A 57,671-nucleotide genomic window follows, 5' to 3' on the forward strand; every position below is an offset into this window, starting at 1 on the left:
CAACCGAGGAGTTCGCGGACCTCTGTATGGAGGCCGTCAAGGCAAACGCCGACTATCAGGGCTACCCGCTCGGGACCGCCCTCGCGCGCCCGGTCATCGCCAAGGCCATCCTCTCGGTCGCCGAGGAGCAGGGCTGTTCGGCCGTCGCCCACGGCTGTACCGGCAAAGGGAACGACCAACTGCGCTTCGAGGCCGTCTGGCGTGACTCCGACCTCGATGTCATCGCACCGGTGCGTGAACTCGGGCTCACCCGCGAATGGGAGAACGAGTACGCCGCGGAGAAGGGCCTGCCCGTCGAGGGCGGCGACGGCGGCCGCTACTCCATCGACACGAACCTCTGGAGCCGTTCCATCGAGGGCTCCGAACTGGAAGACCCGAGCACCATCCCAGCCGACGACATCTACAAGTGGACCGAGAACCCCTCCGACAAGGACGCCGAACTCGTCGAGGTCGAATTTGAGGAAGGCGTTCCCGTTGCTGTCGACGGCGATGAACTCGGCGGCGTCGAACTTATCGAGCAACTCAACGCGCAAGCGGGTGCCCACGGCATCGGCCGCACGGACATGATGGAAGACCGTATGCTCGGGCTGAAAGTCCGCGAGAACTACGAACACCCCGCGGCCACCGTCCTGCTGACGGCCCACGAAGCGCTGGAAGGCCTCGTCCTCACGCAGGAAGAGCGCCAGTTCAAGGCCCAGGTCGACCAGGAGTGGTCCCAGAAGGCCTACCAGGGCCTCGTCGACGCGCCGCTGACGGGCGCGCTCGAGGCGTTTATCGACGACACCAACGAGCGCGTCACCGGGACCGTTACGGTCAAACTCGAAGGCGGTCACTGCCGCCCGGTCTCGCGCGAATCGGACTACGCCGTCTACAGCGAGTCGGCGGCCTCGTTCAACGAGGAGGACGTCTCCGGGGGCATCACCCAGCAGGACGCCACCGGCGTCGCGAAGTACCACGGCTTCCAGTCCCGTTTGGCGAACAAGATTCTGGCCGACGCAAAGAAGGGCGCCGCCGTGACCGACGGCAGCGGCGACAGCGAGGACACGGAGGAGTAAGCGAATGAGCGACGGCGAGGATCACGAGACGGCGGACGCCACCGGAGACCACGACGAGACGGTCGTCCGCCGCGACCGCTTCGCGGGCGGGCCCGCCCGGTCGTTCCTCTCCTCGCTGTCGGACGACGAGCGCATCTTCGCGGCCGACCTGGCTGTCGACCGCGCCCACGTCGTGATGCTGGCCGAACAGGAGATCATCGACCGCGAGACGGCCGGTGAGGTGCTGGCCGCACTGGCGGCTGTTGAGGAGGCGGGCCACGGAGAGCTGCCCGACGGCGAAGACGTTCACGAAGCCATCGAGAGCGCCGTGATTGAGCGTGTCGGCCCCGCCGGCGGCAAGATGCACACCGCGCGCTCGCGCAACGACGAGGTGGCAGCCTGCATCCGCTACCGCCTGCGCGAAGACATATTGGACCTCGTGGAGACCCTCATAGGAGCCCGCGAGCGACTCATCGAAGTGGCTCGCGCCGAGCGCGAGACGGTGATGCCCGGCTACACGCATCTCCAGCCCGCACAGCCGACGACGGTCGCCCACTGGGTGCTGTCCTACGAACAGGCGCTCCAGCGCGACACCGCACGGCTGCTGGATGCCTACGAGCGCGTCAATCAGAACCCGCTGGGGTCGGCCGCGTTCGCCGGGACTCCCTTCGACGTGGACAGGGAGCGCACGGCGGAACTGCTCGGGTTCGAGGGCGTCGCCGAGAACTCGATGGACGCCTCGGCCACGCGGGATTTCCTCGTCGAGACGACCAGCGCGGTGGCGACGCTGGCGACGAACTTGTCGGGGCTGGCCGAGGACGTGGTCGTGATGGCGAGCAAGGGCCACGTCGACCTCGACGACGACTACGCCTCGACGTCCTCTATCATGCCCCAGAAGAAGAACCCGGACACGCTGGAACTGGTCCGCGGTCGAACGGGCGACGCCGTCGGTGGGCTGAACGGCCTGCTGACCAACCTGAAAGGCCAGCCGCGCGCGTACAACCGCGACCTGCAGCGCGCCGGCCGGCACGCCTGGGACGCAATCGACAGTGTCACCGAGAGCGTGGCCGTGGCCGCTGGTGCGGTCGCGACCGCGGACTGGCCCGCCGACACGCTCGAAGCCGCGGCTACCGATGGATTCGCGACGGCGACCGGCGTGGCGGACCTGCTGGCGATGGCCGGCGTGCCGTTCCGGACAGCCCACGAGGTCGTCGCCGAGGCGGCGGCGGGCCTGGGTCCCGAGGAGGACGCGCCCGACTACGAGGCGCTGTCGGCCGTTGCCGAGGACGTGCTGGGCGAGCCCTTGTCGACTTACGTCGATCGCGAGGCGTTGGCGGCTGCGCTTGACCCGACCGAAAGTGTCGCAATGCGGGACTCTCGGGGTGGCCCGGCCCCCGACGCCGTCGCCGAGCAGGTATCGGTGGCTGAGGATGCCCTCGCCGCCGACAGCGAGGAACTGACTGACCGCCGGCAGGCGGTTTCACAGGCGACTGACCGGCGCCAGACGGAGGTGGACCGATATGTCTGAACGACCACCGTCCCCTCGCGGGACAATTATACCATACTTCTGATACACGAATCGGAAACGTGGAGGATTTGGAGTTTTGATACGATTAGAGTGCGGTGTGTGTTGTTAAACTATTCTGATATGTTCGAAGGCTTTAAGTGGATCCCTGTCACAGGATGAACTACAATGGCAGAATGCATCGAGTGTGGGGCGGACGTGTCCCTGCACGACAACCTCGAAGTTGGAGAGATCGTTGACTGTACCACCTGCGGTGCCGAGCTGGAAGTCGTCGGCGCCGACCCCGTCGAGCTCGACAGCGCACCCGAGCTCGAAGAGGACTGGGGTGAGTGAGGTGTTCGCGGTGGCGCGGCGTTCGACGCCGTACGTGACGCCCGTGGCGGTTGACGCCGCGAGCCGCGAACCCACGGAGGACTCAGTATGAAAGTCGGACTCCTCTACTCGCGCATCCGCCGGGACGAGAAGCTGCTCCTGTCGGAACTGCGCGAGCGCGATCACGAGATCGAGAAGATAGACGTTCGCAAACAGCAGTTCAATATCCACGAGGCCCCCGAGGCCTTCGAGGATCTGGACATCGTCGTCGACCGCTGTCTGGCGACCAGCCGCAGCGTGTACGCGACGAAGTTCGCGAAGGCCTACGGCGTCCCCGTGGTCAACGGCCCCGAGGTCGCCGACACCTGCGCGGACAAGGTCAACAACAGCCTCGCGCTGGAAGCGGCGGGCGTGCCGACGCCGAACACGGATGTCGCGTTCACGAAGGACGCGGCGCTGGAATCCATCGAGAAGTTCGGCTACCCCTGCGTCCTGAAGCCGGTCGTCGGCTCCTGGGGTCGCCTGATGGCGAAGATCGACTCCCGCTCGGCCGCCGAGGCCATCCTCGAACACAAGGAGACGCTCGGCCACTACGAGCACAAGATCTTCTACGTCCAGGAGTTCGTGGACAAGCCCGGCCGCGACATGCGCGTGCTGGCCGTCGACGGCGAACCGATTGCGGCGATGGTCCGCTCCTCGGACCACTGGCTCACCAACGCCGCGAAGGGCGCAGAAACCAACGAGTTCGAACTGGACGACCGCGCGCTGGAACTGGTCGAGAAGGCCTCCGACGCGGTCGGCGGCGGCCTGCTCGGTATCGACTTAATGGAAGTCGGTGTCGACGAGGAAAGCGGTGAGTTCGAGGACTACACGGTCCACGAGGTCAACCACACCGTCGAGTTCAAGGCGCTGAACGAGGTCACCGACGTGGACGTGCCTGCGAAGGTCGTCGACTGGCTCGAACAGAAGGCGGCGACGGAGGCCGACGCCGAGGTGACAGCATGACGTACTCCGCGAGCGTCGTCGGCGGTTCCGGCTTCACCGGCGGGGAACTGCTTCGCATCCTCGACGGCCACCCCGAGTTCGAACTGGCGCAGGCGACCAGCCGCTCGAAGGAGAACAAGACCATCGGCCACTCCCATCCGAACCTCCGGCACTCGGACCTGCGCTTTTCGTCGCCGGAGGACCTGGAGTCGGTCGACGTGCTGTTCGCCGCGACGCCCCACGGCGTCTCGATGGAGCAAATCGACGCGTTCCAAGAGGCCGCCGGCACGGTCGTCGACCTCTCGGCGGACTTCCGCCTCGACAGCGAGGCCCAGTACGACGAGTGGTACGACGGGCACACGCGCCCGGAACTGCTCGAACAGAGCGAGTACGCGCTGCCGGAACTCAACCGTGACAACCTCGCGGGTGCAGACCTCATCGCCTCGGGCGGCTGTAACGCCACGGCGACGATCCTTGGCCTGCTCCCGCTGTTCGAGGCCGACATCCTCTCCGGCAACGAGCAGGTCGTCGTCGACGTGAAGGTCGGCTCCAGCGAGGGCGGGGCCGGCGGCGGCGAGGCATCCAGCCACCCCGAGCGCTCGGGCGTCGTCCGCCCGTACGCGCCCACGGGCCACCGCCACGAGGCCGAGATCCAGCAGTTCCTCGGCATCGACGTGTCCTTCACCGTCCACGCGGTGGACATGATCCGCGGCGCGAGCGCGACCTGTCACGTCTTCCCCGAGGGGCCCGTCTCGAAGGGCGACCTCTGGGGCGCGTACCGCGGCGAGTACGAGGACGAACCGTTCGTCGAACTCGTCGCCGGCGGTGGCGGCGTCTACCGCTACCCCGAACCCAAATCGGTCGCGGGCACGAACCGCGCCGAGGTCGGCTTCGAACTCGACCCCGGCAACAAGCGACTGGTCGTGTTCTCGGCCATCGACAACATGATGAAAGGGTCGGCGGGCCAGGCGGTCCACGCGGCCAACGTCGCACTGGGCATCGAAGAGACGGCGGGCCTGGAGTTCCAGGGGCTCCACCCCGTCGGCGCACCGTAACCCCTGGAGAGGCTTTTTCATGACAGTAGTTATCAAAGTCGGTGGCGCTCGCGCGGTCGACCCTGCGGGGGCGCTTGCGGACGTGGCATCGTTAGTGGCCGACGGTGAGCAAGTCGTCGTGGTACACGGCGGCTCCACCAAAGTCGACGAGACGCTCGAACGGCTCGGCGTCGAGCCCGAATACGTCGAGACCCCGTCGGGCGTCGTCGGCCGGTTCACGGACGAGACCACGATGGAGGTGTTCGAGATGGCGTTTGGCCACCTGAACACCCAGCTCGTCGCCGGCCTCCAGAGCGAGGGCGTCGACGCGGTCGGTCTCAACGGCGTCGACGGCAAACTGCTCTACGGACCGCGCAAGTCCGCAGTGCGGGTCGTCGAGGACGGGAAGAAGAAGATCCGCCGTGGCGACCACTCAGGGACCATCAAGCAGGTCAACGGCGACCTGCTGGACTCGCTGCTCGACGATGGCTACACACCGGTTGCTGCGCCACCCATGGCCGGCGACGACGATGGGGAAATCATTCCCGTCAACACGGACGCCGACCGCTCGGCGGCGGCCATCGCCGGCGAACTCGACGCGCAGCTGGTACTCTTGACCGATGTCGAGGGCGTCTACGCTGACCCCGATGACCCGTCGACACTCATCGAATCGGTCGAGACGGCGGCCGACTGGGATGCGCTTGAGGACGCCGCGGAAGGCTTCATGAGCCGGAAGATCATGGCCGCCGAGGAGGCGCTCGACGGCGGCGCACCCGAGGTTGTGGTGGCCGACGCCAACGCCGAGTCACCGATCCTCTCGGCGCTTGACGGCGGCGGCACCCACGTCCACGCGAACGCACTCGAACAGGACACAGACAAGACAGCGACGGAGGAACAATGAGCGGATTCGTCTTCAACGAGAAACCCATCCAGATCGAACGTGGCGACGGTGCCTACGTCTACGACGACGGCACAGAGTACCTAGACATGGGCGCGTCCTATGCCTGTGTCCCGCTGGGACACGGCCATCCGGCGGTCCAAGAAGCCGTCAGCGACCAGCTAGAGAAGATCACGTACGTCCAGGCGTCGTACCCGAACGCCGAGCGGACGGCGCTGTACGACCTGCTGGCCGACACCGCGCCGGACCCGATCAACAAGACCTGGCTCTGTAACTCCGGGACTGAGGCCAACGAGGCCGCACTGAAGTTCGCCCGGTCGGCGACGGGCAACTCCAAGATTGTCGCGACGATGCAGGGCTTCCACGGCCGGACGATGGGCGCGCTGGCGACCACGTGGAAAAACAAGTACAAGAAGCCCTACGAGCCGCTCATCGGCGACGTGGAGTTCGTCCCCTACGACGACAGCGAGGCGCTGGACGAGGCTGTCGACGAGGACACCGCCGCGTTCATCGTCGAACCGGTCCAGGGTGAGGGCGGCATCAATCCGGCCTCGGACGGCTACCTCGAAGCCGCACGGGAGATCACCGAGGACGCCGGCGCGGCGCTCATCTTCGACGAGGTCCAGACTGGGATGGGCCGGACCGGTGCGCTGTGGAACTCCCAGCGGGCCGACGTCGCGCCCGACATGATAACCGCGGCGAAGGGGCTGGGCAACGGCCTCCCCGTCGGCACGACGCTGTGCCGGGACTGGATCGCCGAGGACTACGGCTCCCACGCCTCGACGTTCTCGGGCGGGCCGGTCATCTCGGCGGCCGCCGGCGCGACCGTCTCGACCGTCGTCGAGGACGACGTTCCCGAAAACGCCGCTGCGATGGGCGACTACCTCCAGACCGAACTGGAAGCGGCCGTCGGCGACGACGTGCGGGATATCCGCGGCGAGGGCCTGATGATCGGCGTCGAGGTCGGTCGCGGCGCGAACGCGGCGCTGAAGGAACTCGCCCTGAACCACCAAGTGCTCGCGCTGCCGGCCGGCCGCACCGTCGTGCGCCTGCTCCCGCCGCTGACCATCGACGAGTCCCACGCCGACGCCGTCGTCGATGCGCTGTCGGAGGTGGTTGGATGAGCGAAGCCGCGAGCCGCGAGGCCGACACCGAGGCCCGCGACCTGCTCGAAGCGGTCGTCCGCATCCCGTCGGTCTCGCGCGACGAGACGGAGGCGGCCGAACGGCTGGTCGAGTTCTTCGAGGCCCACGGCCGCGAGGCGTGGCTCGACGAGGTCGGCAACGTCCGCGCGCCAGCCGACGACGGCGTCCTGCTCACCTCCCACATCGACACCGTCCCGGGCGACATCCCGGTCCGCGTCGAGGAGGGTGACGAGGGCGACGTGCTCTGGGGCCGCGGCAGCGTCGACGCGAAGGGGCCGCTGTGTGCGATGGCCGTCGCCGCCGTCCGCACCGGGGCCTCCTTCGTCGGCGTCGTCGGCGAGGAGGTCGACTCGAAGGGCGCCCGCTATCTGATCGAGGACCGCGAGACGGCACCCGATGCCGTCATCAACGGCGAACCCTCCGGCTGGGAGGGCATCACGCTCGGCTACCGCGGCCTGCTGGCCGGAACGTACGTCGCGACCAGCGAGTCCGGTCACTCCTCGCGCCCGGAGAATAACGCAATCCAGGACGCCATCGACTGGTGGTCTGCGGTCGACGACGAGTTCGCCACCGACGAGTGGCACCCCGTCTTCGAACGTGTCACCTGCAAGCCCGTCGATTTCAAGGGCGGGACGTCGACTGACGGGCTCTCCGTCGAGGCGACGATGGACGTCCAACTGCGGGTCCCGCCGGAGTACAGCACCGACGAGATCCGCGAGATCGCCGACGGATTCCTGACGAACGGGACCGTCAACTGGGACGACAAGGTGGAACCGGTGATGCAGAGCCCCCGGACCAGCGCCGCCCGGGCGTTCCGGGCCGCGATCCGGCAGGCGGGCGGCGATCCTACGCTGCTTCGCAAGACAGGTACCAGCGACATGAACGTCTACGCGAAGGCGTGGGACTGTCCGATGGTGACATACGGTCCCGGCGACTCCGACCTCGATCACGCACCGAACGAGCACCTCCCGCTCGATGAATACGACCGCTCCGTCGCGGTGCTTGAGACCGCGACCGAACGCCTGCTGGAGGACTGATATGGACATACTCGACGTCGACGACCTCACGACCGACGAACTGACGACCGTCCTCGACCGCGCCGCGGCGATCAAGGCCGACCACGGCGAGGGGAGTCCGAGCGACCTGCTGGACCAGCAGACACTGGGCATGATATTCGAGAAGCCATCGACGCGAACCAGGGTCTCCTTCGAGACGGGGATGACGCAACTGGGCGGCCACGCCGTGTTCCTCGGCCCCGACGACATCCATCTGGGCCACGGGGAACCAGTCAAGGACACCGCCCGCGCACTCGGCCGGTACGTCGATTTCATCATGGCTCGTGTGTTCGACCACGCCGACGCGGAAGAACTGGCCGAATACGCTGAAGTCCCGGTCATCAACGGGCTGACCGACGACGCCCACCCTTGCCAGACGCTCGCCGACCTGCTGACCATCCGCGAGCAGTTCGGCGACTTCGATGACGTGTCCGTAGCGTGGGTCGGCGACGGGAACAACGTCTGCCAGTCCTTTGCCATCGGCGCGGCGATGGTCGGCATCGACCTCACCGTCGCCACGCCGGAGGGCTACGGCATCTCCGAGAACGTCGCCGACCGCGCCGCCGCCTTCGGCAACGCGCCCGAGACCACCCACGACCCCGAAGCAGCGGTCGCCGACGCCGACGTGGTGTACTCCGACGTGTGGGTCAGCATGGGCCAAGAGGACCAGCGCGGCCAGAAGCTCGAAGACTTCGAGGGCTTCCAGATCACGACAGACCTGCTCGGCGACCGGCCGTTCATGCACTGCCTGCCCGCCCACCGCGGCGAGGAGGTCACCGATGACGCCATCGAGTCGGAGAACGCCGTTGTCTGGGACCAAGCGGAGAACCGCCTGCACGCTCAGAAGGGACTGCTCGTGTGGCTGTCCGAGCAGGCGTAGTACCGTCCCGAGCGGAGCGAGGGACGGCTTTGCCCCAGGTTTTTGCGCGAGTGGTCATGAACGAAGTGAACGACCCGACGCGGAAAAAGTGGCTGCCGGCACAGGCAGAGAACCGCCTACACGCTCAGAAGGGACTGCTCGTGTGGCTGTCCGAACAGGCGTAGACCCGTCCCGAGCGAAGTGAGGGACGGCTTTTTCCCACCGAAAGACTCGCGTCGCTCGTCTTTCGAGCCTTGCTTCGCTCCGTTCAGCAAGACCACGTGTTTGCGCGAGTGGTAAGCGCGCAGCGCTTACCCGAGCGGGAAAAACGCGGGCTATAGAAACACCGACGAGGCTCGTTTGACGAAGTCGACGGGGTCCGACCGGAGTTGTTCGACGTATCGAAGCGGGTCGGATTTGACGGCCTCGATAGACATCTGGCCGTTTCTGGCGACGCGGTTCAGATACCCCTGCTGGAGCATCCGGTTTTGCTCCTTGCTGTAGACGGGTTTACTCGTCTGCATGGCAATCGTCCGCGCCTGAGAGTGTGAGCTCTCGATGAACAGTTTGGCATCCGAGGACTGGTACACCGTGGCCTTGTACTCGCCGTGGTTGCCTGCGGCAACCCGCGTGGCCTTGTCCGGGTACTGCATCATCACCAGCTCGGCGTACTCGATTCCGTGCTCGTCGAGCCAGGCGGCGGTCTCGCTGCGGTACTTCTCCAGCCGACAGGTGACTATCTTCCCGATTTCCACCGAGGGAACACAGATAGGGTCGACAGTCGCGATGAACTCCCGGTATTTCGGCCCGTCGTCGTTTTCTTCGGGCGTCGGGTCGCGACAGAGGATGCCATCCAGATCAACGCAGGACTTCGCGAGGAAATCGTGGTGCATCATGTTCCACTCGAACACTCTCGGGAACGGCAGGGTCTGGGCGTAGGTATCAACGAACCGCTCGGAGCCCTCGTCCACGTACACAGCGCCGTAGTACACGTCCGCAGACAGGTCCAGGTCGCCGATAGTCGACTGTGCGCCGGTCATTTCGCTGCCGGTGTAGACGGTGTCGTCCACGACCAGTATCTTCGAGAACTCCGAGAGGTCGAACTCACCGTCGTACCGTTCTCCCGTCTGTAGGAGTCTCCCCTCCCGCAGTCCGTCGATATCCGTCATCGGGAGATTGAGATGCAGCGAAAGTAAGTTTGACACTAGCATCCCGCTTCTGGGTATTCCGACGATCAGATCCAGGTCGTTTGGCAGATCGACGATCCACTCCTGCGTATCGGCACTGAGATGGGAGAAACTCCTGTAATTCATTGGTTTCTGGAAGTAGGAAGTATTAGCATCCTCATCGTAGCTCGAACATCACGAGGAGAAATGCGCTTACTTCTTTTCAAATGACATCAGTTGGTGAGTGTTAATGCTTTTGATTTGTAAATCATTAGGATATTATTTTAGAGAGGAAAGTACGGTTGTCGAGTCTTCTTCCGCTCCGGGGCTATTTCCACCCGAAACAGTGCCCTTTCCGATGATTTTGACAATATTACCCACAGTATCCGCCGTCGTCGGAGCGTGAGAGCTGACGGTTCCGGCTGAAATAGTGCGTTTTTTGATACATCTGGAAAACGGGTTTCATAATCAGTCTTCCGGGTCACCGTCGGCGGTTCGGAATCGGATGGACACGGACCGCGACGACGCCGTCGCGGTGAGGTTGAGGTAACGGCCCAGTTTATCCGGGTTGGAACAATACAGATCGGTATGTCTGTCAACCCGTCTCCGGACCAGTTCCACGAGCTGATGGTCGACGACGAACCGAACCTCTCGGACGTGATGGCCTGTGTCTTTGGCGTTCAAGAACACGAAGTACGGACGTATCAGACATTGCTTGAGACTCCTGCAAGCACTGTCGAGGAACTCGCTGACGAACTCGGTCGGGATCGCTCGAACATCAACCGGTCGCTGTCGACGCTCCGCGAGAAGGGGCTCGCGACGCGGAAACGGCGATTGCTCGACGGCGGCGGCCACGTCTACCAGTACACTGCGACACCGCTGTCAGAGGCCCGCGAGCTGATGCACGAGACCCTCGACGAGTGGACTGCGGTGGTCCATCACCGTATCGACGAGTTCGACGCCAGCCCCGGTGAGTGATAGCTGCCGTGCCGTGAGCGCCGACGGTATGGCCGGCAACCGTCCGACTTTTGCCCGGTGGGGGCGTGGTCCCGACAATGGCTGACCTGCAACTCACCGACGACGTGCCGCCGGTTGCCGACGACGGCGTCTGGCTGGCCTGTATCGAGTGTGGTGAGACGTTCGCGCCCTTCGACGCAATCCGCTACACCTGCGACGACTGTGACGGCCTGCTCGAGGTTCGCTATGACGACCTGCCGACCTTCGACGAGTTCGAGGGGTCGGGCGTCTGGAGATACAACGCCGCCCTGCCCTTCGAGGAGGGCGTCACGCTCCCAGAGGGCGACACGCCGCTGCACGAGATGCCCCGCCTGAAAGACGACATCGGTGTCGACGCGCTCCGCGTGAAACACGAGGGGATGAACCCCACTGGCTCGTTCAAGGACCGCGGTATGACTGTCGGTGTCCGAGTCGCTCAGGAGGTCGGCGTCGACCGACTGGCCTGTGCCTCGACGGGCAACACGTCCGCGGCGCTTGCGGCCTACGGCGCTCGCGGCGGGATGGAGACGCTCGTGCTCCTCCCCGCCGGGAAGGTCGCGGCTGGCAAGATCGCACAGGCGAGCCTCCACCGCGCGCGTATCCTCGAAGTCGACGGCAACTTCGACCAGTGTCTCGACATCGTACAGGACCTCGCACAGCGTGGTGAGGCCTACCTCCTCAATTCGCTGAACCCCTTCCGGCTGGAGGGCCAGAAGACCATCGGGCTGGAGATCATGGAGGAGTTCTACGCCGACCACGGCGAGTACCCGGACCGCATCGTCCTGCCGGTCGGCAACGCCGGCAACACCGCGGCGCTGTACAAGTGCTTCCGCGAACTCGTCAAGGCCGGCGCGATAACCGAGGAGCAGGTGCCCAAACTCACCGGTGTGCAGGCTGAGGGGGCCGCGCCGATGGTCGAGGCCATCGAGAACGGATACGAGGACACCCGCCGCTGGGAGGACGTCGAGACCCGCGCGACCGCCATCCGAATCGGCAATCCGGTCAACGCGCCGAAGGCGCTGCCGGGCATCCGGGAGACCGGCGGCACCGCCGTCGCCGTCTCCGACGAGGAAATCACCGAAGCACAGCGCGACATCGCCGGGGAGGGCGTCGGCGTCGAACCGGCCTCCGCCGCCTCCGTCGCCGGCCTCCGGAAGCTCCGGCGCGAGGGCGAGGTCGATAGCGACGAGTCGGTCGTCTGTCTGACCACGGGCCACCTGCTCAAAGACCCCGAAGCAGCCGCCGAAGCCGGGAACGAGCCGGAGCCAGTCGCAAACAGCACCGAGGCCGTGCTGGACCTCATCGAAGAACCGTCGTCGATCACCGGGACGGTTCGGCGACAGGTATCGAAGGCTGCCGACGCGCCGCTGGTCCCGGCGCTGGTCGCCAGCGGCCTCGGCGTCGCGTACCTCTACCGCAAACTTCGCTCGAAGAAGTAAGGTCGGCGAGGGCGGCCACGAACCGCTCCGCGGCCGTGCTGGAGTTTCCGGCCGAAAACTGACTGTGCCGGCTCTCCGTTCCGTGTTTTCCCGTCTTCTACCCAGTAGAAATATCCATCTCCCCTGGGAACAGCTAACCAATGGACGCACAGACGCGGGGCGTGTCGGGAGTGCCGTGTCGGAACACTGCTGTCGAGACGCCGCTTGCACTGAGGATGCCACCGACCGGGGTAGTGCTGTGACGGGCGTCTACGAGCGGGCGCTGGGCGAGGCCGCGGCCGACCTCCACCCGAAGGTCCGCGACCGGTACAGCCTCGCTCCGGACGACGGGACGGTCTGTGTCGGCCGCGGCGAGATGGATATCACCCGTGGAACGCTGGTCCTGCCGGCGCTGTATGCGATGACGACCCAGAACATGCTGTTTCCCGAAGCCGGTGAGGGCGTGCCGTTCTCAGTGACGACGGTGGCCTACACGACCGAGGGCGGTCACGAGGCCATGACGACCCGCCGCGCGTTCGACTTCGGCGAGACAACCCGTCTGTTCGACTCGCTGACCGTCTGGGACGCCGAGGCCGAGCGGCTGCTTGACTTCCTGGGGACCCACGGCCGGATCGCCAGCGAACTCCATCCGCGGGTCGAGGACGGCGCGCTCGTGGTGACCGGCGGCCGCCAGTGGGCCCGTCTGGGCAACCGATACGTTCCCCTGCCGGGGCCGCTGGCCGCCAACGTGGAAGTCCGCGACCGCTACGACGAGGCCGACGAGCGCTACCACGTCACCGCGACCGTCGAGAACGACCTCGTGGGCCACATGCTCGGCTACCGCGGAACGTTCACGCAGGAACAGACCGACGGCGACGGGACGCCCGACGACCTGCGAATCGTCCGCGGGCTCGACCGACTCCCGCCGCGATGAGTGACCGCGCCGGCGGGGCCCGGCAGCCAGCGCCCGGTCACATCACCCAGCCGACCATCGGTAGTGTCGCCGTGGCGGACCTGAGCGCGGCGCTCGGGGTAGCGGTCTGGCTGGCGCTGACGGCCGCCGGCGAACTGGACGCCATCGAACGGGCGCTCGCACTCGCGCCGCTCGTGTTAGTCCCGCTCGCGCTCCGGACAGCGGTGACCGGGACGTTTGAGGGGGCCGCGAGGCGGTACACGACCACAGCCATCTGGCTCCAGCCGGTCGGCGCGCTCCTGCTCGCGGCATCACTGGTCGTCCAGTCACCGGCTCCGCTGGCCGCCGGACTCGCCACGCCGTGGCTTGCGGTCACCGGCCTCCTCGGACTCGTTGCGCTCGCACGGACGCGTACGCGGCAGACGCTGACGCTCCCAGAGACTGCTATCGATGCCGGCTTGGCTTACGTCTCAGTTGGCGCGGTCGCGCTCCTGTTGGCCCATCTCGACCTGACGCTCTGGTTCGACCGTGTCATCATTCGACTGACGGCAGTCCACTTCCACTACGCCGGGTTCGTCCTCCCGGTGGCGGCGGGACTGACCGGCCGTCACCTCGCCGTTCATTCGCGTGGATTCCGCACCGTCGTCGGTGTCATCCTCGTCGGCCCGGCGCTCATCGCGGTCGGTATCGCCTTCTCGCCGCTGGTAGAGGTCGTCGCAGTGAGCTTCTTCACCGCCGCCGTTGCGGCCTTCGGCGCTGTGGTCCTGCGTCGCGTCGTCCCGACCTGCCCTCGACCGCAGGGGCTCTTGCTCGGCATCGCGGCCGTGGCGCTCCCGATTTCGATGGCGCTCGCACTCGGCTACGGGATATCGACGTTCACGGGCCGGTCGCTGGGGCTGACGATCTCGACGATGATTGCGCTCCACGGCTCGCTCAACGCCTTCGGGTTCGGACTGTGTGCGACGCTCGGGTGGCGGCTCTCGGTTTCCTGATGCCGGTCAGTGCTCCGCTCGCTCCGGCTCTAACCGGTAGCGCGTCGTCTCCTGTCCGTCGAACCGGGGACCGTTTCCGGTGGAGGTGAACCCGACCGCCTCGACAGCGGCCCGGACTTCTGATTCGTCTTCCGGTAGAAGTAGCTCGACTGACATATGCTCTCGGCGAGCGAATTCGATGGGGTCCGTCAGGAGTTCTTCGCAGGCGTCGCTCGACCCGGCCAGTTGCGTCACGTGGACGGTCCCACGCTCGGCGTCGAAGCTCACGAACCCCACAATCTCGTCGTCGGCCTCGGCTACGCGGACGGTGCGGTCGTGAACGAGGTTCTGCATCACGTCCGGCGGCCCGTCAGCGAGGGCAGCCAGTCGCTCGGCGTCGTCCTCAATAGCGTCGCGAATATCCATGTACATGTGTGGGAACCCCACGCAAATAAACGGTGTGTCGGACGTTTCGGGTCGCGTTCGCCTCCGTAGCAATAGGTCTTCACGCGACGGACTCCGTCGGGTCCTGCAGACAGTGCGATGTGGAAACAGATGGACACAGTTATCCCGAGCGACGGATAACGCGAGGGCAATGGTTCACGTACACACGGGCACGGTGGTAGCATGCGCGTAGTCGCCAAGTTCGGTGGGACGAGCCTCGGCAGCGGCGACCGCATCAACCGGGCCGCGGACTCGATTGCCGCTGCTGTCCAGCAGGGCCACGAGGTCGCTGTCGTCGCCTCGGCGATGGGTAACACGACCGACGAACTGCTCGACGAGATCAACTACGACGCCGACTCCGCGGACCGCGCTGAAATCGTCTCGATGGGCGAACGGACCTCCGTCCGGATGCTCAAAGGGGCGCTCGCTGCCCGCGGCATCGAGGCCGTCTTCCTCGAACCCGGCAGCGAGGACTGGCCGATCATTACCGACGAGTACGGCGAGGTCGACGTCGAGGAGACACAGAAGCGCGCCCACGCGCTGGCCGGCCAGCTCAAGGACGTCGTCCCGGTCATCACCGGATTCCTAGCCGAGGACCACCAGGGCAACGTGACGACGCTCGGCCGTGGCGGCTCCGACACGAGCGCCGTGATGATGGGCGACTACATGGATGCCGACGAAGTCGTCATCGTTACCGATGTCGAGGGCGTTATGACCGGCGACCCACGGGTTGTCGAGGGCGCTCGGAACGTCGGCAAGATTTCCGTCGACGAGCTCCGGTCGCTGTCGTTCCGGGGGGCCGAGGTGGTCGCGCCGTCGGCGCTGTCCTACAAGAGCGACGACCTCGGCGTTCGCGTCGTCCACTACCAGCACGGCGACTTGCTCGCCGGTGGTACGTCCATCCAGGGTGAGTTCCAGAACCTCATCGACCTACAGGAACAGCCTATCGCCTGTGTGACCGTCGCCGGCCGCGCCATCCGGAACAGTCCGGGTATCCTCGCGGACCTGTCGGGCGCTATCGCCGACGAGGAGATCAACATCGAGGCCAACTCCTCGGGGATGGACTCGCTGACGTTCTACGTTGACGAGGATGACGCCGAGGAGGCCGAAGCATTGCTGCACGCTCGTATCGTCGACGACGAGACGCTCTCGTCGGTCACTGTCGAGGACGATATCGCCGTTATCCGCGTCACCGGCGGCGACCCGAGCCAGTCGGCGCTCGCCCACCAAGTCGTTGAACCGCTTGCCGACGCCCATATCCATCTCTACGACGTGATTACGTCCGCGACGTCGGTCTCCGTGTTCGTCCCGTGGGAGGACCGCGAACAGGCCCTCTCGCTCGTGCAGGACGTGTTCTAAACGCTGAGTTCTTTTTAATCAGTTGAGGAGGCCTGCTCGAACCGGCTCGCGGGCAGCAACAGTTCGCTGACTTCGGGGAGGTGTTTCAGGTTATAGACGATTTTCGCGTCGTCAGAGACCGGTGCGGCGATACACGACAGGCGAATCCCCTTCTCTGTGAGTTCGGGCGGGAGGATGTGGCTCGCCGGCGACGGCATCTCGCCCTCGACGACCGCGACCGCGCAGTTCGTACACGCGCCGCCGCGGCAGGCAAACGGCCACGCAAAGCCGTTCTTTTCGGCCGCTTCGAGCAGCGTGTCGTTCGGGTCGACGTAGAACCGTCCGAAATCAGACGACCGCAGGTTCGCGTCGGCGGCCTTCTCGAACAGGTCCTCGTCTTCGAGCGCCCAGCCGTGGTCCTCCAGCACCTCGAAGTTGAGAAACGCCACCATCGGGTCGTCCGGTTCCGGCGGGGCTTCCTCGGTTTCAGACCCGGATTCGGCCGTCGGTGACTTGTCCGGCAGCGGGTCTCCGGGCTCGTAGCCGTTCTGCAGTCGCTCGTAGGCGTCCTTGACTGTCTGGAACTCGGCCGTCGAGCCACCCTGGTCGGGGTGTGCCTCTTTCACCCGCTCGCGGTACGCGTCGACGATCTCCCCGTCGTCGGCGTCCGGCGTGATTCCGAGGACCTCGAATGGGGACTCCACGCCACACAGTAGCGGTCACGGACATAAATCCCCTCCCCCCGCTGCAGTTTCTGCAGGCTGCTGGCGACGGTCGATGCGGCCCTCTCTAGCGGCCCTGCGTCAGCCGGAAACCGATCTCCCGCGGCAAGTCGGCGTCGTCTACCGCGTCGATGACCGCGCTCGTGTCGTAGGCCACGCGGTGCTCCTCGACAGTCAGGTCCGCGAGGTCGAGCACGGCGTAGGAAGCCCGGTGGTCCCTGTCGCGGGGCTGGCCCACGCTGCCGGGGTTCAGCACGACGCCGTCCCCGTACACCTCGTGGTGCTGATGATGCGTATGACCCATCACGAGTACGTCCTCGTCGCCCAGCAGATCCGGCCCGAACTCCTCGGGATAGGTGTAGTGGTCCGGGTCGTCAGGGTGGCCGTGGACGAGTTTCACTCGACCGTCACACACCCGCCGCTCGTCGGGCAGCGCTGCCAGCCACTCGATCTGCTCGTCGGACAACTGTTCCGTGGCGTGTTCGACACCGGCCTGGGCCATCCCGTTGAACGCGAACGGCGTCTCGGCGGCGACCGCCCTGTCGTGGTTACCCATCACTGTCGGGACTTCTTCGGTCGGCCAGGGACCGTCCGCAGGGAGCGCGTCGGTATGCCCGCGCATCGCGTCGACACAGTCGGCGTGCCAGGGGTTGTAGCCGACCACGTCGCCGGCACAGACTAGCCCGTCAACCGGCGGCATATCCGCCAGCACCGCCGCGAGCGCCACCCGATTGCCGTGGATATCAGAGAGTACGCCGAGTTTCATTGCTAGTGTCTACCTCCTGTGGGGTCTTGAGTGTCGGTCCTGGCTCAGTATCTGTGCCCGGTGCTTTGCTGCCATCCGCTCACTCTCCGTTGTACACTGCCACGTCGAACTCCCCGGCCGACCCCGCGACGCCGGCCGAACAGACGGCGTGCTCGTACTCGTGGTCGTACACCTCACGGGCCACCTCGCTGGCGTCGGTCGCGCCCAGGTCGAACGCCGTCGGGCTGTTCTCCTCGTATGTCGCCACAAGCGTCGGCTCGGTGACCTCCTCGACGAGCAGCGCGTCCCGACGGACAGTCCCGATGACCGCGCCCGGCCCGTCGGCGTTCGTCGTCGGGTCCGCCGCGTCGACGCCGACGACACCGGCGACCCGCGGCGTGTCGTAGTCGTCCTTTTCGAAGTCGAGCGAGAGGAGCGGCTCTGCGATGGCGTCCCGTGCCGGATAGCCGAGTTCGAGCTTTTCAGCGATTGGGTCGACATGGGAGCCGTTGCCGACGACTGCGCCGTGCTCGGTGACCCGGACGCCGTTGTAGGAGATGTAGGGATTGTCCGTCTCCGGGGCGTCCGGCGTCGGCTCGACGGTCACCGTCCCGTCGCGCTTGACTGCCTGGCGGTTGGGGAACGAGCGCGAGGAGACGCGGTACGCGCCGACCTCGGGACTGACGACGACGAATCGTCCAACGTACATACGCGAGTGTGCACAGCACCCAGAAAAAGCGCTGTCGATGTCTCGCCGCCCGGTGTCGGAATGACGCTATTGTCCTGATAGGTTATGAGGGCTGCTGACACGCTTCATGTCCGACCGAATCGCGCAACGCTTACAAAGGGGCACCCGATACTGTAGGGTGCACACAGTCCATTGGGGTAGAGGCCAATCCTGAAGCCTTCTGGGGGCTTCGACCCTGGTTCGAATCCAGGATGGACTATTTCTGTGGCGAGCAAACTCGCGAGCCATGAAATCGTAGTTACTGATTCGGACCCTGCCAGTCGCGCACAGCGAAGCGAGCACGTCTGGCTCCGGTTCGAATCCAGGATGGACTATTCTTCTCGTGAACAATTCGTGAGCGATGGCGTCGTAATTACTGGATTCGAGCCTTGGATGGCGAGCGAAGCGAGTCTTCCTCTGGTTCGAACCCATGCGGAACAGCCGGCGACGAAGGCGCTGGCAAGCATCGGCTCGCACCCTGGATACTTGTATCTCGCTCCGAGAGTACGCGTATGGCTCCCACGCACGTCCTCGTCCCGCTGGACGGGTCACCGCTGGCTGACGAGGCGCTGACGTACGCGCTGGAGACGTTCGACTGCCGGATTACAGTCCTGAACGTCGTCGCGCCCATCGATGCGGGGATGAGCGAGGGCGGCTTACTCGAACCGGACGCGGACCGCCAAGCGGCGGCCGACGACCGGGCCACGAAGCTCGTCGACCGGGCGTCACAGCAGGCCGACGAGGTCGGTCGGGAAATCGGGACCGCCGTCGAGACCGGCGACCCGGCCGAGACGATTCTTGCGTACGTCGCGGAGAGTGACGTGGACCAGGTGGTGATGGGCGGCCACGGCGGGACGCGAAACGAGATCGCCCGGCGGTTACTGGGGACCGTTGCGACAGCGGTCGTCAGCGAAGCGCCGGTGTCGGTGACGGTCGTCCGGTAGCGGGTCGTCCGGACCGCTGCCAGCATTTTCCGAGATCCACGGCCCGGAGCGGGGCACAGCGACACCGATCCGTCTCAGACCTGGCTTCCGAGAACCGCTTCCAGCGCCTGATACACGCCGAAGCCGAGCACGACGCTGGTGACGAGCGTGATGAGCCAGAACCCGACAGTCACGCCTATCTTGCGGCGGGAGACGCCGGCGGAGCCGCCGGCCAGGCCGCCGCCGATGACTCCGGAGATGATGATGTTGTTGAACGAGATTGGGATGCCTAGCGCGATGGCGGCCTGGGCGATGATGAAGCCGGGGACCAGCGCGGCGATGGAGCGGCGGACGCCGAGTTGCGCGTACTCGCGGGAGGTCGCCTGTAGCAGCCGAGGTGCACCCATCCACGCGCCGCCGAGGATACCCACAGCACCGAGCGCCAGCAACACCAGCCCGGGCAGACCCAGTTCGGCACGGTAGAGGTTTTCGAGTGGCCCGGTTGCGAGGCCGACCTGACTGCCGCCACTGGAGAAGGCGACGACGCTGCCGAGAACGACGAGGAAGGTCTTGATGCCCTTGTCGACGGAGGCCTGCGTCTGTAGGCGGATGTAGTAGAAGCTCCCGGCGGCGACCAGCAGTGTCGCGGCGACGGCGGCGATATCTGTCCCGGCGACCATCGCGGCAAAACCGGCCAGTGAGCCCTGTTCGGTGCCGGCAGGCGAGGGGATGATGCTCAACTGGACGTTGGCGACGATACCACCGACGACGCCGGCGAGCAGCGGGACACCGACTGTTTCGGGGATGTCGTCCCGGCGTAACACTGTCGCGGTGAGGTAGGCCAGACTACCTGACACAGGTGGAACGAGCAGCCAGAAGATGGCGATACGGCGGTAGGTGTCGAACACCGGCTGCCCGCCGAGCGACAGGCCGACGCCGACCATCGCGCCCGTCGTCGCGAACGCCGCCGGAACGGGGTAGCCCGAGTAGATTCCAAACGCCATGAATCCGGTTGCGGTCAACAGCCCAGCGACGGCTGCAAGCGATGTGATGGCGACCCCGTCGATGAGGCCGGCTCCGACTGTCTCGGAGATACTCCCACCCTGGGTCAGTGCGCCCAGCGCGGCGAGGATGCCGATCAGGAAAGCGGCGCGCATTGTCGAGATAGCGTTCGCGCCGATAGCCGGGGCGAACGGCGGTGAATTGCTGTTCGCACCGAGTGTCCAGGCCGTCACAAGCCCGGTGATCGTTGCGAGGGCGACCAGCGCCCAGAAAACGACGGTGGTCACCGCGTGCTGAGCCCCGCTGGGGCCTGCCAGTTGTTGCTGTGTGAACGCGACCAGACTGTCATTGCCAGCCGTTCACACCCGGTACATAAAATGCCCGCGGCGTCGGTATCGACAGCCAATCGGCCCGCCTTGCCCTGATTTGTCGCCGATGTGGCTAATGTGCGACACCGAAGTCTTTAACGCCTATCGACACCGCTGGTGGGACATGTCACAGCGAAGGCGCACGTTCATCAGCAGCGTCGGTACCGCAACTGCAATCGGGTTAGCCGGATGTCTCGGTGGCGATGGCGGCGACGGTGGAGACACCGACAGCGATGGTGGCGACGGCGGCGACGGCGATAGCGGCCCGGCCGCTCGTATCGGAATGGTGTACGCGACGGGTGGGCTCGGTGACGGGTCGTTCAACGACCAGGCTCAGACCGGCGCTATCCGATCAGCAGACGAGCTAAACATCGAATACGACGAATCTCAGCCGGAAGCGGTACAGGACTTCAGCAGCCTCCAGCAGCAGTACGCGCAGTCCTCGAACCCGGATTACGACCTCGTCTGCTGTATCGGCTTCCTGCAGGCGGACGCCCTCACGGAGACCGCCAGCCAGTACCCCGAGCAGGACTTCATGATCGTCGACTCCGTCGTCGAGGCGGACAACGTCGGCTCGTACGTGTTCGGTGAGCATCAGGGCTCGTTCCTCATTGGACTGATGGCCGCGAAGCTGACCAGTCAGGACTTCTCGGCTGGCAACGGCTCCACACAGGCTGACTCTGCGAGCGTCGGCTTCGTCGGCGGCGTCGAGGGCGACCTCATCGGCCGCTTCGAAGCCGGCTACAAAGCTGGCGTCAAGTACGCGGAGGAAGACGTCGACGTCCAGACAGCCTACGTTGGCGACTTCAACGACCCTTCCGGCGGGCAGGAGGCGGCCCTCTCGATGTACGAATCTGGGGCGGATATCGTCTACCACGCGGCCGGTAACACCGGGACTGGCGTGTTCCGGGCTGCTCAGGAGGCGGAGCGCTTCGCAGTCGGCGTCGACCGCGACCAGTCGGTCACGAAATCGGACTTCAGCGATGTCATCCTCGCAAGTATGGTCAAACGCGTCGACAACGCCGTCTACACCTCGGTTGAATCAGTCGTCAACGACAACTTCGAGGGCGGCGCTGTGAACACGCTCGGCCTCGAACAGAACGGTGTTGAAGCGGTGTACGGCCAGCAGCTCGGCTCGGAGATCCCACAGGACATCAAAGACCAGGTGTCCGAGGTCCGCCAGAGCATCATCGACGGCGACATCAGCGTGCCGACTGACCCCAACAACGCCTGAGACAGATTGTTAGAGCGATTTGTCGGTCTGTTCCGCCCCCGCGGTCGGAACTATCCGAAAATAATATACAACAGTCCGGCTGAGTCACCGCGGCCACACACGTAGTTGCCGCATATTTTTGCCAGACATGTGGAACCGTGAAGTTAAAACAACGGGACGGTAACGGCTCAGAGTATGGAACAGGCCGTCCACCTCGATGGTATTACAAAGCGGTTTCCGGGGGTAGTCGCGAACGACGATGTCGATCTGGCGGTCGAGAAGGGGACGGTTCACGCACTGCTCGGAGAGAACGGTGCGGGCAAAACCACCCTGATGAACGTCCTCTACGGGCTCTACCAGCCCACCGAGGGGACGGTCAACGTGCACGGCAAGACACAGCAGTTCGACTCGCCGCGCGACGCAATCGACGAAGGTGTCGGCATGATCCACCAGCACTTCATGCTGGTCGATCCGATGACCGTCACCGAGAACATCACGCTTGGGAACGAGCCCCGCAAGTGGCTTGGACTTACGGTCGACAGCGAGCAATCCCGAAAACAGGTCCGTGAACTGTCCGAGCGGTACGGGTTCGACGTGGACCCCGATGCTCGCATCGAAGACGTCGGCGTCGGCGTCCAGCAGCGCGTCGAGATCCTCAAAGCTCTCTACCGCGGTGCAGACGTCCTGATTCTGGACGAACCGACGGCAGTACTCACGCCACAGGAAGTCGAGGACCTCTTTCGCGTGCTTGATGAGCTGACCGACCAGGGCAAGACGATTATCTTCATCACGCACAAGCTCGGCGAGGCGATGGAGGCTGCCGACGAAATCACTGTCCTGCGCGAGGGGAAAAACGTCGGAACGGTGCCGGCCGACGATATCACTCGGGAGGAACTGGCCGAGATGATGGTCGGTCGGGAGGTGCTGCTGGATCTCGACCGAGACCCCGCCGAGCCCGGTCGGTCTATCCTCGACGTCGAGGACCTCGTTGTGGAGGACGACCGAGGTGTCCGCGCTGTCGACGGGATTTCGCTTGAGGTCCGAGCCGGCGAGGTACTCGGCATTGCTGGCGTCGATGGGAACGGCCAGTCGGAGCTGGTCGAGGCGATTACCGGGCTCCAGATGCCTGACGAGGGAACGATCACGTACGACGACGTCGACCGGACCACCGACAGCCGCCGGGAGCGCATCGAGGCCGGGCTGGCTTACATCCCCGAGGACCGCCAGGAGCGGGGGCTGGTGATGGACTTCGAACTCGTCGAAAACGGCCTGCTGGGGAGCCAGCACGCGGCCGACTACACCTCGAAGGGGCGTATCGACTGGAACTACACGCGCGACCACGCGGAGGAGATAATCGAAGAGTACGACGTTCGGCCGCCGGATGCCAATGCCCACGCCAAGTCCCTCTCCGGGGGGAACCAGCAGAAGTTCGTCGTCGGCCGGGAGTTCGCCCGTGACCCGCGTCTCGTCGTCGCCTCCCACCCCACTCGCGGTGTGGACGTCGGGTCGATGGAGTTCATCCACGATCAGATCAACGCGCTCCGCGAAGCGGGCCGGGCCGTGTTGCTCATCTCCTCGAACCTCGATGAGGTCCAGTCGCTCTCGGACCGTCTCGCCGTCGTCTACGAGGGCGAGATCGTCGATATCGTCGACCCCGAGCGCGTGACCGAGGAACAGCTCGGACTGCTGATGGCCGGCCAGCAACCTGATGCCGTCCCGACTATCGCGGCTGACGGGGAGGGCCACCGATGAGCGACGACGCCCCGTCGCGGAACGGCGGCGACCCGCCGGCACCGGACTCGGACGGCCGGTGGTCACAGTACCGACAGCGACTCATCAGGCTGGGCCAGACCTCCGTCGGCGAGCGGATTCTCATCGCCGTCTCGGCGCTGTTGCTCTCTATCGTCGTCGGGACAGTCATCGTCACCGCTGCGGGACTGATGGCGACGTGTCGGTCGCCGGTACTCACCTTCGGTTCCACGACGCTGTGTTACGACCCGTTCTACGTGTTCAACCGGCTGTTCCTCGGCGCGCTGGGCGATCCCTTCGCTGGCGGCTGGTCGCCGCTGAACGCGCAGTTCGCGGCGACGCTTCGGGAGACGACGATTCTGGTGTTCACCGGACTCTCGGTTGCCCTGGCGTTCCGTGCTGGCATCTTCAACATCGGGACGCAGGGCCAGCTTATCATCGGCGCACTGGCGGCCGCACTGACGGTGCTATGGGCCGGCTCGCTGGTCTCTGGGACGGTCGCACTCGTTCTGTTTATTCCGCTCGGGCTGCTCGCCGGCGCAGTTGGCGGCGGCCTCTACGGCGCGATCCCCGGCGCGCTGAAAGCCTACGCCGATGCGAACGAGGTCATCACCACTATCATGCTCAACTTCGTCGCTGTCCGGGTGACGCTGTATCTCGTCCGGAACCACTTCGCCGACCCGACGAGTCAGGCGACACAGACCCGGACACTGCCCGTCGAGGGGCAGTTCCCCTCGATACTGTTCGACCCGCGGACGGACTTCTCCTTGCTCGCACTCCTGATTGCACTCGTGTTCGTCGGCGGCGTCTACTACCTGCTCGAACACACGGCCTTCGGCTACGACTTGCGGACCGCGGGTATCCAGCCCGCGGCCGCGGAGTACGGCGGTGTCGACTCCGCTCGAACCATCCTGACCTCGCTGACGCTGTCGGGCGCGCTCGGCGGTATCGGCGGGGCCGTATTCGTGATGATGACTCTCGGGAAGTTCCAGACCGGCATCCCGAGCTACGGTTTCGACGGAATCACCGTCTCTATCCTCGCCGGCAACAACCCCATTGGGGCCGTCTTCGCCGCGCTACTCTTTGGTGTCCTCAAGTCCGGCTCGAACGTGGTGGCGTTCGCGACCAACGTGCCGCCACAGTTGGTCGGCGTCCTCCGTGGCTTGATCATTCTGTTCGTCGCGATGCCGGAGTTCTTCCGTATCATCGGCCGGCGGCTCGCAACGCGCGAGCCCGACAGTCCGGCCACTGCGACCGCGGGAGGTGGTGCCGATGACTAACGACAGCGCCATGGATCGACTCTCATCGGCGTCAGGCCGGCTGTTCATTGCCACCGCGGCGTTCCTCACACTGGCCGTGCTGGCCGGGTTCGGACTCCTCGCGCCGGCGTCGACCCCCGGACAGATATTCTGGGTGCTGGCCTCGAAATCGACGCTGTCCTCGACGCTGCGGCTCTCGGTCCCGATTGTGCTGGCCGCGCTGGGTGGCATCTTCGCCGAGAAGAGCGGCATCATCAACATCGGGCTCGAGGGGCTACTCATCATCTCGGCCTTCGCAGCTATCTTCGGGGCCGACGCCACCGGTTCGCTGTGGCTCGGGTTCCTCATCGGCATCGTCGCGTCGACGCTGCTCGCTGGCGTGTTCGCCGTCGTCTGTATCGAGTTCCGCGCCGATCAGATCATCGCCGGGCTGGCCGTCTGGCTCATCGCGCTCGGCCTCGCGCCGTTCGCCTCGCAGGTGTTCTACGGCGGGCCAAACACCAGTAACGTCGGCACCTTCGATACGATAACGGTCCCGACGCTGGCCGACATCCCGTTCTTCGGCGCGCTGTTCGACGCTTCGCCCGCGGTGTACATCATGTTTCTCGCCGTGGCGGCGTCGTGGTACGTGCTGAACCGCACCACCTTTGGCCGCTGGGTCCGTGCCGCCGGCGAGAACCCGAAGGCGCTGGACACCGCCGGTGTCGACGTGTCTCGCGTCCGCTACGCCGCCGTCCTCCTCTCCGGCGTCCTCTCGGGAATGGGCGGGGCTGCGCTGGCGATCAACATCGGCCAGTTCACCGGCAACGGCCCGACGATGGTCAACGGAAAGGGGTTCATCGCCATCGTCGCCTATCTGTTCGGCAACTACAACCCGGTCGGCGCGCTGCTGTCGACGACGCTGTTTGCCGGCCTCGATGCCGTCCAGTTGCGCCTCCAGACGGCCGATGTCATCGCCGTCCCCGACTCGCTGGTCCAGACGATTCCGTTCGTCGCCGTCATCGTCGTCCTCGCGCTGGTGGGCAAGACTCGCCTGCCCGAAGCCGCTGGCGAGCACTACGAGTCCGGCGAGGAATGAACTAGGAACAACTTTCTCTGGGCTTGTTTCTGCCCGCAGCACTTGATCGAATGCGAACAGGAACAGTCCAATCGGGACCAGTCGCCTTCCCTAGCCGAACACTGATGTGCGCGGCAGGCACAGGACGAGGTAGCAAATGTCGCGCCGATATGACCACGCCCGGGTTCAAGAGTACTGGCAGCAGGCCTGGGAGCGAGACGGAGTCTTCGAATGCCCCACTGACGCCGAGGACCCGACATACGTGCTGGGGATGTTCCCCTACACTTCCGGCTCGTTGCACATGGGACACATCCGGAACTACGCCATCACCGACGCGTACGCTCGATATCGGCGGATGGCGGGCGACGACGTGCTCCACCCGATGGGGTGGGACGCCTTCGGCCTGCCGGCGGAGAACGCGGCCTACGAGCGGAACACGGACCCCGAGTCCTGGACCCGGACGTGTATCGACCAGATGAAAGACGACCTCCGGGAGATGGGCTTTGGCTACGACTGGTCTCGCGAAATCACTACCTGTGACCCCGAATACTACCAGTGGAACCAGTGGCTGTTCACCCAGTTCTATGACGAGGGGCTGGTGGACTACGGCGCGGCGACCGTGAACTGGTGTCCGGGTTGTGAAACAGTGCTTGCTGACGCACAGGTCGAAACGCCGCCGGAAGCCGACGAATCCGAGACGACCGCCAATACCGGCCACAGTCATACCCACGGCGGCGTCTGCTGGCGCTGCGGGACCGGCGTCGAGCAACGGGACCTCGACCAGTGGTTTTTCGCCATCACCGACTACGCCGAGGAGTTGTATCACGGGCTGGACGACCTAGAGGGGTGGCCCGACGGCGTTCGAGACAGCCAGCGAAACTGGATCGGCCGCCAGGAGGGCGCTCGGGTCACCTTCGAGGTCGACCACGACGGTCACGAAACCGTCGAGGCGTTCACGACGCGACTGGACACAGTGTACGGCGCGACGTATCTGGCGCTGTCGCCGGGCCACGACCTCGCCCGAACGCTGGCCGACGAGGACGACGCCGTGGCCGAATACGTGGAATCAGTGGCGAGCACGGACGACGCCGGGATGAGCGGCGTCGAGACAGGCATCACTGCGACCCACCCCTACACCGGCGAGGAACTGCCGGTGTACGTCGCGGCGTACGTCCTCGATGACGTGGGTACGGGCGCAGTCATGGGCGTGCCGGCCCACAACGAGCGGGACCACGCCTTCACCGACGAGCACGACTTGCCCGTCAAGCAGGCCGTCGAACCGGTCGACGGCAGCGGGACGGACCTGCCACACGCGCCCTACACCGGCGATGGGATGCTCACGAACAGCGGCGAGTACGACGGCCTCGCCAGCGCCGCCGCCCGCGAGCGCCTGCGCGAACACGAGGCTGCCGAGTCCGCGGTGACCTACCGCCTGCGGGACTGGCTCATCTCCCGGCAGCGCTACTGGGGAACGCCGATTCCAATCGTCCACTGCGACGACTGCGGTCACGTCCCGGTTCCGGAGGAGGACCTGCCGGTGGAACTCCCCGACTACGTCCAGACGACCGGGAACCCGCTCGATGCCGCCGAGGAGTGGAAACAGACGACCTGTCCCGACTGCGGGGCCGACGCGGTGCGGGAGACGGACACGATGGACACCTTCGTTGACTCCTCGTGGTACTTCCTCAGGTATCTGTCTCCACACTTCGCAGACGCTCCCTTCGACCAAGACACCGCCGACGAGTGGCTCCCGGTCGACGTGTACGTCGGCGGGGAGGAACACGCGGTGTTGCACCTCCTCTATATTCGCTTCTTCACACGCGCCCTGTCTGATATCGGCCTGCTGGACCGCGAGGAACCCGTCGAGCGACTCATCAATCAGGGGACGGTGCTACACAGCGGCGAGAAGATGTCTAAATCGAAGGGCAACGACATCGCGCCCCACGAGTACGGGGCCGAGACGACGCGGCTGTTCGTCCTCTCGGCGGCCCACCCCTCGCAAGACTTCGAGTGGACCGTGAAGGACGTCTCGACGGCCTACGACTTCCAGCAGACGCTGTATCGCCTTGTCACGGAATACACTGACAGAACGGAGACACGGACCGAGAGCGCCGACCACGACGCCTACCTGGAGCGGGAGATCGACCGGACCATCGCGGCCGTCACCGAGGAGTACGACCGCTTCCGCTTCCATCGCGTCATCGGCGAACTCCAGCGCTTCGCCCGCCTGCTGGGGCGCTACGCGAGCTACGACCGTCCCTATCAGTTCGCCTACGGCCGCGGCCTGCGGGTGCTCGCCGGCCTCGTCGCGCCAATTGCGCCGTTCCTCGCCGAGGAGATGTGGCAACTGCTCGACGAGGACGGCCTCGTCGCCGAGAGCCGCTGGCCGGAACCGTTGCGGGACGTGGACGACTACCGCATCGAGCGGCAGGTCGTCCGCCGGACGCTCGACGACGTTCGCGAGATCACGGAGGTCGTCGACATCGACGAACCGAACGAGATCGAACTCGTCGTCGCCGCCGACTGGAAGTACCGCGCCTACGAGATCGCCCGCGAGTCGGACCCGGACGACGCCATCGTCGGCGAAATCATGGCTGATGAAGAAATCAAACAGCACGGCGACACAGCCGCCGATTTCGCCGACCGACTGGCCGACCGCGGGGCGGGGCTCGAACCGATTATCGACGGTGAGCCCGAACTCGACACGCTCCAGCAGGCCGCGTGGCTGTTCGAAGACGAGTTCGGTTGTGATGTCGTCGTCCGGCGGGCCGCACCTGACGACGACCTCGCAGCCAAAGCGCGACCGAACAAGCCCGCGATTCACATCTCTTGATTACTCGGTCGCGGCTGCTGTCTCCTCTTGGGCGGCCTCGTGGGCGTCGGTCACAGCGCCGACCAGCTTCTCCCGGTGCTCATGGTATGTCAGGTGCGTACGACAGTCACAGTCCGAACAGCCGAAGGCGTCGATACCCTCGAAGCCCTCCGCTGTCGGTCCGTCGATCCGTTCTGCGACGGCGCATTCGATGTCGGCCTCGGTCGTGACGACTTGGCCGACGGTCGTTGCCGCATCGCCGAGCAGGTAGTCGATGTGCCAGTGCCGGGTGTCGTTGTCGCCGGCGGCGACGGCGCGGTGGCGGTCGATGCGGCCGAAGCCGCCGCTTCCCAGTGCGCTCCCGGTGTAGGCGTACCAGCCTGCCGGGAACTCGATCTCGCCCAGCGCACCGACCGTAATCGGCCCGCCGGCGTCCCGTTCGAGTACCAGCGTGTAGGTGCCGCCGGGCATGCGCCCGCTCAGGTCCCGATGTCGGGGTCGGCGGCGAGTTCGCCAAACCCGTCGATACGGAAGGGCCGAGAGTCGGTGCAGTCCTCGTTCTCGGCGGCGAGTTCGCCGATGACCCAGTTGAACCGGCGCTGGAACCCATCGTAGGGCGCGTCCGCGAGCAGGTCGGTGACACGGTCGCTCGTCAGGTCCTCGTCGTACTCTTCGGCGAAGTCGGCGATGTTCTCGGCGGCTGTCTGTGCGATTTCGTCGTCAGTCTCGTCTGCGAACGCCGCGGTGAGGTCGTCGGTCAGTTCGGACATACACGACATAATGCGACGATGCCACGTATGCGTTCTGCAACGGTTCGGGGTGTCCGAGCGTTTCTTGTATCGAGAGCGACAATATCGGTTCGATGAAGCCGCTGCGACAAAGCCCAACCGTGGTCACGCTGGCTGTCATCGTTGCTGTGTTCCTCACACAGCAGGCCGTCGGCGTGGTGACTGCCCCGCGGAGCCTGTTCGCCCTCTCCCCGCCGCTGTTCAGTCGCCCCTGGACGCTCGTTACCAACGTGTACGCACATGCTGGCCTGCCCCACCTCCTCGCAAACGCCACCGGGCTGGCGCTCGCTGGCGTCGTCCTCGAACGCCGGACGTCGCCGCTCCGGTTCCACGCCTTCTTCGTCTCGACCGGCGCACTCGCCGGGGTTTCGCAGGTCTCGATAGCCAGTCTCGTCGGCCCGTTCGTGCCCGGGATGGTCAGCCACGTCTCCGTCCTCGGGGCCAGCGGCGCGGTGTTTGCCCTCTTCGGCTACCTGCTCGCTGCCAACCGCCTGACTGACACCGTCATCGGTGGATTCCAACTCGCGCCGCGCGTCCAGTTAGCGCTGGCTGGCGTCGTCGCCGCCGCGATCACGTTCGCGACCGCGAACCCCGGTGTCGCGCTTATCGCACACTTCACCGGCCTCCTGCTTGGGTTCCTTGCCGGCCGCGTCCACCTGCTGCGGCCGACTGACTCACAGCGCACGCCCGGGACCGCGAACTACTGAATTGGCCGCTCCCGATTCCGAGCGAGTGCTCACCCTCACTGACTGCTCGTGTCGCTGCTGAGGGACGCCAGCAAAGACATGGGCCCACCCTGTAGGAACTTGATAACAATATGTGTTGAATCCGTAGCTCAGTGTATGTGGGACAGTGACACAAAAGCGACTGATCCACCACTGGGGAGGTGTCCGGCTTGTGACGTGACGATTCCCGCAGCGAATCTCGTTATCGCGTACGACACGGCCGGTGACTGGCCGCGGATGCTCGCCACGTGTCCGGATTGTGAGGACGCCGTGAACCCAGTGTGATTCCTATCGGGGCAGACATGACAGCCTCCGGAGACGTGAATACACATAGACACGCTGGCGCAGTCGCCTATCTGTGTAGTGACCACGGATTAGGTGCGGTATACTGTTGATTCAACCAATGATACCGAGGCCAGACAGGGGGAGTGACGGTGGGGTCATCGAGCGGCGATAGCCCTCCGCTCCCACACCGGAGCGACACCGACAGACTGCGACCGACGGACCCCAGCCGATATCTCGATACGCTCGCGTTTACGGTTCGCGGGGTCTGGACCGTGACGCTCGCCGGTGTCCGACCGTTCGCGTTCTGGGCAGCGGTCATGTTACCGCTGCTGTATCTCCCCTTGCTCTACGGCGTTGGAACAGGGCAGGATACGGCGCTGTTCCTCGAACTCGTCGCTTGGCACGTCGCTTCTATCGTCCTCGGCCACGGACATACGCCATTCTGGAGCCGATAGCCTGGCAACCGTCTCACTACCGTTCTACGGACGCCGGTCATCGGTTTTCCACCTGAAACAATGGGGGTGTGGTGACGGTTCTCTCCCTCGCCGTCAGCCGACGAAAACCTGCTTATCAAGCCGCTCAGTAGCGGTCTCTGCCAGCGTTTTGAGGTTCACCGTGTCCTCACGGTTGTATGACACCAGTGTTTCGAGTGCACCGTCCTTGCCCTGTTCGTGTTCCCGCCAGAGCCGTACCGCGTCTCGGCCGGAAATATCCGGTCGGTCCCGCTCGATACCGATGTCCTGTTCGACCTGTTTGAGGCCGCCGTCGAGTCCGATCTTCTTGCAGGTGTACATCAGGTCCAGATGCGGGCGGTCGAGGTCGATATCGAAGTTCGCTTCGAGGAAGGGTACGTCGAAGCGCTTGCCGTTGAACGTCACCAGCATGTCCGCGCCGTCGAACGCGGCCCGAAGGTTCTCTGCGGTGAGGTCGTCGCCGGCGATGAGCGTCTGTGTCTCCCCGTCCTGATGGAGGCTCACCGTCGTTACCTGATTGCGATCCTGGTCGAGCCCAGTCGTCTCGATGTCGAAGAAACAGGCCCGCTCGCGGAAGGTCTCATATAGCCGCCAGCGCTCGCTGTTGGGGAACGTATGATCGAAGTATGTAACGTCGGTCTCGGCGATCCGTTCGCGCCCCTCGTCGATGAACTGCTGGATGCGGTCGCCGCGCTGGCCGCCGACGACGGACGGTTCGAACTCGTCCCAGTGGGTGACGCCCTGCTCCCAGATGGACCGCTCGGTCTTCTCCCCGACGCCGTCGGTTCCGATGAAACTGTTCTCGACGCGCACGCTCTCGGGTAGAGGGTGGGCTATATGTAAGCCCGTCGGTGCGCGTGACAGGCGACCGGAGCGTCATGTCCCACCCGGGCTAACGTCCACACATCGGAAGGATGCTGTCGTACACTGATTGACTTTCCACGGATACGACGACTGTGCTATCGCAGCTATCACACACTGACTGGGGCCGGTCGAACGTCCGCTCACAGAACGGACAGACGAACACCGACGCACCGGTGGGCTGGGCGTTGGACATATCGACCGATGGGATGCCGCGAACGAACGTTCGTCCGCTATACGTATGCAGTGGCAGCGAGCCACCGGCTATGTGTGTAACACACCTGCTGTACGCAGCTACTGACGAGCGAAAGCACGAAGCCGAGCGACGCCACAGAATAGCCCATGACGACGTTTCTGCTCGCCACCAACTCGGTTCACGTCACAGCGGCTGCCGCTGACTACCTCCAGCACCGTCTCGACCCGACAGATGATGACGATATCGTCGTGGTCGCCGTCCGCGACCCCGATGCCCCATCGCGTGACGCGGGTGACGCAGTCAATGTCGCCCGCTCGCGGCTCGCGTCGTTTATGCCCGTAACGGAAACGAAAGACGGTGAACCCGTGACGGAGCTACTGGCGGCCATTAACGAGCACGACCCGGACGAACTCCTCATCGGCCCACATCGCGGGACCGACGACAGCGACGGCCTCGGGTCGACGGCCCGGGACCTCCTCGCCCGTGTTGACCGCCCCGTTATCGTCCTCCCCCTTCCCTAGCGGGAGAACAGGCTGCCGTCCTCGAAGGTCAGGCCGAGGTCGACATCGAACAGGTCCTCAGTCATCGCGGCGACGGCCGGAGCAACATCGCTATCGGGGTTTGTCGCAAGCGGTCTGGGCGTACCCGGTTCGATGTGTGGAATCGTATGCGCTGCATCCGCGATGGATTCGTCGGTATCGCGGTGGACGCGGGTCGCGACGACGGCTGATGCCGGCGCGCCGATGTCACGGAGGCGGCCCTGCTGTCGCGGAAGCAGGTCGCTGCCGCGCTGGCTAGCCGGGAGCACAAGCGCCCGCCGTTGTGTGGTCGTGACAGCGGAGACAGTCTGATTCGATGCGACCGGCGGCACATCGAGCAGGACGTGGTCGAACCGGCCGGCTAGCTCCTCGATAGCCTGTTCGAGCGTCTGTGCGCTCTCGGCTGACTTCGCGCGAGCGAGGCGCTCGAACGGCGCGTGGGCTGGACAGAGTGCGACCCGCCCGTCGGCGTCGATACCCCACTCGAACAGTGCGTCGTCGACTGACGCGTCGCCGACGGCCACCGCGGTCACGTCGGCGTCAAGTCGCCCGTCGACGTACGTCGCCAGCCCCTGTGTGCCAAAGGCCGCGTCGACGACAGCGACGGACCGCCCACTCCGGGCCAGCGTCGCCGCCGTCTCGACTGTCAATCTGGTCGTTCCAGCCCCACCGGTACACCCGACAAACGCAAGCGTCGAAACCCCCATGCGTCGCTGTTGGCGTATCTTTCGGTAAAAAGATAGGGAATTTTACGCCTGCTCGGCAACGATGTCCGACTCGATGGCGTCCAGTTCGGCGTCAGAGAGTTCGGGGCGGTCGGTGACCAGCGCGTGAATCGGTCGGCCGCCATCGTCCTCGAACCGCGGGACGATGTGTCCGTGGACGTGGGGAACCTCCTGGCCGGCTTCCTCGCCGTTGTTGAACGCGACTGTGCTGGCGGGAGCGTCGACGGCCGACTCGACGGCGGGGACGAGTTCGTACAGCGTCGACATGACCGCACCCGCCACGTCGGCGGGCGTGTCGTTCAGCCGCTCGTGGTGGGCTTTCGGGATGACGAGCGTATGGCCCGGCGAGAGGGGGTTCGCGTCCAGAAACGCCAGCACGGTGTCGTCCTCGTAGACGGTGCGGCCGGGGATGTCGCCGGCAACGATCTGACAGAAGATGCAGTCCTCGCTCATGGTCGTCCCTGTGTCCGGCGGTCACAAGAAGGTTCTAGGTGTCGCTGACATCGGCGACCGCGTCTGTGATAGCATTGACGTACGTCTCGCGGTCGTAGCCCAGCCGTGAGAGCCAGACCTCCTGATACGACGGGTGGAGCAGCGGAACCACGGGAACGCCCAGCGCGTTGCTCCGACGGGGGTCAAGCACGCTATCGAGGAAACCGTCGAGGGTTGCATCGTCCAGCGCCAGCACTGTCTTCGTCGCGTGTTTCCCGGTCGTCACGACTGCCGCCGGTTCGACCGTCTCGACCTCTCTAACGAGGTACGGCCGGCAGTTCGCCAGCTCCGCGTCGGTCGGGTCGCGGTTCCCCGGGGGGTGGCACTTCACGGCGTTCGTGTAGTAGCAGTCCTCGTGGCCGAACCCGGCATCGGCGAGCACCTGCCGGATTTTCCGGCCAGAGCGCCGCGAAGTATAGGCCATCCCAGTCAGGTTGCCGCCCTGCCAGTGCTCGGCCTCGGGGTCCCCCTCGGCAGGGGCTTCGCCAACGACGACGAGGTCGGCTGACAGCGGGCCGTTGCCCCACGAGATACAGGTCCGACTGTCGGCGAGTTCCGGGCAGCGCTGGCAGTCCTCAGCGAGGCCGTTTCGCTCCGCTTTGTCCGGAAACGTTGGCACATGCGATGTGAGGGCTGTGCGTGGCAAACCGGTGGCGATCAGTACACGCCTCGGCCGCCGCGCAGCACAAAGCGTTTGCCGGCAGCCCCTATCACGACGCATGTATGCCCTCTTACGAGTACAAGACGCTCGATGTTGACACCGGGATGTTCGGCGGTAGCAGCGTTCCCGTGGACGAACTGAACGACCTCGGAGCCGACGGCTGGGAAGTCGTCGCACCGATAACCGAAAATAGCGGCCAGACAGCCGGGTTGCTCCTCCAGCGCGAGCGCTGACCAGCGCCACACTGGTGCCGTGCCATCTGAACGGCACACATACAACCGATTGTCCTTTATTGGAGGCGGCGAATGTGCCGGTATGGAACGTTTCGCCGCTGTCGATGACCAGTACGACCCCGACGCCGTTGAGGACGGCGTCTTCGAGTACTGGGACGATGTCGACGCCTACGAGCAGACGAAGGCCCACCGGGCCGACGGCGAGGACTACTTTTTCGTTGACGGGCCGCCCTACACCTCCGGCGCGGCCCACATGGGAACGACGTGGAACAAGACCCTGAAGGACTGTTACATCCGCTACCTGCGGATGCAGGGCTACGACGTCACCGACCGGCCGGGCTACGACATGCATGGCCTCCCCATCGAGACGAAAGTCGAGGAGCGCCTCGACTTCGAGAACAAGAAAGACATCGAGCAGTTCGGCGAGGAGAACTTCATCGAGGAGTGCAAGGCCTTCGCCGAGGAGCAACTCGACGGCCTCCAGTCGGACTTTCAGGACTTCGGCGTCTGGATGGACTGGGACGACCCGTACAAGACGGTCAACCCCGAGTACATGGAGGCCGCCTGGTGGGGGTTCCAGCAGGCTCACGAGCGCGACCTCGTCGAACAGGGCCAGCGATCCATCAATCAGTGCCCGCGGTGTGAAACTGGCATCGCCAACAACGAGGTCGAGTACCACGATGTCGGCAAGCCGTCGATTTACGTCAAATTCCCCCTGGCGGACCGCGAGGGCAGTCTGGTCATCTGGACGACGACCCCGTGGACCATCGTCGCCAACACCTTCGTCGCCGCCGACGGCGACCTCGAATACGTGGGCGTCGACGCCGAGAAAGACGGCGAGACGGAACGGCTCTATCTCGCCGAGGCCTGCGTCGAGGACGTGTTGAAGGCCGGCCGGTACGACGACTACGAGGTCGTCGAGACGCTGTCCGGCGAGGAGATGGTCGGCTGGGCGTACGACCACCCGCTCGCCGAGGAAGTCCCCGATCACGCCCAGGGCGAGGGCTCCGGGCAGGTGTACACCGCCGACTACGTCGAGGCCGACCGCACCGGGCTCGTCCACTCCGCGCCCGGCCACGGTGAGGAGGACTTCGAGCGCGGGCAGGAACTCGGCCTCGAAATCTTCTGTCCGGTCGGCTCAGACGGCGTCTACACTGACGCGGCCGGCAAGTACGCCGGCACCTTCGTCCGCGACGCCAACGACGAGGTTATCGACGATCTCGACGACAACGGCGTCCTGCTCTCCAGCGAGGAAGGCCACACCGTCCGCGAGGGGCAGTGCTGGCGCTGTGACACCGACATCGTCCGCATCGTCACCGACCAGTGGTTCATCACGGTGACCGATATCAAGGACGAACTGCTGGCGAACATCGAGGACAGCGAGTGGTATCCGCAGTGGGCCCGCGACAACCGCTTCCGGGACTTCGTCGAGGACGCACCGGACTGGAACGTCTCCCGGCAGCGCTACTGGGGTATTCCGATTCCGATCTGGCTTCCTGAAGACTGGAGCGGTGATATGGACGACGCCATCGTCGTCGGCGACCGCGAGGAACTCGCCGAGCGGGTCGATCAGGACATCGACCCCGAGAGCGTTGACCTGCACAAGGGCACGGTCGACGACCTCACCATCACCGAGGACGGCACGACCTACACCCGTGTCGGCGACGTGTTCGACGTGTGGCTCGACTCCTCCGTCGCGACGTGGGGGACCGTCGACTACCCCGAACAGACCGAGGACTTCGAGGAGCTGTGGCCCGCCGACCTCATTATGGAGGCCCACGACCAGACCCGCGGGTGGTTCTGGTCCCAGCTGGGAATGAGCACCGCCGCGACCGGTGACATCCCGTACAAGCAGGTGCTGATGCACGGCTACGCCAACATGCCCGATGGCCGCGGCATGTCCAAATCGAAGGGCGTCCTCATCGACCCCCACGAGGTCATCGAGAAGCACGGCCGCGACCCGATGCGGCTGTTCCTCCTGTCGGTGACCGCGCAGGGCGAGGACATGAACTTCTCGTGGGAGGAGACAGCCGAGATGCAACGGCGGCTGAACATCCTCTGGAACGTCGCCCGGTTCCCGCTGCCGTACATGCGTGCGGATGACTTCGACCCGGAGGAAACGACAGTAGCGGACGTTCGTGACGACCTCGAACTCGTCGACGAGTGGGTCCTGTCACGGCTCCAGAGCGTGACCGAGGCGATGACCGACTCGATGGACGACTTCGAGAACGACAAGGCGGTCGACGAACTGCTCGAGTTCGTCGTCGAAGACGTCTCCCGCTTCTACATCCAGGTCGTCCGGGAGCGGATGTGGGAAGAGGAAGACAGCGCCTCGAAGCAGGCCGCATACGCCACCCTCTACCGCGTGCTCGAATCTGTGGCCGCGCTGTTCGCCCCGTTCACGCCGTTCGTCGCAGAGCAGGTCTACGGCGCGCTCACCGGTGACGCCGGCCACCCGACGGTCCACATGTGCGACTGGCCCGAAGTCGACGCCGACCTGCACGACCCGGCGCTCGAACGCGAGATCGAGGTCGTCCGCGAGGTCGAGGAAGCGGGCTCGAACGCCCGCCAGCAGGCCGAACGCAAGCTCCGCTGGCCCGTCACCCGCGTCGTTATCGACGTGGATAGCGACGACGTGGCCGACGCGGTCCGCGCCCAGGAAGCCATCATCGCCGACCGGCTCAACGCCCGCGCCGTCGAGGTCGTCGGTGCTGACGAGGAGTGGGGCGAACTCCAGTACTCCGCCGAGGCCGATATGAGCGAACTCGGCCCGGCCTTCGGCGACGACGCCGGCCGCGTCATGAACGCGCTCAACGAATCCCGCATCGGCGAGCAGTCACTCGATACCCTCGAAGGTACAGTGAGCGACGCGCTCGGCGAGGACGTCAACCTCACCGAGGCGATGGTCGAGTTCCGCCGCGAGACGCCCGAGGGCGTTACTGGAACGGAGTTCGCCGCGCTCGACGGCGGCGGCGTCGTCTACGTCGACACGGCGCTGACCGAGGACATCGAGAGCGAGGGGTACGCCCGCGAAGTCATCCGCCGGGTCCAGGAGATGCGCAAGGACCTCGAACTGGACATCGAGGAGCGGATTGTCGTGGATCTGGCTATCGACGACGAGCGCGTCGATTCGCTCGTCAGAGAGCACGAGGGCCTCATCAAAGAGGAGGTCCGCGCCGACGAACTCGGCGGCGTCGAGGACGGCCACCGCAAGACGTGGGAAGTCGAGGGCGTGGAGATGGAGATCGCGATTGCTCCGGTCGCGGCCGCCGAAGCGTCGGACTAGCCCGGCACGCGACCAGCGGGCAGCCTCAGAACAGGCGAGCAGCAATCAAATAGAGCCGCGAGCTATGACGGCTGCCGGAGTCGGAGTAATTCCCCCGCTATAGGCGAAACAAGAGTGACTACAACTGGTCTGCGACGACCGGCGCGGCGCTGACCTCGCTGACGGCGCGTTCGAGCGTGTCCGTCCCGTAGACGGCTTCGACGCCGGCGCTGTTGAGTTTTGTCAGGGCGTTGCTGGCGAGCATCGGGTGGACGCAACTGACGAACACCCGTTCGGCGTTCCGTTCCGTGAGGACGCCGACGGATTCGCTCATCGTCGACCCGGTGGCGATGATATCGTCGACCAGTACGACGTCCCGGCCCTCAACCGGCGCGTCGCTTGGACTGATTTCGATGTCACCGGTATCGTAGTCCCGGTCCTTCTCGAAGAAGTCCGTCTCCCCCTCACCGTAGGCGTTCCGGACCGTTGTCGCGAGGGCGATTGCGCCTTCGTCGGGCGAGAGAAAGAGCGGATCTGTCAGGTCCACAGGCAGCGGGTCGGCGAGAACGCTCGCCGCGTCGACGTTGGTAGCTGGGACGTCGAAGAAGTCACAGACGGCCGGTTCGTGGGGATTTACCGTCAACACGCGGTCGGTCCCCGTCGAAATGGCGCGGGCAATCGCCCGCGAGGAGACCGGCTCGCCAGGCTTGAACGCCTCGTCCTGGCGGGCGTAGCCCATGTACGGGATGACAGTGATGACCTCGCTCGCGCCGCTTTCACGGGCCGCGTCCTGCAACTGGAGCAACTGCAGGTGTGCGTCGCTGTCGACAGTGGAAGCGACGACGACGGCACGCTCGCCGTCGACCGCTTCGGGGACCCGGACGACGTGCTCACCGTCGGGGAACCGTTCGTACTCGACCCGTCCGAGCCGCTCGCCCGTCACCTCGGCGAGGGTCGCCGCGAACGCCTGCGTGTCTGCCCCGGGGATAATCATGTGCGGTGGGTGGCTGTCCGGGCTAAACCTCTTTTCGATTCCCCGACACCGTGGCTGACTCTCTCCGTAGACAAATATATCATAATCTATACTTATCGAGACAACACTCACGTAGCTTGTGTAATCATGCCAATTCTGGGACACAATGACATATTCGCATAATATTATTTACAACTAGATGAGGTATTTATCTCTACTCGATTCCAAAGTACGAACAGAGCAGTCCCTCCAAAATAATGAAGATATTACATCTGGATGACGAACCTGATTTTGCGGATTTGACCGCCCAGTTTCTCGAACAGGAAAACGAACGGTTCGAAGTTCAAACGGCAACGAGCGGGACTGATGGCATTGCGATTCTTCGGGCGGAGGACATCGATTGTATCGTCTCAGACTATGATATGCCAGTCATGGACGGGCTGGAGTTCCTGGCTGCAGTCCGTGAAGAGTCGCCTGACCTGCCGTTCATCCTTTTTACTGGCAAAGGAAGCGAAGAGATCGCGAGCGAAGCTATTACTGCCGGCGTGACGGAGTACATCCAGAAAGAGCACGGGACTGAACAGTACGCAATTCTGGCCAATCGAATCACAAACCTTGTCGAACGCTACCGTGCCGTCCGTACAATCGACCGTAGCTACAGGGCGATGAAGACTGCTAGCGAAGGGATCAGCCTCATCGACCCGGACGGGACGTTTTCATATGTGAACCCTGCCTTTGCGGACCTATTTGGATACGAGCAGGATGAACTGGCCGGCGAGCCCTGGACGGTTCTGTACCACGACGATGAAGCGGACCGGCTAGAGAACGACATCATCCCAGCGGTCAAAGAAAACGAGTACTGGTCGGGCGAAACAGTTCGACTGATGAAAGACGGAGACAGGCTCGTTACGAACCATCGCCTGGCTCACGCTGACGACGGGGTAATCGTGTGTACGGCGCGGGACATCACCCCCGAACGGACGCAGTTGACGAGACAGAGCACTCAGTTCGACGTTCTTATCGATGCCATGGACGACCACGCCTTCTTCACTCTTGACCACGAGGGCTACGTCACTCGCTGGAACGACGGTGCCCGACGATTCACGGGCTACGATGTGGACGAGATCCTGGGAGCGCACGTTTCGACGTTTTTCGAGGAGTCTGATCTGGCGAACAGCCTTCCCGAGCAACTCCTCGATACCGCGAAAACAGACGGGACCGTTTCTCATGAAGGGTTACAGATCCGCCAGGACGGCACGCGTTGCTGGACAGACATGGCGCTCTCTGCGAGCTTTGACGAGTCCGGGGCACTCCGGGGCTACGGGATCATCTTGAAAGAAGCCGACAGACAGCAAATACCGCAGTAAGAAGGCATGGACGCCGGTCGATACTATGAAGGTCGGATAGAACTGCGAAGTCCCGCTTAGATACTACTGATCGAATCAGGTTACAGCGACGCCGACGACATCGGGGACGCCCAGCGAGCGCTGTCGCCAGCCGCCCTGTCCGTCGGCGGTCGCCTCGGCGGCGGTCGCGACGAGGAAGGTCCCGTTCTCGGTGATAGCGTAGGTGTCGTCGCCGTACGTCACGTCGACGACGCGCTCGGTGGCCGGCAACGAACAGGGTTCCCACGCACCGTTTGCCAGTTCGTACAGACCGTCCGCCGCGGCGGCGTGGACGCGTTCGCCGTCGCTTGCCACCGCCAGATGGTGGCCCGATCGGACTTCGGTCCACTCGCCGTTCTCGCCCTCGTAACGGTACAGCCCGCTCTCGGTCGCGGCGTAGTCGCCGGCCACGTCGGCCACATCCACGAGGCCGAGCCGGTCAAGCGACGGCAGAGTGTACACGCCATCGGCCGCGGCGAGGCGGTCGCCGTCGATGGCGCGTACCTCGTCGACGCTCCCGAGATCGGTCCACTCGCCGCTGTCGTACCGAGCGACGCGGCCGTCGCCGGCTGCGAGCAGTCCGTCGCCGTCGTAGCCGACGGCGGTGGCCGGCCCGAACCCAGTCGGGACAAAGCCGTCGTCAGTCAACACGAGCACGTCCTCGTCGGTAGCGACCGCGACTTCGCCGCTCGCGCCGGCCACGTCACGGGCGTTGCACCGCTCGCTCAGGCTGAACCGCCCGATCTGGCCGCCGGCCGTTTCGACGCGGGTGACGCCCAGTCCCGATGCGACGTACGCATGGGTCTCCGGGCGTTTCTCGCCGTACATCCGCTTTTCCGAGAGCGCGATGTCGTCGTCGCTCACCTCATATCGCCTCTTTGTATGCTTCGAGCGCATTCTCTATGTCTTCACCTGTGTGGGCATCACAGATGAACTGTGACTCGAACTGGTTCGCCGTGAGGAACACGCCCCGGTCTTTCATCGCGGGCCAGAACAGGCGCTCCCACCGCTCGGTTTCAGCCTGCTTCACGTCGCCCCCGTTCTTGGGACAGTAGTCGAAGCGCGGACAGGACTCCTGCTGCCGGCAGCCAGCCTCACAATGTCCGTCGAAGGAATCGGGTCCGTCGCGGGTGAAGATGACCTTGAACATCGAATCCCGGCCGACGACAGTGTATTCGGGGGCCTGGTCCCGGAGGATGTCCTGCAGGCCGGACCGGAGCCGGTCCCCGAGCTCGTTGACGTGGCTGTATACGTCGTGTTCAGCCGCATACCGCAGCGTCTCCAGACCGGCCGCCATCGTCACGGGGTGGCCAGAGAACGTCCCGGACTGGAACACGTCGCCGGCGGGCGTGAACTGCTCGATGATCTCGCTCTTGCCACCGATTGCACCGACCGGGAACCCGCCGCCGACGATCTTCCCGAACGTGGTGATATCGGGGTCGATGCCGAACGCGCCCTGGGCACACTGGAGGCCCCCAACCCGGAAGCCGGTGATGACTTCGTCGAAGATGAGCAGGGAGCCGTGGTCGTCACACAGTTCGCGCAGGGTCTCGTGGTACCCCTCGACCGGGTGGACGATGCCGTAGTTCCCGAGAATGGGCTCGGTGAGGGCGGCCGCGATGTCGTCGCCGTGTTCCTCGAACACCTCGTGGGCGGCCTCTTCGTCGTTGAACGGGACGGTCAGCGTGTGCTCGGCGAAGCTCTCGGGGATGCCGGGGCTGGACGGAGCGGTGTGGTCGCCTTCGCCCTCGACCAGCGTGGACTCCTGTGCACCGTGGTAACCGCTCTGCATCACGACGATTTTATCGCGGCCGGTGTAGCCGCGGGCGAGCCGGACCGCCGAGACGGTCGCTTCGGTACCGCTGTTGACGAACCGCAGCATCTCGACGCTGGGGACGTGGCGGGTGACGAACTCGGCCAGTTCGACCTCGACTTCGGTGGGTGCGCCGTACATCGGCCCCTCGGCGGCGTGTTGCTGGATGGCCGACTGGACCTGCTCTGGCAGGCTGTGGCCGAGCAGTAGCGGGCCGTAGCCGAGGACGAAGTCGATGTAGCGGTTGCCGTCGGCGTCGATGACGTGCCCGCCGTCGCCTTTCTCGACGAAGAACGGGTAGGGTCGTGTCGCCCGAACGGAGGAGTTGACGCCGCCCGGAAGCACCGACAGGGCGCGGTCGTACAGCGCTCGCGACTGCTCGTGGTTCATGGTGAGCCCTTCGACCGCTGTCAGAAAGAAACTGTTGTTACCGGCGGCGCGGCCGGCCCGGTGGACGGATGTCTGAATCCCGGACTGGAAGTAAGGATTTCGTAAAGAGTTACTGTTATACATTGGGTGTTCATCTACGTAGTTACGAGAATGGTAGCCGAACGTACTGTAATATCATGTAAGAGTGGACAGACGGGCGTCGGACGGCGCGTGATCGGCTGTGAGTGACTGGGTGCCGACGACGTGTATGCGGTGTGCGGTTGGCTGTGGACACATGCACCGCGGCGCGGACGTGGGCTACGGGATCGACACCGCCCGCGGCGACGCCGCGCACCCGGTCAATCAGGGGCTGGCCTGCGCTCGCGGGCTCCGGGAGAGCAAGGACCCCGACGGGGAGTGGCTCACCCGGCCCATGGTCCGCAGCGGCGGCGAACTCCGACAGACCCAGTGGGACGTGGCCCTGGCCCACGCCGTCGAGGGGCTCCAGTCCGTCCACCAGCGGGACCCCGACTCCGTCGCCGTACTGGGCAGCGGTCAGCAGACGAACGAGGCCGCCTACGCGCTGGGGAAGGTCGCCCGCGGCGGCTTCGGCACGCGCAACTACGACGCCAACACGACGCTGTGCATGGCGAGCGCCGTCACCGCCTACTACCAGGCGTTCGGCAGCGACGCACCGCCGTGTACCTACGCCGACATCAGCGACGCCGACCGCCACGTCGTCTGGGGCGCGAACCCGGCAGTCGCCCATCCAGTCATGTTCCGCTGGCTTCAGCAATCCACCGACGAGGACGGCGTCGAAATCATCGTCGTCGACCCCGTTCGCTCCGAGACCGCGGAGAACTCCGCGCACCACGTCGCGCCCGACCCCGGCAAGGACCTCGCGCTGGCCCGAGCCGTGCTCGCTCGCATCGTCGAGACGGGGCGGGTCGACCGCGAGTTCGTCGACGAGGCGACCGAGGGCTTCCAGAAGCTGCTCGCGACCCTGCCTGACGCCGACGACGCGGCCGCCGAGGCCGGCGTCGAGCCGGCTGACGTGGACCTGCTTGCAGACGCGATGGACCAGCGGGCACTCATCTACTGGGGCATGGGCATCAATCAGCATGTCCAGGGCACCGAGACCTCGCGGGCGCTCATCGACCTGACGCTGGCGACGGGGAACCTCCGGCCCGGCGGCGGTCCGTTCTCGCTGACAGGCCAGGCCAACTCCATGGGGACCCGCATCTGCTCCTCGAAGGGGTCCTGGCCCGGCCAACGGGCCTTCGAGGACCCGGACCACCGCCGTACCGTCGCCGACCACTGGGACGTACCGGTGGACCGCCTCCCCGACGACACCGGTCCCGGCCCGGTCGGGATGCTCGAAGACGAGCCAGACGCCGTCTGGGCCGTCGCCACGAACCCCGTCGCCGGGATGCCCGAAGCCGATTCGGTCCGCGAGACGCTGGAAGACGCGTTCGTCGTCGTACAGGACGCGTTCCACACCGAAACGACCGAGATCGCTGACGTGGTCCTGCCCGCCGCGACGTGGGGGGAAAGCGAGGGCACGACGACGAACATGGAGCGGACCATCTCCCGCGTCCGGCCAGCGACCGACGTGCCGAGCGGCGTCAAGCCGGACCTGGACATCATCGCCACCATTGGCTCGCGGCTGTTCCCCGGCCTGTTCGAACACACGACGCCGGACCCGTCGGACGTGTTCGACGAGTTCGCTGCGCTCACCGAAGGGACGGTCGCCGACTGCTCGGGCATCACCTACGAGCGACTGGACGACGTGCACGCCGTCAGGTGGCCCGCGCCCGACGAGGACAGCGCCGGTGGCTACCGCTACTACGACGAGGAGTCGTGGTCGTTCCCAACCGCCTCCGGCCGCGCGCAGTTCTCCACCGGCCGGCAGGGGTCGCTCCCGGAGCCGACCGACGAGGACTACCCGCTGACGCTGACGACCGCTCGGGAGGCCGACGGGTACAACACCGGCGTCCGCTCCCGCGGCGGCGAGGCCGGCACGCTGGTGGCCCGCATCCACCCCGAGACGGTCGACGCACACAGCGGTCTCGTCACCGACGGTGAACTGACCGTCGAGACCCGCCGCGGCTCCGCGACGGTCGCCATCGACCGCGACGAAGGCGTTCCTGCGGGGATGGTGTGGCTCCCGATTCACCACCCGGTGACGAACCGGCTGACCCTTTCCGACCGGGACCCCCAGTCCGACGAGCCGAACTTCAAGCAATGTGCCGCCCGCCTGGTCGCCGCCGAGGCCGAACTGCCGCCCGCCGCGGCTGACTGAGGCTCGCTGGCACCGTCGGCCCTTCTCGTGCGGTGCTGTCGACTGCGTTTTTCGAGCCCACCAGCGGACAGGTCGCGAAAAAGCGCCGAGCTAATCGTCCGCCGGCACGGCGTCGGCCGCAATCGTCGGCTGGTTGTTGTACAGCCGTTCCGAGAGCGCGACGGAGACGAACGCGAGCACGACGAAGACGGCGAATCCAGTAGCGTAGCCGGCTGTACCGTAGACGTCGACGAACACGCCGAGCACTGGTGGGACGACGAAGCCGCCGAACGCGCCGAGCCCGCCGACGAGGCCGGACGCGCCGCCGACGGCCTCGGGGACGTATTTGGGCACGAGCTGGAACACGGCGGCGTTGGCGACGCCCATGCCGACCGCGAGCGAGATGGTCGCCCAGAGCGCAATCGTGTAGTTACGCGTCGTGACGACAGCGAGTGCGGCAACGCCGACGAGTACGAAACTCAGGACGGCCGTCACCTCGCCGCCGATGCGGTCGCTCAGGATGCCGCCGGGAACGCGGATGAGCGCCGCTAACAGCGTGAACGCCACGGCGGTCAACGCACCGGCCGACTGGGCGTCCATCCCGTGGACCGCGGTCCAGTAGGAGGGGAGCCACACCGTGAGTGCGAGGAAGCCGCCAAAGGAGGTGAAAAACAGCGCGACCAGCACCCACGTCCGGCGGATGGCCGCCGCCTCGCGGATGGACTCGAAGGCGTCACCGCCCGGGAACAGCTCTTGGCCGTACTCCTTCGCCCGCTCACGGCTCGCTTCGGCGTCAAGCCCGCCGTCCCGTAGCTGAAACGAAGGCGGGTCGACCGCGATGGCCGCGTACGCGATGGTCCCGACCACGAGGAAGCCGAACCAGACGAGATACGCGTTCGTCAGCCCCAGCGCTCCGAGCGCGATCGGCAGCAGGAGCGTGAAAAACCCCGGCGAGCTGTTACCCAGGCCGGCGTACACCGCGAGCACGGTTCCCTGGGTGTCCTTCGGATACCAGTAGGCGGTCTGTGTCGTCCCGACCGAGAACACGGCGATGCCACAGCCGCTCAGGGACCCGAACAGGAAGACGAGCGGGTACAGCGTCATCGTCAGCCCGTCGGGATAGAACACCGTGAGCAACACCGCCAGGCCGCCCATCCCGACGATAGAGAGCCCCAGCAGGACCAGAAACGGCCGCTTCGGGCCGACATCGTCGACCCACGCGCCGAACGGAATCCGCAACAGCGAGCCGGTCAGTTGCGGCGCTGCGACGAGCAACCCGAGCGCGAGCCCCGACAGGCCCATCGCCGACTCGAACTCCGAGGCGACGGGGCCATAGAGGACGACGCCGGCGAACCCGATGAAGAAGCCGAGCGTCGCTGACGTCAGTCCCTGCCGGGGCGACCCACGAACCTCACTGTCGTCCATACACTATCGCCAGTTCCTTGATTAAATATATTTTCGGTATAGGGGTAGAAACGTATGGAAAATATTGCGAGAGTTGCTAATATACACAAAATAGGGCTATTAGATTGTTCAATTGGACAGTATACTTCTAATCAAACCGTACCGGGATCGGCCACTCAATTCAATTGGACAAATAGACATATAGGGGCGAATACAATGAAAAACATCTAAAATATTCTCTTCCGGTCGGCATATTTGATTTTTCAACGTCCTTAAGGAGAGCATATTCGATGGTATATTGGTCGGCTATTCAACCAGCCTACATAGAATTACCGTTCTGTAAAGAGTTACTGTTATTAACTGGCGTTGCATTCGGTCAAAATGTGATAATGTGGTCGAACATCCAAAATAAAACCAAATCGGTGTACAAACACTCGCAGATGAACCCATCTGATAGGCAGTCCGAAACGGAGGTGTCCGCATGGGACTGATCAGGATGACGAAGTACCGGACGCTGCTGCTCGCGACTATCGGGTTCAATTTCTCGTTTCTCATCTGGTTCTCGTTCGCGCCGTTTACCGGTCCGATGGCCGAGGAGTTCGGGCTCTCGACCGCGGAGATCGGTATCCTGGCGAGTTCGGCCATCTGGATGGCCCCGTTCGGACGGATGCTCACCGGCTGGCTCTCGGATAAGTTCGGCGCGCCGGCTATCTTCGCCATTGTGCTGGCCTACGTCGGTGTGTTCTCGATGGCGAGCGCCTTCGCACAGGACTACGCCGTCTTCTTCGTGTTGCGACTCATCGTAGCGACGGCCGGCATCACCTTCGTCATCGGCATCCAGCACGTCGCCGAGTGGTTCGAAGAGGAGAACCTGGGACTGGCGGAGGGCATCTACGCTGGCGTCGGGAACGCCGGTGCCGCCGGCGGCGCACTGATTCTCCCCCGCGTGTTCGGCTCCGGCTGGAGCGGGCCGCTGTTCTCGACGAACTGGCGGGCCGCGTTCTTCTATACCGGCATCGTCTCGATCCTCCTCGCAATCGCCTACTACACGCTCGGCGAGGCCGCGAAGACCGAGGCGAAACGCCAGGCGACCAAGGAGAACACCAACTTCAAAGGCTGGCTACACACGGCCACGCGGTACGGCACTGTCGTCCTTGCGGCCGCGTACATCATGTCCTTCGGCCTCGAACTGTCGATGAACGGGTGGCTCGCCACCTACTACCGCGAAGCGTTCAACCAGGACAACCTCGTCATTGCGAGCACCTTCGCGGCGACGTTCTCGATTGCTGCGGGACTGCTCCGGCCGTTCGGTGGCTACGGCAGCGATCTGCTGGCCCGCAAGGAGAAGAACATCCTGCCGTTCTTCAAGGGCCAGTACCGCGAACAGTGGACGTTCCTTGGGCTCTGTTTCATCGTGGTGATGATGTTCGGCATGACGCTGGCCGGCCTCTCCGGGGTCCTGCTGAACGCCGTCGTCATCGGCTTCCTCGTGGGCACGGGCTGTGCCTGGGCTGAGGGCGCGATATTCGCACAGGTGCCTGCGATGTTCCCCAACGACTCGGGCTCGGTTGCGGGCGTCGTCGGCGGCGTCGGCACCGTCGGTGGTATCGTCTACCCGCTGTTTTACTCCGCGCCGTGGCTGGCGAACCTCCACCTAGGGTACTCCGTAGCCGCTGTCACGATGATCCCCATCGTTGCCCTGTCGGCGTGGGTGTTCCGACCGGAGATCGCGAAAATCGCCAACACGGCCGGGTTCACCGGTAGCACGCAGGACGCTCCCTCCGTCGCCCCCGGTGACGACTAAGACGCGGCTCTCGACCCTGACCGTCAGCGACGCCGGTCCGACGCGCACGACTGACGCCGCGGCTCCGCAGATACAGTCCCCGTCGGCTGAATCACGCTAGCCCGACCGACCAGGGCGCATTCGCGCTGCCAGATCTCTATATCGACGCCGTCTTGCGGTTTCGTTTTTTCAACGCCTCCGATATATAACATCCTTAAACACCTCTGAGACGGTATAATTCTGGACGGCTGTTGTGCTAGTCACCTCGGTTCTTCACTTCTTCAACGATCAGTGTTATAAGGAATCAGGCTGAGTGTTTAGACGTGAATTAGCGGACGTTCGGGAAGATATGAGCGACAAAAAATCACATTCATTAAGAACTGAGGGTGACTGAAGATGGTACACAAAAAAGAGGAGTACAAGGAGGAGTTGTACGGTGACGAAGTACGAGAGAAACTAGAGGAGTTCGCCGAGAAGGGGTGGGATTCCATCCCCGAGGACGAGCGCGAGAAGTGGTTCTCCCGGTTCAAGTTCTGGGGCGTGTTCCACCACCGCGGCGGCCAGGAGTCGTACTTCATGATGCGGCTGACCAACTGCGGCGGCGTCCTGGAGCCCGATCAGCTCCGCGCCATCGGTGAAGTCGCCCGTGATTACGCGAAAGGGCCGGCAGAGAACCCCGAGTTCGGGAACGGCTGGATCGACCTCACGACACGGCAGTCCATCCAACTGCACTGGCTCAAGCTCGAGGACATTCCGGAGATCTGGGAGAAGCTCGAAGCCGTCGGCGTCTCATCGCGCTCGGCCGGCGGTGACACGATGCGGAACATCTCCGGCTGTCCGGTCGCCGGCAAGGCCGAGGAGTACGTCGAGTCCCGGCCGATCCTCGACGAGATTCAGGAGACCATCCGCGACGACGACGATCTGGCGAACATGCCCCGGAAGTTCAACATCTCGGTGTCCGGCTGCCGGCAGGGGTGTGCCCAGGACAGCATCAACGATATCGGACTGGAGCCGGCCCGCAAGATTATCGGCGGGGAGGAGGTCGAAGGGTTCAACGTCTGCGTCGGCGGCGGCCTCGGCGGCCGCGAACCCCGCGAGGCCCGCCCGCTCGACCTGTTCATCCGACCCGAACACGCCGTCGAGACGGTCCGGGCCTTCGTCGAGTTCTACCACGAGGCGGGCAACCGCCAGAACCGCTCGAAGAACCGCGCTCGGTTCTTCGTCGACGAGCACGGGACCGACGCCATTCGCGAGGAACTCGACGAGCGACTGGACTTCGAACTCGAAACCGCCGGCACCGACTTCCGCGGGGAGTACACGTACAACGCTGGCGAGCGAACCGAATACGGTGCCCACGACCACGTCGGTGTCTACGACCAGAAAGACGACAAGAACTACGTCGGGCTCTCGGTGCCGGTCGGTCGACTCTCCGCCGAGGATGCCATCGAACTCGCGGACCTCGCCGACGCCTACGGCTCCGGCGAGGTGCGACTGACCCGCCGACAGAACCCGCTCATCATGGACGTGCCCGACAGGAACCTCTCGAACCTCCTCAACGAGCCGCTGCTGGAGAAGCACTCCCCCGAGCCGAACCCGTTTGTCCAGGGCGCGATGGCCTGTACCGGGACGGAGTTCTGCTCGCTTGCGCTCACGGAGACGAAGGCGCGGATGGCCCGCCTGCTCCGCTGGCTCGGCGACAACGTCGAGGTGCCCGACGACGTGGACCGCATCAAGATGCATTTCTCGGGCTGTACGGCCGACTGCGGCCAAGCGATGACGGCCGACATCGGCCTGCAGGGGATGCGCGCCCGCAAAGACGGCCAGATGGTCGAGGCCGTCGACGTGGGCGTCGGCGGCGGCATCGGCGAGGAGCCAACGTTCATCGAATGGGTGCGCCAGCGCGTGCCCGCCGACGAGGTGCCGGGCATGATCGCCAACATCATCGAGGCCTACGCCGCGTTGCGCTCGGAGGGCCAGACCTTCCGCGAGTGGGTCGACGCCACCGGCCACGAGACTATCGTCGAACTAGCCGAACCCCACGAGGTCGAGGGGTACACCGACCCGTGCCTGGCCGACGGCAAGCAGTCGTGGTACCCCTTCGACGACGGCGACAGCCCGGCCCCGACCGACGCCGAGGGCCAGCCGATTTCGGCGGATGACTGACCATGGCTGAGATAGACTGTCCGACCGACCACACCGACGACGATCCGCCGGAATCCGCGGCTGAGGGGGTGGCATACGACGCGGCACCGGAGCTACTGGAGTAACGCGGCCCCGGCCCCGAACGGCCGGATTCGGCGGCGCGACCCGCCTCTCTCAGGGCGTGTCCGTCTGCCTCTGACAGACGGGGACTGCTCGTGTCCACGTCCCCACTCGGTTCTCTGTTTGCCGTATTTTTCGGGTGTATAGTCGTCGCTGAGATCCGGGTCTAATCCCCGTAGTCTCCGAGTTCGCACTCGGCGGCCGGGCCGCCGTCACAGTCGTATCCGACCGCTTTCGTAACCCTGAGCAGGTCATAGAACCGACCGAGGGACTGCTCGGACTCGGGAAGCCCTTCGACCACCGGCACGCCACGCTGGGCCTGATGGTCACAGCGCCGCATCGTCTGGCTGCCCAGCCCAACCGAATATTCGTGATCTTCCAGCTCTCGGATAACCGCCGGCGGGTAGAACGTACCGGCTCGCTCGACAGCCGCGGCGTACTGGAGTGTCTGCGCGTAGGCCAGATGGGCCACGCCGGAGGGTCGCTGTGCGTTCCCATACTCCGCGGTGAAGGCGTTCTTGAACTCGTTCGAGAGGTCGGACGAGGCGCTGGTATCCCACGCCACCGTCCCGACGACACCGTCGAGCGCCGTCGAGGCGTTCTGTGCCACGATGCGGTTGTACAGCGGCACCACAATCCCTACCTCGTCAGGGAGGATTTCCTGTGCCTTTGTCAGTGAGTTCGCGGCGTCGAGTCCGTAGTGGTCGAGGAAGACGACCTCCGCACCGGCGTCCCTGGCCTGTTTGAGTGGCTCCTCGTAGTCCGTCGTCCCGAGACGCGTCGGGATACTCGTGAGTTCGACCCAGCCACTCGACGTGAAGAAATCACGGATCGACGACTCCATCGTTTGCCCCCAGTTGTAGTCCGCGTAGATCTGGACGTACTGGGCGTCTCGGCCGAACCGTTCTTTGAGCACCGGAACCAGCGCCTGTGCGGTCATGTACGCGTTGAACATCTCCCGGAAGCTGTAGCGGACACAGTCCCTCCCAGTCGTATCGTTCGAGTGCGTCAGGCAGCACATATACGGGACCTTCTGGGCCTGTGCGACCTCCTGCTGAGCGATGGCGACGGAACTGGATGAGCCGCCGGAGAACATGATGACGTCGTCCTGCTCGATCATCTCCTCGGCGTTGGCCGTCGCGACATCCGGCTTCGTCTCCGTGTCTGCAGTGACGTACTCGACGGTTTTTCCGAGCATGCCGTCACCGCTGAGTACGTCAAAGGAGCCCTGTCCGACCCAGCCACCGCCCCCGTTGAGATGCTTGACGGCCAGTTCGTACCCCCGAAGTTCGTCGCGCCCTTCGGCAGCGTATGTCCCGGACTGTGGCACATTGAAGCCGAGCGTTACCGCATCGCCGCCGACCGGATAGTTCCCGAGCGGTGGGTGCTCCGGTGTGTTTTCGGCTCTCGATCCCCCGCCTTGGCACCCCGCCAGCCCGGCGAGCCCCGCGGCACCGACCCCACCGGCAAGTTGTAGTAGCGACCGCCTGTCAACTGCTTCTCCCCCTCTTTCCAATCCCATACCAGCTGTTTTGATGGTAAATATATATAATACTTTTTTCAGTAGAAATGGGTGAACAATTAGCATAGAGGGTACTAGTATCTGGTAATAACGTCTGTGTTCTCTTCCGCGATTACATCCACCCTGGCCGCGCACGGAACAGGGGGAGCAGAGATAGTGTACCGATGTCAGTCGAGAATATTGCCGGCTTCGGTGTCTACCGCCACGTCGGTGTCGAGGTCGATATCCTGAATAAGCGCAACGAGGTCCTCCAGTTCGGGGAACGTGTACACGGTCATCCCGAGGTCGCCGTCGTCGACGGTGATACGCGAGTCGACGACGAACACCAGATCCGAGTCCGGCCAGCCGCCCATTTCATCGACGATGCCGTCGGCCGGTCCGAACACGAAGTTCGGGGTCCCCATATCGATGGTTGTCTCCAGCACGTTGGCCCACCCGTCGATGAACGCGGAGGTCATGATGTTGCCGATCTCCTGCATCGCCGACCGTTCCATGTCGGAGAACCCCTCGCCCTCGCTCGGTTCGCCCATCCCGCCCATCATCGCGCTGGCCATCTGCTTGCTGTCCTCCGGTTCGAGCAGGAACAGAACGTAGCCGTAGGGCGGTTCGTTCAGTTCGACGTAGATGCCGACGCCCTTGTCGTCGCCGATGTGTGTTTTGACGTCCTCAATGTCGAGAAAATTGATCTGTGAGGTCCGAACTGTCGCGTCGAGCCCGGTCAACTGACCGAGGTTCTCCGCGACTGTTCCGGACCCCTCCTTCGCCATCTGGTTGAAAAGGTCCAGCTTCCGCACGTCGACTTTCAAGCCCATACCTTCTGGAGCGGCGCGAGCGGCTTAACGCCACCGCTGGGAGCCACACTCACCAGTGGATTGGGTCTGGTAGCCGACCGTCGGTAGTTCCACAGGGTACAAGAGAAGACATTCAGCCACCACGCAGTCGCTATAGACACGTCCCGTTGTCCCTCTGGGCATGTCTCATCCCCTGAACCGGCAGGAAAAACAGGGCTACGGGCGTCGTCTTCAGACGTCAGTTCCGTCGACCGGGAACTGCTCGTGTTCACACACCGTGTTCAGTACAACCGATGTCGAGGCGGATCGGATATCCTCGTCGGTCAGCAGCGTCTTTATCCGCTCGTTCATCGACTGCGTGTCGGTGAACTTCCCGACGGCCACGATGTCGTGGTCGCCGGTCACTTCGTAGACCGCAATCATCTCGCGTCGATCCCGTAACTGGTCCACCACCCGTCCGAGCCCGTCGCCCTCGACGGAGAGCTGGAACACGGCGGTCACGTCGTAGCCCAGCGCCCCGTAATCGATGTCGACGGTGTATTCGTCGATCACACCGGTCGCCTCCAGGTCGTCTATCCGGCGCGATACCGTGGTCGCCGCGATGCCGGTCGCAGCGGCGACGTCACGGGCGCTGGCCCGGCCGTCCTGGAGCAGTGCGTTCACTACCTGTCTGTCGGTATCATCGACCATTTCGTCCGCTCAGACTGCCTCTGGGCCTTCTTTGCCGGTTCGGACCTGGTAGGCGTTGTCCACGGGGAGGACGAATATCTTGCCGTCACCTTTCTCGCCGGTGTGGGCACCGTCGGCGATGGCATCGACGACATCCTTTGCGGGGATGTCGGCGACCACCGTCTCGACTTTGACCTTCTGATGCAGGTCGACGACGTACTCCTCGCCGCGCCACTGTCCCTTCTTTGCGGGCTGTGAGCCGCGGCCGGACACGTTCGTCACTGTCAGCGAGGGTGCGCCGACCTCCGCCAGCGCCTTCTTTACATCGCCGAGTTTGTCCGGTCGAACCATTGCCACTACCATCTTGATTTCAGAATCGTCGGTTTCGTCAGTCATCTTGGGAACCTCCGTCAGTACGCATGCTCGGGCTCACTTTACCACCATCGGCAACGACGCTCTCGCCACCACCGAACTCGGGGTAGGTCTCGACGCCGTGTTCGCTGACGTCCAGCCCTTCCTGCTCGTGCTCGGGCGTAACTCGGGCCTGACCGGCTGCCTTGAGGGCGTACCAGACAACCCCGGTTGCGACAATCGTCCAGCCCGCGATAGCGGCGACTCCGATCAGCTGTGCGATGAAGGCGTTGATGACCGACCCGACCGTGCCGGACGTGGCGACGAACGGGAACAGCAGCGTACCGAGCACACCGGCGCTACCGTGAACCGGGAAGACGGCACAGACGTCGTCGATTTTCATCCGGTTCTCGATGAAGCTGAACACGACCGGCAGCTGTCCGCCTGCGAGGCCGCCGACGATGATTGCGCCCCACCACGTCGTGGTGTCGGGAATCGCCGTGATGCCGACCAGTCCGGCGAGCAGTCCGTTTGCCACGTACAGGGTGTCGACCTTCCCGGTTTTCAGCCACGCGACCAGTCCGGCACCCATCGCACCACAGGCCATCGCGATAGTCGTCGTCATCGCGACACGGCCGACCGTCGCGAACGCACCGAGGGCAAGCGATCCGTCCTCGACGACGAAGACGGTCGCCGCCGTACCGACGTTGAAACCGTACCAGCCAAACGCCAGAATGAGCGTTCCCAGAACGGCGAACGTCAGGGAGTGGCCCGGGATGACGTTCGCGGAGCCGTCCTCGTTGTACCGACCCATGCGTGGGCCGAGGACGTATGCCGCCGTGAGGCCCGCGATGCCGCCCATGCCGTGGACGATCATCCCGCCGGCGAAGTCGTGGAATGCCTCGCCGCCGAAGCTAATGTACGCGCCGGCCCACGTGATTCCGGTGACGACGGGGTAGATGACCGCCGCCAGCAGGAACGTGTACGTGATGTACGCGCGGAGCTTGGCTCGTCCGGCGACTGCGCCGGAGACGATGGTCGCTGCCGTCATCGCGAAGACAGCACCGAACAGCCAGCCGACGTAGTCGTTTGCGGCCCCGGCACCGAACGCGGGCGAGAACCCGCTGCCCCCGACCAGGGAACTGATCCCCGAGCCGATAAGGAAGAACACCGTCACCCCGACCGACCAGGTCAGGAGGTTCTTCGTCAGCTGGTTCGCGACGTTCTTCGAGCGCACCTGCCCCGCCTCCAGCATGGCGAAGCCAGCGTGCATGAAGAAGATCAGGAACGATACCACCAGTACCCACATCAGGTTGACACCCTCCGCGAGTACGGTCGGATCTACTTGTAGTGCAGTGTAGCTCATTTCTAGCTCACCTGTTTCGTTTTGTCATCGACTGCCGTCTGCATGTCCAACTTTCCCCCATTCTGGCTCAACTTCTTCAACTCTTTCACGAGAAAGGGTCTGGTAACAGCACTACATAAGGTTTGCCTTTATGAATACGGAAATTAGAGGGGATGTGGTAGACGACCGTCCAGATTATGGTATGATATTATGGATATAAGGTTGTTCTACGTAAAGAAAGTCCGTATATGCACACTGGAATTTTGGACGTTTGTCGACCCCGGTTCCGGCCGCAGGGGGCCAAATAGGCCGTTTTTGCTTGCGCGCGCTCTCGGCTGGCGGGTGTTGCCAGCGACAACAGGGTTATACCTCGCGACCACAGATTCGGATTTAGTATAAATGTCCGGAAAACAGTGGGGGGACGTGGCACAATGTGCCGATAAACTGTACAAGTCGATTATGCTTCGGAGGGTTCATAGCTGATTATGGCTTCGGACCACTACCCCTCCGTTCCGGACCAGTCGACGGCCGTGACAGAGGAACGGGCAGTCGCGAACGCACAGGGCGCACTCGATGTCGTTCAGGCGGCGTCGGTGACTGTCGGCGAGCAGCTCGCGGCAATTGACGACCGTGCAACGGCACAGGCGACCGACGCACAGTGGATCGCCGATGAGGTGTCGTCGCTTTCGGCTACAATCGAAGAAATCGCTGCGACTGCGACCGAGGTCAGCGAGCAGAGCCAGCGGGCAACGGATGCGGCAAACGACGGGCGGAAAGCGGCGGCTGACGCCATCGAGTCGATGGACGAGGTCCGCGAACTGGGCCAGGCGGTCGCCACAGAGGTGGCCGCCCTGCAGGACCAGGTCGACCGTATCGCCGATGCGCTGGCCGGCATCGACCGCATCGCTGATCAGACGAATATGCTCGCGCTGAACGCCTCGATAGAGGCAGCGCGGGCAAGCGGCACCACCGATACGGACGGGTTCGCCGTCGTTGCAGACGAAATCAAGGGGCTCGCCGAGGAGTCCCAGCAGCAGGCTGAGGAAATCGAGACGACGCTGGCTGCGGTTCGGGATGCCACCGATGACACCGTTGCCCAGCTCGACGAAGCTATCGACGGTATCGACACCGGGGCCGAGCAGGTCACCACGGCGATGGCTCGGCTCGACGACGTGGCCGACACCGTCGCGGAAACGGCCGACGGCATCGCGTCCGTCTCGGCGGCGACCGATGAGCAGGCGACGACGAGCGAAGCGGTCGCCCAGCGGTGTGAGACGGTGTCGGACCGCGCCGCTGCTATCGAAGACGACCTCTCCGAGATACGTGCCGCCCGCTCCGAACAGACTGCAATGCTGGACGAGATCGACGACGTGCTCGCCGCTGCCGAGGCCGACCGGCAGGACCGACTGGCGGACGCGCCGACGGTCCCGACCGGCATTGCCGGCCTCGACGATCTCTGTGGCGGTGGCCTCGTCATGGGCGGTCAGGCTGTCTTCCGATACGCTGACGGGACCCAGGTCGACGGGGTCGTTGCGCAACTGTGCGCGACGGCTGTCGCCGCCGGCCGGGCGGTGTCGCTGACGCCGCCGCCGTCACTGGACCGGTCGACGCTGGCCGCCGCGTTCGCGGCGACCGACCACTCGCTCGAAGACGCGCTCGACGACGACGCCCTGTTCATCCTCGACATGTTCGGGCACTGGGACGCCAGATACAACATGTTCGACCTCGAACGGACCTCGCTCGCCACCGCCAACGAGACGACGGCGACCAGACGGGACGCCCCGCTGGTCATCGTGGGCAACATTCAGGGAGAGATACGGATGATGGGCGAACAGGCCGCCAGAGAAGCCCGGTACGAGAACGATGACGGCGTCTTCGAACCCCACGACACAGTGGTCAACGTCATCGACGACGACGCGGTCCCAGCTACGCTCGCGGCGTTCTACTCGGGCGCTGCCGATCAGGAACTCACGCTGACACAGACTGACGGCCGCGAGTACCTGACGCTCACGGCCTCGCCGCGTGGCACTGTGGGGACGAAACAGTCGGTCTCCCGGCTGTCGAGCCCACCCTTCCTCCGGCTCAGAGACAACTGATGTTCGGTATCGACGACACCGGTCGGATTACGTTTGCGACAGAGGAGTTCGCTGCACTGCTTGCCCGAACATCCGCCGAACTTGTCGGCACACCCGTCGACACGCTGGTGGCAGCCGAGGATCGCGAGACACTGGCCGAAGCCAGACAGGCCGTCAGCAGTGCTTCAGACCGGCTGACACGGACCTGCCAGGTCACACTGCGCCAGAGCGACCGCTCTCGCCCGGTTACGATTGAACTCACGACCGCAAACGACGGGTCCGTGGTCGGCTCGCGCTGCCAAACGACCGAGACAGCCGACCCGTTTCAGCACCTGTTTGACCTCATCCAGGACGCGGTCGTCGGCTTCGAAATCGTCAATTTCGTCCCGATTGTGCGGACGGTCAATCCCGCGTTCATCGAGACTTTCGGATACGACCGCGAGGAAATCGTCGGCGACCCCCTCAACGAGTACATCGTTCCCGGTGACCGTGTTGAAGAGGCGGTCAACTACGACGAGCGAACGGCCGCCGGGGAAGTCAACTATGCCGTCGTCTCCCGGGAAACAGCCGACGGCTGCCGCGAGTTTATCTATCGCGGCGTCCCGTACGACACGGTCGACGGCCGTCGCTGTGGGTTCGCGATGTACACGGATGTGACGGACAGCCGGCGGCAAAAGCGCCGGCTCCGTGTTCTCCATCGCGTCCTGCGGCACAACCTTCGGAACGAACTCTCTGT

General features: G+C 64.6%; 53 protein-coding genes (1 of these 53 running past the window's edge). 32 read left to right on the forward strand and 21 right to left on the reverse strand.

All coding sequences use genetic code 11. The annotated features are described in order from the left end of the window. The 9 genes from C444_RS01210 to argF form a co-directional block, all read left to right on the forward strand. On the forward strand, positions 1-1,055 hold a 1,055-nt coding region (locus C444_RS01210; protein WP_004590362.1), incomplete at its 5' end, for an argininosuccinate synthase. Positions 1,056-1,059: 4 nt separating this feature from the next. Then, entirely contained in the window at positions 1,060-2,562 is a 1,503-nt protein-coding gene (argH, locus tag C444_RS01215) for an argininosuccinate lyase (protein WP_004590363.1), read from the forward strand. Between the two features lie 165 nt (positions 2,563-2,727). After that, positions 2,728-2,892 (forward strand): lysine biosynthesis protein LysW, encoded by a 165-nt coding sequence (gene lysW / locus C444_RS01220; protein ID WP_004590364.1) that lies wholly within the window; start codon positions 2,728-2,730, stop codon positions 2,890-2,892. 87 nt (positions 2,893-2,979) lie between these two features. Beyond that, positions 2,980-3,876, forward strand: a complete 897-nt coding sequence (lysX, locus tag C444_RS01225; RefSeq protein ID WP_004590365.1) for a lysine biosynthesis protein LysX — start codon at positions 2,980-2,982, stop codon at positions 3,874-3,876. After that, entirely contained in the window at positions 3,873-4,910 is a 1,038-nt protein-coding gene (gene argC, locus C444_RS01230; RefSeq protein ID WP_004590366.1) for an N-acetyl-gamma-glutamyl-phosphate reductase, read from the forward strand. Before lysX ends, argC begins: the two co-directional genes overlap by 4 nt. A 19-nt stretch (positions 4,911-4,929) precedes the next feature. Continuing rightward, the gene (locus C444_RS01235) at positions 4,930-5,790 is read left to right on the forward strand and encodes an acetylglutamate/acetylaminoadipate kinase (RefSeq protein ID WP_004590367.1); all 861 of its coding nucleotides are present in this window, start codon (positions 4,930-4,932) and stop codon (positions 5,788-5,790) included. Next, a complete protein-coding gene (locus tag C444_RS01240) occupies positions 5,787-6,911 on the forward strand; it encodes an aspartate aminotransferase family protein (protein ID WP_004590368.1) in 1,125 nt (374 codons plus the stop codon). Before C444_RS01235 ends, C444_RS01240 begins: the two co-directional genes overlap by 4 nt. Further along, positions 6,908-7,969: a [LysW]-lysine hydrolase gene (locus tag C444_RS01245; protein ID WP_004590369.1), complete on the forward strand. Its 1,062-nt coding sequence runs from the start codon at positions 6,908-6,910 to the stop codon at positions 7,967-7,969. The genes C444_RS01240 and C444_RS01245 overlap by 4 nt, the downstream gene beginning before the upstream one ends. Before the next feature lies 1 nt (position 7,970). Further along, positions 7,971-8,867, forward strand: coding sequence for an ornithine carbamoyltransferase (argF, locus tag C444_RS01250; RefSeq protein WP_004590370.1), 897 nt, complete (start codon positions 7,971-7,973; stop codon positions 8,865-8,867). Between the two features lie 314 nt (positions 8,868-9,181). Here the strand turns inward: argF and C444_RS01255 are convergent, their stop codons facing one another. Beyond that, positions 9,182-10,159, reverse strand: coding sequence for an orotate phosphoribosyltransferase (locus tag C444_RS01255; protein ID WP_004590372.1), 978 nt, complete (start codon positions 10,157-10,159; stop codon positions 9,182-9,184). Between the two features lie 441 nt (positions 10,160-10,600). Between C444_RS01255 and C444_RS01260 the strand changes: the two genes are divergently transcribed. From C444_RS01260 to C444_RS01275, 4 genes are all read left to right on the forward strand, one after another. After that, positions 10,601-10,990 carry a helix-turn-helix domain-containing protein gene (locus C444_RS01260; RefSeq protein ID WP_004590373.1) on the forward strand — a complete coding sequence of 130 codons (390 nt, stop codon included), beginning with the start codon at positions 10,601-10,603 and terminating at the stop codon, positions 10,988-10,990. Between the two features lie 77 nt (positions 10,991-11,067). Beyond that, positions 11,068-12,447 carry a threonine synthase gene (thrC, locus tag C444_RS01265; protein WP_004590374.1) on the forward strand — a complete coding sequence of 460 codons (1,380 nt, stop codon included), beginning with the start codon at positions 11,068-11,070 and terminating at the stop codon, positions 12,445-12,447. Positions 12,448-12,685: 238 nt separating this feature from the next. Continuing rightward, complete coding sequence (locus tag C444_RS01270) at positions 12,686-13,360, forward strand: DUF4166 domain-containing protein (RefSeq protein ID WP_004590375.1); 675 nt, start codon at positions 12,686-12,688, stop codon at positions 13,358-13,360. Beyond that, positions 13,357-14,331: a YndJ family protein gene (locus C444_RS01275; protein ID WP_004590376.1), complete on the forward strand. Its 975-nt coding sequence runs from the start codon at positions 13,357-13,359 to the stop codon at positions 14,329-14,331. Before C444_RS01270 ends, C444_RS01275 begins: the two co-directional genes overlap by 4 nt. 6 nt (positions 14,332-14,337) lie before the next feature. On the opposite strand, the gene C444_RS01280 is transcribed toward C444_RS01275, so the two are convergent. Further along, entirely contained in the window at positions 14,338-14,736 is a 399-nt protein-coding gene (locus C444_RS01280; RefSeq protein WP_049909013.1) for a GNAT family N-acetyltransferase, read from the reverse strand. A gap of 201 nt (positions 14,737-14,937) precedes the next feature. Here C444_RS01280 and C444_RS01285 point away from each other — a divergent pair, with 201 nt between their 5' ends. Continuing rightward, complete coding sequence (locus C444_RS01285; RefSeq protein ID WP_004590378.1) at positions 14,938-16,113, forward strand: aspartate kinase; 1,176 nt, start codon at positions 14,938-14,940, stop codon at positions 16,111-16,113. Between the two features lie 14 nt (positions 16,114-16,127). Here the strand turns inward: C444_RS01285 and fer are convergent, their stop codons facing one another. From fer to C444_RS01300, 3 genes are all read right to left on the reverse strand, one after another. After that, a complete protein-coding gene (gene fer / locus C444_RS01290; protein ID WP_004590379.1) occupies positions 16,128-16,796 on the reverse strand; it encodes a ferredoxin Fer in 669 nt (222 codons plus the stop codon). Between the two features lie 85 nt (positions 16,797-16,881). Then, entirely contained in the window at positions 16,882-17,580 is a 699-nt protein-coding gene (locus tag C444_RS01295; RefSeq protein WP_004590380.1) for a metallophosphoesterase family protein, read from the reverse strand. 79 nt (positions 17,581-17,659) lie between these two features. Next, the gene (locus tag C444_RS01300; RefSeq protein ID WP_004590381.1) at positions 17,660-18,268 is read right to left on the reverse strand and encodes an IMP cyclohydrolase; all 609 of its coding nucleotides are present in this window, start codon (positions 18,266-18,268) and stop codon (positions 17,660-17,662) included. Between the two features lie 530 nt (positions 18,269-18,798). Here C444_RS01300 and C444_RS01310 point away from each other — a divergent pair. Beyond that, positions 18,799-19,230, forward strand: coding sequence for a universal stress protein (locus tag C444_RS01310; RefSeq protein WP_004590382.1), 432 nt, complete (start codon positions 18,799-18,801; stop codon positions 19,228-19,230). Positions 19,231-19,304: 74 nt separating this feature from the next. Here the strand turns inward: C444_RS01310 and C444_RS01315 are convergent, their stop codons facing one another. Then, positions 19,305-20,498 (reverse strand): inorganic phosphate transporter, encoded by a 1,194-nt coding sequence (locus tag C444_RS01315; protein ID WP_004590383.1) that lies wholly within the window; start codon positions 20,496-20,498, stop codon positions 19,305-19,307. Between the two features lie 157 nt (positions 20,499-20,655). Between C444_RS01315 and C444_RS01320 the strand changes: the two genes are divergently transcribed. The 5 genes from C444_RS01320 to leuS all read left to right on the forward strand — a co-directional run bounded on the left by C444_RS01320 (position 20,656) and on the right by leuS (position 28,690). Further along, on the forward strand, positions 20,656-21,813 hold the full coding sequence (locus tag C444_RS01320; RefSeq protein WP_004590384.1) for a BMP family lipoprotein: 1,158 nt from the start codon (positions 20,656-20,658) through the stop codon (positions 21,811-21,813). Positions 21,814-21,987: 174 nt separating this feature from the next. Next, positions 21,988-23,544: an ABC transporter ATP-binding protein gene (locus C444_RS01325; RefSeq protein WP_004590385.1), complete on the forward strand. Its 1,557-nt coding sequence runs from the start codon at positions 21,988-21,990 to the stop codon at positions 23,542-23,544. After that, on the forward strand, positions 23,541-24,821 hold the full coding sequence (locus C444_RS01330; protein WP_004590386.1) for an ABC transporter permease: 1,281 nt from the start codon (positions 23,541-23,543) through the stop codon (positions 24,819-24,821). The genes C444_RS01325 and C444_RS01330 overlap by 4 nt, the downstream gene beginning before the upstream one ends. Before the next feature lie 10 nt (positions 24,822-24,831). Beyond that, complete coding sequence (locus C444_RS01335; RefSeq protein WP_004590387.1) at positions 24,832-25,878, forward strand: ABC transporter permease; 1,047 nt, start codon at positions 24,832-24,834, stop codon at positions 25,876-25,878. Between the two features lie 136 nt (positions 25,879-26,014). Beyond that, positions 26,015-28,690 carry a leucine--tRNA ligase gene (gene leuS / locus C444_RS01340; protein ID WP_004590388.1) on the forward strand — a complete coding sequence of 892 codons (2,676 nt, stop codon included), beginning with the start codon at positions 26,015-26,017 and terminating at the stop codon, positions 28,688-28,690. Here the strand turns inward: leuS and C444_RS01345 are convergent, their stop codons facing one another. Together C444_RS01345 and C444_RS01350 are read right to left on the reverse strand one after the other, a co-directional pair. Beyond that, positions 28,691-29,140 carry a GIY-YIG nuclease family protein gene (locus tag C444_RS01345; protein ID WP_004590389.1) on the reverse strand — a complete coding sequence of 150 codons (450 nt, stop codon included), beginning with the start codon at positions 29,138-29,140 and terminating at the stop codon, positions 28,691-28,693. 8 nt (positions 29,141-29,148) lie between these two features. Next, a complete protein-coding gene (locus tag C444_RS01350) occupies positions 29,149-29,439 on the reverse strand; it encodes a hypothetical protein (RefSeq protein WP_004590390.1) in 291 nt (96 codons plus the stop codon). Positions 29,440-29,531: 92 nt separating this feature from the next. On the opposite strand from C444_RS01350, the gene C444_RS01355 reads away from it, so the two are divergent. The 3 genes from C444_RS01355 to C444_RS01360 all read left to right on the forward strand — a co-directional run bounded on the left by C444_RS01355 (position 29,532) and on the right by C444_RS01360 (position 30,922). After that, positions 29,532-30,164 (forward strand): rhomboid family intramembrane serine protease, encoded by a 633-nt coding sequence (locus C444_RS01355; protein ID WP_004590391.1) that lies wholly within the window; start codon positions 29,532-29,534, stop codon positions 30,162-30,164. Between the two features lie 135 nt (positions 30,165-30,299). Next, entirely contained in the window at positions 30,300-30,467 is a 168-nt protein-coding gene (locus C444_RS23205; protein WP_455549914.1) for a DUF7837 family putative zinc-binding protein, read from the forward strand. 149 nt (positions 30,468-30,616) lie between these two features. Next, on the forward strand, positions 30,617-30,922 hold the full coding sequence (locus C444_RS01360; protein WP_239641246.1) for a hypothetical protein: 306 nt from the start codon (positions 30,617-30,619) through the stop codon (positions 30,920-30,922). A 93-nt stretch (positions 30,923-31,015) separates the two neighbouring features. Here C444_RS01360 and C444_RS01365 read toward each other — a convergent pair whose 3' ends face one another. Beyond that, positions 31,016-31,753 carry a ribonuclease H-like domain-containing protein gene (locus C444_RS01365; RefSeq protein WP_004590393.1) on the reverse strand — a complete coding sequence of 246 codons (738 nt, stop codon included), beginning with the start codon at positions 31,751-31,753 and terminating at the stop codon, positions 31,016-31,018. 390 nt (positions 31,754-32,143) lie between these two features. Here C444_RS01365 and C444_RS01370 point away from each other — a divergent pair, with 390 nt between their 5' ends. Then, on the forward strand, positions 32,144-32,518 hold the full coding sequence (locus C444_RS01370; RefSeq protein ID WP_004590394.1) for a universal stress protein: 375 nt from the start codon (positions 32,144-32,146) through the stop codon (positions 32,516-32,518). On the opposite strand, the gene C444_RS01375 is transcribed toward C444_RS01370, so the two are convergent. The 3 genes from C444_RS01375 to C444_RS01385 are packed head-to-tail and all read right to left on the reverse strand — an operon-like array spanning position 32,515 to position 34,372. Further along, positions 32,515-33,243: an AAA family ATPase gene (locus C444_RS01375; RefSeq protein ID WP_004590395.1), complete on the reverse strand. Its 729-nt coding sequence runs from the start codon at positions 33,241-33,243 to the stop codon at positions 32,515-32,517. The two genes, C444_RS01370 and C444_RS01375, sit on opposite strands and share 4 nt — an antisense overlap. A gap of 42 nt (positions 33,244-33,285) precedes the next feature. After that, positions 33,286-33,714, reverse strand: a complete 429-nt coding sequence (locus tag C444_RS01380) for an HIT family protein (RefSeq protein ID WP_004590396.1) — start codon at positions 33,712-33,714, stop codon at positions 33,286-33,288. A gap of 34 nt (positions 33,715-33,748) precedes the next feature. Beyond that, positions 33,749-34,372, reverse strand: a complete 624-nt coding sequence (locus tag C444_RS01385; RefSeq protein WP_004590397.1) for a uracil-DNA glycosylase — start codon at positions 34,370-34,372, stop codon at positions 33,749-33,751. Between the two features lie 104 nt (positions 34,373-34,476). Here C444_RS01385 and C444_RS20960 point away from each other — a divergent pair, with 104 nt between their 5' ends. Continuing rightward, entirely contained in the window at positions 34,477-34,647 is a 171-nt protein-coding gene (locus C444_RS20960) for a DUF4177 domain-containing protein (RefSeq protein WP_004590398.1), read from the forward strand. 82 nt (positions 34,648-34,729) lie between these two features. Beyond that, positions 34,730-37,933 carry an isoleucine--tRNA ligase gene (gene ileS, locus C444_RS01390; RefSeq protein WP_004590399.1) on the forward strand — a complete coding sequence of 1,068 codons (3,204 nt, stop codon included), beginning with the start codon at positions 34,730-34,732 and terminating at the stop codon, positions 37,931-37,933. 118 nt (positions 37,934-38,051) lie between these two features. Here the strand turns inward: ileS and C444_RS01395 are convergent, their stop codons facing one another. Continuing rightward, positions 38,052-38,906 carry a ribose-phosphate diphosphokinase gene (locus C444_RS01395; protein ID WP_004590400.1) on the reverse strand — a complete coding sequence of 285 codons (855 nt, stop codon included), beginning with the start codon at positions 38,904-38,906 and terminating at the stop codon, positions 38,052-38,054. 236 nt (positions 38,907-39,142) lie between these two features. Between C444_RS01395 and C444_RS01400 the strand changes: the two genes are divergently transcribed. Beyond that, positions 39,143-40,252 carry a PAS domain-containing response regulator gene (locus C444_RS01400; protein WP_004590401.1) on the forward strand — a complete coding sequence of 370 codons (1,110 nt, stop codon included), beginning with the start codon at positions 39,143-39,145 and terminating at the stop codon, positions 40,250-40,252. 75 nt (positions 40,253-40,327) lie between these two features. Here the strand turns inward: C444_RS01400 and C444_RS01405 are convergent, their stop codons facing one another. Both C444_RS01405 and hemL read right to left on the reverse strand, forming a co-directional pair. Beyond that, on the reverse strand, positions 40,328-41,134 hold the full coding sequence (locus C444_RS01405; RefSeq protein WP_004590402.1) for an HVO_0234 family beta-propeller protein: 807 nt from the start codon (positions 41,132-41,134) through the stop codon (positions 40,328-40,330). 1 nt (position 41,135) lies between these two features. After that, positions 41,136-42,473, reverse strand: coding sequence for a glutamate-1-semialdehyde 2,1-aminomutase (gene hemL, locus C444_RS01410; RefSeq protein WP_004590403.1), 1,338 nt, complete (start codon positions 42,471-42,473; stop codon positions 41,136-41,138). A gap of 274 nt (positions 42,474-42,747) precedes the next feature. Between hemL and nasA the strand changes: the two genes are divergently transcribed. Beyond that, positions 42,748-44,754, forward strand: a complete 2,007-nt coding sequence (gene nasA / locus C444_RS01415; protein WP_004590404.1) for an assimilatory nitrate reductase NasA — start codon at positions 42,748-42,750, stop codon at positions 44,752-44,754. Between the two features lie 90 nt (positions 44,755-44,844). Here nasA and C444_RS01420 read toward each other — a convergent pair whose 3' ends face one another. Beyond that, a complete protein-coding gene (locus C444_RS01420) occupies positions 44,845-46,158 on the reverse strand; it encodes an MFS transporter (protein WP_004590405.1) in 1,314 nt (437 codons plus the stop codon). Positions 46,159-46,618: 460 nt separating this feature from the next. On the opposite strand from C444_RS01420, the gene C444_RS01430 reads away from it, so the two are divergent. Both C444_RS01430 and C444_RS01435 read left to right on the forward strand, forming a co-directional pair. Continuing rightward, entirely contained in the window at positions 46,619-47,941 is a 1,323-nt protein-coding gene (locus tag C444_RS01430) for an MFS transporter (RefSeq protein WP_004590406.1), read from the forward strand. 375 nt (positions 47,942-48,316) lie between these two features. Then, positions 48,317-50,083: a nitrite/sulfite reductase gene (locus C444_RS01435; RefSeq protein WP_004590407.1), complete on the forward strand. Its 1,767-nt coding sequence runs from the start codon at positions 48,317-48,319 to the stop codon at positions 50,081-50,083. A 265-nt stretch (positions 50,084-50,348) separates the two neighbouring features. On the opposite strand, the gene C444_RS01440 is transcribed toward C444_RS01435, so the two are convergent. From C444_RS01440 to C444_RS01460, 5 genes are all read right to left on the reverse strand, one after another. After that, on the reverse strand, positions 50,349-51,704 hold the full coding sequence (locus C444_RS01440; protein WP_049909017.1) for a substrate-binding protein: 1,356 nt from the start codon (positions 51,702-51,704) through the stop codon (positions 50,349-50,351). Between the two features lie 167 nt (positions 51,705-51,871). After that, positions 51,872-52,516, reverse strand: a complete 645-nt coding sequence (locus C444_RS01445; protein ID WP_004590409.1) for a chemotaxis protein CheC — start codon at positions 52,514-52,516, stop codon at positions 51,872-51,874. A gap of 210 nt (positions 52,517-52,726) precedes the next feature. Beyond that, a complete protein-coding gene (gene lrp / locus C444_RS01450) occupies positions 52,727-53,185 on the reverse strand; it encodes an HTH-type transcriptional regulator Lrp (protein WP_004590410.1) in 459 nt (152 codons plus the stop codon). 9 nt (positions 53,186-53,194) lie between these two features. Further along, positions 53,195-53,560: a P-II family nitrogen regulator gene (locus C444_RS01455; RefSeq protein ID WP_004590411.1), complete on the reverse strand. Its 366-nt coding sequence runs from the start codon at positions 53,558-53,560 to the stop codon at positions 53,195-53,197. Next, a complete protein-coding gene (locus C444_RS01460; protein ID WP_004590412.1) occupies positions 53,553-54,881 on the reverse strand; it encodes an ammonium transporter in 1,329 nt (442 codons plus the stop codon). Before C444_RS01460 ends, C444_RS01455 begins: the two co-directional genes overlap by 8 nt. A 464-nt stretch (positions 54,882-55,345) precedes the next feature. On the opposite strand from C444_RS01460, the gene C444_RS01465 reads away from it, so the two are divergent. Together C444_RS01465 and C444_RS01470 are read left to right on the forward strand one after the other, a co-directional pair. Then, the gene (locus C444_RS01465; RefSeq protein WP_004590413.1) at positions 55,346-56,956 is read left to right on the forward strand and encodes a methyl-accepting chemotaxis protein; all 1,611 of its coding nucleotides are present in this window, start codon (positions 55,346-55,348) and stop codon (positions 56,954-56,956) included. Further along, positions 56,956-57,671, forward strand: partial view of a PAS domain-containing sensor histidine kinase gene (locus C444_RS01470; protein WP_004590414.1) — the 5' portion only. The gene runs 634 nt beyond the window's last position; 716 of the gene's 1,350 nt are visible here — the first part of the coding sequence; the start codon lies at positions 56,956-56,958; its stop codon lies beyond the right edge, outside the window. Before C444_RS01465 ends, C444_RS01470 begins: the two co-directional genes overlap by 1 nt.

It is taken from the genome of Haloarcula japonica DSM 6131 (genome assembly GCF_000336635.1).
Lineage (GTDB): Archaea > Halobacteriota > Halobacteria > Halobacteriales > Haloarculaceae > Haloarcula > Haloarcula japonica.

Excerpts from the sequence above, each read along its gene's own strand:
- argH (WP_004590363.1), top strand. The coding sequence starts at position 1,060 with ATGAGCGACGGCGAGGATCACGAGACGGCGGACGCCACCGGAGACCAC.
- lysW (WP_004590364.1), top strand. The coding sequence starts at position 2,728 with ATGGCAGAATGCATCGAGTGTGGGGCGGACGTGTCCCTGCACGACAAC.
- lysX (WP_004590365.1), top strand. The coding sequence starts at position 2,980 with ATGAAAGTCGGACTCCTCTACTCGCGCATCCGCCGGGACGAGAAGCTG.
- argC (WP_004590366.1), top strand. The coding sequence starts at position 3,873 with ATGACGTACTCCGCGAGCGTCGTCGGCGGTTCCGGCTTCACCGGCGGG.
- C444_RS01235 (WP_004590367.1), top strand. The coding sequence starts at position 4,930 with ATGACAGTAGTTATCAAAGTCGGTGGCGCTCGCGCGGTCGACCCTGCG.
- C444_RS01240 (WP_004590368.1), top strand. The coding sequence starts at position 5,787 with ATGAGCGGATTCGTCTTCAACGAGAAACCCATCCAGATCGAACGTGGC.
- C444_RS01245 (WP_004590369.1), top strand. The coding sequence starts at position 6,908 with ATGAGCGAAGCCGCGAGCCGCGAGGCCGACACCGAGGCCCGCGACCTG.
- argF (WP_004590370.1), top strand. The coding sequence starts at position 7,971 with ATGGACATACTCGACGTCGACGACCTCACGACCGACGAACTGACGACC.
- C444_RS01255 (WP_004590372.1), bottom strand. The coding sequence starts at position 10,159 with ATGAATTACAGGAGTTTCTCCCATCTCAGTGCCGATACGCAGGAGTGG.
- C444_RS01260 (WP_004590373.1), top strand. The coding sequence starts at position 10,601 with ATGTCTGTCAACCCGTCTCCGGACCAGTTCCACGAGCTGATGGTCGAC.
- thrC (WP_004590374.1), top strand. The coding sequence starts at position 11,068 with ATGGCTGACCTGCAACTCACCGACGACGTGCCGCCGGTTGCCGACGAC.
- C444_RS01275 (WP_004590376.1), top strand. The coding sequence starts at position 13,357 with ATGAGTGACCGCGCCGGCGGGGCCCGGCAGCCAGCGCCCGGTCACATC.
- C444_RS01280 (WP_049909013.1), bottom strand. The coding sequence starts at position 14,736 with ATGGATATTCGCGACGCTATTGAGGACGACGCCGAGCGACTGGCTGCC.
- C444_RS01285 (WP_004590378.1), top strand. The coding sequence starts at position 14,938 with ATGCGCGTAGTCGCCAAGTTCGGTGGGACGAGCCTCGGCAGCGGCGAC.
- C444_RS01295 (WP_004590380.1), bottom strand. The coding sequence starts at position 17,580 with ATGAAACTCGGCGTACTCTCTGATATCCACGGCAATCGGGTGGCGCTC.
- C444_RS01300 (WP_004590381.1), bottom strand. The coding sequence starts at position 18,268 with ATGTACGTTGGACGATTCGTCGTCGTCAGTCCCGAGGTCGGCGCGTAC.
- C444_RS01310 (WP_004590382.1), top strand. The coding sequence starts at position 18,799 with ATGGCTCCCACGCACGTCCTCGTCCCGCTGGACGGGTCACCGCTGGCT.
- C444_RS01320 (WP_004590384.1), top strand. The coding sequence starts at position 20,656 with ATGTGCGACACCGAAGTCTTTAACGCCTATCGACACCGCTGGTGGGAC.
- C444_RS01325 (WP_004590385.1), top strand. The coding sequence starts at position 21,988 with ATGGAACAGGCCGTCCACCTCGATGGTATTACAAAGCGGTTTCCGGGG.
- C444_RS01330 (WP_004590386.1), top strand. The coding sequence starts at position 23,541 with ATGAGCGACGACGCCCCGTCGCGGAACGGCGGCGACCCGCCGGCACCG.
- C444_RS01335 (WP_004590387.1), top strand. The coding sequence starts at position 24,832 with ATGGATCGACTCTCATCGGCGTCAGGCCGGCTGTTCATTGCCACCGCG.
- leuS (WP_004590388.1), top strand. The coding sequence starts at position 26,015 with ATGTCGCGCCGATATGACCACGCCCGGGTTCAAGAGTACTGGCAGCAG.
- C444_RS01345 (WP_004590389.1), bottom strand. The coding sequence starts at position 29,140 with ATGCCCGGCGGCACCTACACGCTGGTACTCGAACGGGACGCCGGCGGG.
- C444_RS01350 (WP_004590390.1), bottom strand. The coding sequence starts at position 29,439 with ATGTCCGAACTGACCGACGACCTCACCGCGGCGTTCGCAGACGAGACT.
- C444_RS01355 (WP_004590391.1), top strand. The coding sequence starts at position 29,532 with ATGAAGCCGCTGCGACAAAGCCCAACCGTGGTCACGCTGGCTGTCATC.
- C444_RS23205 (WP_455549914.1), top strand. The coding sequence starts at position 30,300 with ATGTGGGACAGTGACACAAAAGCGACTGATCCACCACTGGGGAGGTGT.
- C444_RS01370 (WP_004590394.1), top strand. The coding sequence starts at position 32,144 with ATGACGACGTTTCTGCTCGCCACCAACTCGGTTCACGTCACAGCGGCT.
- C444_RS01375 (WP_004590395.1), bottom strand. The coding sequence starts at position 33,243 with ATGGGGGTTTCGACGCTTGCGTTTGTCGGGTGTACCGGTGGGGCTGGA.
- C444_RS01380 (WP_004590396.1), bottom strand. The coding sequence starts at position 33,714 with ATGAGCGAGGACTGCATCTTCTGTCAGATCGTTGCCGGCGACATCCCC.
- C444_RS20960 (WP_004590398.1), top strand. The coding sequence starts at position 34,477 with ATGCCCTCTTACGAGTACAAGACGCTCGATGTTGACACCGGGATGTTC.
- ileS (WP_004590399.1), top strand. The coding sequence starts at position 34,730 with ATGGAACGTTTCGCCGCTGTCGATGACCAGTACGACCCCGACGCCGTT.
- C444_RS01395 (WP_004590400.1), bottom strand. The coding sequence starts at position 38,906 with ATGATTATCCCCGGGGCAGACACGCAGGCGTTCGCGGCGACCCTCGCC.
- C444_RS01400 (WP_004590401.1), top strand. The coding sequence starts at position 39,143 with ATGAAGATATTACATCTGGATGACGAACCTGATTTTGCGGATTTGACC.
- hemL (WP_004590403.1), bottom strand. The coding sequence starts at position 42,473 with ATGAACCACGAGCAGTCGCGAGCGCTGTACGACCGCGCCCTGTCGGTG.
- nasA (WP_004590404.1), top strand. The coding sequence starts at position 42,748 with ATGCACCGCGGCGCGGACGTGGGCTACGGGATCGACACCGCCCGCGGC.
- C444_RS01420 (WP_004590405.1), bottom strand. The coding sequence starts at position 46,158 with ATGGACGACAGTGAGGTTCGTGGGTCGCCCCGGCAGGGACTGACGTCA.
- C444_RS01430 (WP_004590406.1), top strand. The coding sequence starts at position 46,619 with ATGGGACTGATCAGGATGACGAAGTACCGGACGCTGCTGCTCGCGACT.
- C444_RS01435 (WP_004590407.1), top strand. The coding sequence starts at position 48,317 with ATGGTACACAAAAAAGAGGAGTACAAGGAGGAGTTGTACGGTGACGAA.
- C444_RS01440 (WP_049909017.1), bottom strand. The coding sequence starts at position 51,704 with ATGGGATTGGAAAGAGGGGGAGAAGCAGTTGACAGGCGGTCGCTACTA.
- C444_RS01445 (WP_004590409.1), bottom strand. The coding sequence starts at position 52,516 with ATGGGCTTGAAAGTCGACGTGCGGAAGCTGGACCTTTTCAACCAGATG.
- lrp (WP_004590410.1), bottom strand. The coding sequence starts at position 53,185 with ATGGTCGATGATACCGACAGACAGGTAGTGAACGCACTGCTCCAGGAC.
- C444_RS01455 (WP_004590411.1), bottom strand. The coding sequence starts at position 53,560 with ATGACTGACGAAACCGACGATTCTGAAATCAAGATGGTAGTGGCAATG.
- C444_RS01460 (WP_004590412.1), bottom strand. The coding sequence starts at position 54,881 with ATGAGCTACACTGCACTACAAGTAGATCCGACCGTACTCGCGGAGGGT.
- C444_RS01465 (WP_004590413.1), top strand. The coding sequence starts at position 55,346 with ATGGCTTCGGACCACTACCCCTCCGTTCCGGACCAGTCGACGGCCGTG.